The organism is uncultured Ruminococcus sp. (genome assembly GCF_946415235.1).
In the GTDB taxonomy this organism is placed as follows: domain Bacteria; phylum Bacillota; class Clostridia; order Oscillospirales; family Ruminococcaceae; genus Ruminococcus.
This window is the reverse complement of sequence record NZ_CAMKRR010000012.1, coordinates 1-54,060: the sequence shown is the minus strand read 5'-3', so window position 1 is coordinate 54,060 and position 54,060 is coordinate 1. Positions and strand designations below refer to the sequence as shown.

Below are 54,060 nucleotides of genomic sequence, written 5' to 3'. Positions count from 1 at the left end.
AAGTGTAATTTCGGGCGGATAATATCCGCCCCTACAAATATAAATTTTGATTTACGAAAGGAGATCATCATGTTATTCAATTTCAAACTCAGCACTCCCGCAGAAGGACTTGTGGATATCACCAGAGAAGTAAGCGAATCCGTTAAGGAAAGCGGCGTTCTCGAGGGTATATGCATAGTTTTCTGCCCACACACCACAGCCGCAATAACTATCAATGAAAATGCCGATCCTGACGTACAGACCGACGTAATAAAGGGACTTGACAAATTCTTCCCCGAGCTTCAGTCCTTCCGTCACGCTGAGGGAAATTCCGACGCGCATATAAAATCCTCGGCAATAGGCGCAAGCGAGACCATCATAGTCACAGGCGGCAAGCTCCTTCTCGGCACATGGCAGGACATCTACTTCTGCGAGTTCGACGGCCCGAGGACAAGGAAATTCTACGTAAAGGTCATAGGAGAATAATTATGGACAATATTGAAAAGCTCTCGGAAACAGTAAAAAACTCACATAATATCGTTTTTTTCGGCGGCGCGGGAGTTTCCACGGAGAGCGGTATCCCCGACTTCCGCAGTGTTGACGGACTTTACAGTCAGCAATGGGACTATCCCCCCGAGACTATACTCAGCCACACGTTTTTCATGAAAAAGACCGAGGAGTTCTACCGCTTCTACAGAGCAAAGATGCTGTGCCTTGACGCTAAGCCAAATTCGGCTCATATAAAGCTTGCGGAGCTCGAAAAAGAGGGAAAGCTGACCGCTGTAGTCACTCAGAATATAGACGGACTTCATCAGGCGGCAGGCAGTAAGACCGTATACGAGCTTCACGGCAGCGTCCTCAGAAATTACTGCACAAAATGCAGGAAATTCCATGATGTTCATGCCATTACCGACTCGCAGGGCGTCCCGAAGTGCGATTGCGGCGGTATTATAAAGCCCGATGTGGTACTTTATGAGGAGTCCCTCGACGACGACACGGTAAACGGAGCAGTCCGCGCTATTGCTTCGGCGGATACGCTCATAATCGGCGGAACCTCTCTCAACGTATATCCTGCGGCGGGACTTATCCGCTATTTCAAGGGAAATAACCTTGTTATCATCAATATGTCGCCCACTCAGATGGACAAGAACGCCGATCTGCTCATCTGCGACAGGATAGGCGAAGTTTTCTCCCGCATATAGGAGGTCAGCTTCGGCGTGAACGGCGCGGAATATACGGGCATGAGCCCGTCAGATACGATAAAAAGCGAATTGCAGGTGAAGAAAATGACCGAAGAAGAAGCTTTCAGTTACCTTAATATGAAATACGGAACAAGGTTCACATGGAAGCTTTTGCTTCTCTCCGAGGCAACAGGCTATTTCGTAAGGGAATTGAAAAAAGAGCTTGGAGAAGACCACGAGCTTTTCAGGAACAATATCTATGCTGTTGCCAGCAACGGGGTCAACGACGAGGTGCTTTATCTTGTGGGAGACCTGCACGGAGGCGGCGGTATCTACAGGATATATCACCTGACCTACTCTGCGGATAATCCCCCTGGATATCCGAGATATATGGAATTCAAGGGCATCGAAGCAGTACGTGATTTCTTTGAAGCCAAAATACTCATAAAATCATTAAAGCCTTAAAGCAGTTTATCATGACCGCTTTAAGGCTTTTTCTCACATAAGTCCGTTTTCTTTCTTGAAATCTATGAATTCTTCGTAAGTTCCCTGTCTGTCAAGGCAGCCCTGAGGAAGTATCTCGATGATACGGTTGGCAGTGGTCTGCATTATCTCATGGTCGTGAGAAGCAAGGATCACGACTCCCTTGAAATTGATAAGGCTGTTGTTAACAGCGGTAATGCTTTCAAGGTCGAGGTGGTTGGTAGGACGGTCGAGCACAAGCACATTCGAGCCGAAAAGCATCATGCGCGAGAACATACATCTCACTTTTTCTCCTCCCGAGAGTACATTTACGGGCTTGTACACATCGTCCCCCGAGAACAGCATACGTCCGAGGAAGCCGCGGAGATAGGTCTCTGTCTCGTCCTTTACGGAGTACTGGCGTATCCAGTCGAGTATTGAAAGCTCGCAGCCGTTGAAATACTCTGAGTTATCAACGGGCATATATGAAGTGGTGACGGATACTCCCCATTTGAAGCTTCCCGAATCGGGCTGCTCCTCTTCCATAAGTATCTTGAAAAGCATGGTTATAGCCTGTTCGCTCTCGCCCACAAAGGCAACCTTGTCGTTCCTGCCGAGGGTAAAGCTTACGTTGTCGAGGAGCTTTACGCCGTCTACCGTCTTTGTAAGCCCATCGACCTGAAGTATATCCTTGCCCAGGTCTCTGTCCATATCGAAGCCGATGAACGGATATCTTCTGCTTGACGCGGGGAGCTCCTCAACGGTGAGCTTTTCAATGAGCTTTCGGCGTGAGGTCGCCTGATTTGACTTTGATTTATTGGCCGAGAAACGTGCGATAAAGTCCTTGAGCTCTTTTATCTTCTCCTCGTTCTTCTTGTTCTGCTGCTTTATCATGCGCTGAATGAGCTGGCTGGACTCGTACCAGAATTCGTAGTTGCCCACATACATCTTTATCTTGTTGTAGTCGATATCGACAATATGAGTGCAGACGTTATTCAGGAAGTGACGGTCGTGGGATACAACGATGACCGTACCGAAGTACTCCGAAAGGAACTCCTCGAGCCAGCGTACCGCGTCAATGTCAAGGTGGTTCGTAGGCTCATCGAGGAGAATGATGTCGGGATTGCCGAAAAGAGCCTGTGCAAGCAGCACCTTGACCTTTTCGTTACCCGAAAGGGACGACATCTGCGAATAGAGAATATCCTCGGAAAGTCCGAGACCCTGTATGAGCTTTGAAGCGTCGGACTCTGCCTCCCAGCCATTGAGCTCGGCAAATTCGCCTTCAAGCTCAGAAGCCTTTACGCCGTCCTCCTCGGAGAAGTCCTCCTTTGCGTAAAGAGCGTCCTTTTCCTGCATTATCTGATAAAGTCTGGCATTTCCCATAATTACGGTATCGAGTACGGTGTACTCGTCGTAAGCGAAGTGATCCTGCTTAAGAACGCTGAGGCGTTCCTCCTTGGGCATTACAACTTCACCCGAAGCAGGTTCGAGCTCGCCGCAGAGCACACGGAGAAAGGTCGATTTTCCCGCGCCGTTTGCGCCGATAACGCCGTAGCAGTTGCCGTTTGTGAATTTAAGGTTTACGTTTTTAAAAAGAGTGGAGCCGCCGAACTGCACACTCACATCAGTTACTGTTATCATATTTACTCCTTTCGCAAATCATAATTTAAATGTGTAGGGGACGGCGTCTCGACGTCCCTTGTAGTGGGCGATGCCCACATCGCCCAGTTGATTTTACCATTGTATCACGGGCGGATAATATCCGCCCCTATAATATGCTTCATGTTATTTATTGAGTAAGGCACGGGCTGTCGGGGACGCCGGCCCCTACAATGGGCTAATGGTACAATCATTTTTTGTGCTGTAAGCGATGTACGATTAACGGTGTTGTTTAAAGTGAGCGAGTTTACGAGCGCCAACGTGGCTGCGCCGCCGCTCGCTCAGCGGCAAATTCTGATTTATCGCACAACAAAACTCATTATACCACATTCGGGAACGAATGTAAAGGAAAAACCTCCGTATACAGCTTTATGGAGCCGTTTTTCACAAATAATCGCCAAATTACCCGTACAAGTATTCAATTATTTATAAGAAGTTCCGAAAACACAGCCCCCGTACTTTACACCCGCAGATAAATGTGATATTATATGTGTATCATATATAACAAAAACCGAAGGAGAGAAAATCATAATGAAAAAGAATAATTTCAGAAGCCTTTTAGCAGGTATGGCAGCCGTATCCGTGCTCGCAGGCACAACAGCCTGTCTCGATCCGAACAGCGGCTCAGGCAATAAAACAGAAAGTACTACCGCTGCAAATACTGCCGAAGCAGAGACCGAAGCAGCTGCAGTTGCGGCAGCACCTGCAGCGGACGACTCGCTTCAGAAGGTCCTTGACGACAAGAAGCTCGTACTCGGACTTGACGCAAGCTTCCCGCCGATGGGCTTCACAGACGAAAACAACGATATAATCGGCTTTGATATCGACGTTGCACAGGAAGTATGCGACAGACTGGGCGTAGAGCTCGTAAAGCAGCCTATAAACTGGGACACAAAGGAAGAGGACCTCAAGGTCGGCAAGATCGACTGCATATGGAACGGTATGTCCATAAGCCCCGCAAGAGCTGAGGTCATGAACCTCTCCGAGCCTTATATGAAGAACGAGATGATATTCGTAGTCCCCGCAGACAGCGAAATAAAGTCAATGGACGACCTTAAGGGCAAGACCGTTGGAGTTCAGACAGGCTCGACTGCTCAGGAGATACTGGAAGCAGCAGATCTTTTCAGCGAAATCACCGAGTCGCCCCTTGAGGACAACGTAACAGCTCTCAATCAGATGGAGCTCGGCTTCTCTGATGCAGTATTCCTTGATTCCGTAGTTGCAAACTACTTCATCACCTCAAACAGCAAGGATTATGTCATACTCCCCGGCAATCTCGAATCGGAAGAGTACGCTGTCGGATTCAGAAAGGAAGACGAAGAGCTCCGCAACAAGGTACAGGAGCTTCTCAGTGAAATGAAGGCTGACGGAAAGCTTGGCGAGATATCAGCAAAGTGGTTCGGAAGCGATATTACAACAGTAAAATAAACGTCAAAAAGCACATCAGCGCCCTCTGAAAAAACAGAGGGCGCTGATCTAATGTCAGGCGTTTTATATGGAAACATATTCGCTGTCGGTATTCAGCGGCTTCAAATGGCAGTCTATACGTTCGCGCGAGACGTTGTCCCCTATTACTATCAGCACGGGCTGTCCCACGGAAACAGGCGATATCTCGGTCTTTTCGCGGGTAGCATTTATTTTCAGCCAGCCATCGCCCGCAGGAAGAGCTCCCTTTATGCGGAATATACTGCCGCAGCTCTCATCGCTCATGATATCGGCGATAACTTCCTCTATCCGCTCCTTCGGCAGAGCGATATGCATGAAATAGTGTACCGAGCTTTCTATGTCCTCGGGACTGTATTTCTTGATATAGCTCGAACCGCGGTATCCCGCGCTGCAAAGCGTCCTGTAATCATCATCGTCAAAGCTCTCCCAGTCCTTCGCCACAACATCACGGAGCGAAAGTCTGCGGTCACAGCGTATCTTTTCAAGGGCAGCGTTCACACGCTCCAGTATCCTCTGCGTGAGGGCAGCGTCAGCTTCACCGTTTATCTTGCTTATGACCAGCTTTCCGCAGCAGGCAGCCTCAGAACCGAGAAGGTACTCCATCTGCGGCGAGAGCTCCTCGTCAGCCTCTCCGTCGGCAATAGTGATAACACTCCCTATCTCGAACCAGTTGTCGAGGGGAGACTCATGAAGGATATCAAAGAACTCGTCCATGTCGAAAATACCCGACGGCTCGACGATAACGCGGTCAAAGTGCTGCATACCGAGAGAAATGAGCTGCGTCTTGAAGCGCCGCCTGTGGCAGTCCGCGTCACAGCCGCCCGCTATCATTTCAAGGCGGCAGTGCTCCCCTTTCAGCTCATGGAGCATCATCATATCTATATTTACAGCGCCGAAATCGTTTTCGAGTACGGCGATATTTTCTCCGCTGTCAATGAGATGCCGTGCATATCTCAGCAGGAAGGTAGTTTTTCCCGAGCCGAGCACTCCTGTTATAAGGTCTATCTTAGTCATTTTCCGCAACTCCTTTGCAATTAGTATATCACAGCTTCAAAACAATGTCAATTTCCTTATTGCGAAAACTGCTTCACTTGTTTTATTCCTGCAATTATGCTATAATGTAATCCGAAAACTTTATTATGAGGTGACTTATGAGCAAGATATATATAGTTGAAGACGACAAGTCTATCCGTGAGGAGCTTGCCGAGCTTCTCCGCAACTCAGGCTACGAAGCCGAGTGCCTTACGGATTTCTCAAACTCAAAGGCGGATATCCTTTCCGCACATCCCGACCTTATACTCATGGATATAAATATCCCCAACCTCAACGGTGAGCAGCTCCTTAAGGAGATACGCAAAGAAAGCGATATCCCCGTCATAATGGTAACGAGCCGCACCTCCGAGACCGACGAGGTACTCTCCATGAGCTACGGTGCGGACGACTACATAACAAAGCCCTATAACCCGACTATACTTCTCCTGCGTATATCCGCTGTACTCAAACGCGCCGCAGGAAACACATCCGTACAGTCCTACAACGGCCTGCAGGTCAACGACGCAAAGGGAAGCCTTACAGACGGCAGCCGCGATGTCATACTCACCAAGAACGAAATGATAATATTCCGCCTTATGCTGGACAGAAAGGGCTCTATCGTTACCCGTGACGACCTTATGACAGCTCTGTGGGACAACGACGAGTTCGTAAACGACAACGCCCTTACGGTCAATATAAGCCGTCTGCGCTCAAAGCTTGCGGAGCTTGGCTGCAATGACGCTATCGAAACCAGAAAGAAACAGGGGTATGTACTGAAATGAAGCTCGGAAATTACCTAAGAGACAGGCTGTGGTACTACCTTATCGCTGCCGCCGCGCTGGGACTTATGCTCCTTTTCCTTGCGGCTTACAGAGTCAGCGGTCAGCTTATTATATTCATAACATCAATATATCTTATATCCGTATTTTTTGAGGAGCTAACGGGCTATCTGCGGAAAAGGCAGTTCTACGCCGAGCTGCATCAGAAGCTTGACGAACTCGACCAGAAGTATCTTATCCACGAAATGATAAACAAGCCCGATTTCCTTGAGGGAGAGATACTTTACAATGCCCTGTGCGATGCGAATAAGTCCATGTGCGAAAAGGTAGCGGAGCACAAGAGGCGCTCCGATGATTTCCGCGATTTCATCGAGATGTGGGTGCATGAGGTAAAGCTCCCTGTGGCAAGCCTGCAGCTCATGGCGCACAATCACAGGGACGAGCTTGGCGAGAAGTTCACCGAGCAGCTTCGCAGGATAGATGACTATACCGATCAGGTGCTCTACTATGCGCGCTCTAAAAATGCCGAAAAGGACTATATAATAAAGGAAACGTCCCTGAAGCGGGCTGTTGCCAACGTGGCTATCAAAAACCGCGAAGCAGCACAACTTGCGGGAGCTTCCATAGAGACTGAGGGACTTGATATTACGGTAATGACAGACGGGAAATGGCTTGAATTCATACTCGGACAGTTCATGGCAAACAGCCTGAAATATACAGTAGAAGGCCGTGAGCCTGTGATACATATCTCGGCAGAGAAGCTTGAGGACAGAGTGCTCCTGCACTTCCGCGATAACGGCATCGGCATACCCGAAAGCGATATCCCCCGTGTTTTCGACAAGAGCTTCACAGGCGAGAACGGCCACACCTATGCAAAGTCAACGGGTATGGGACTGTATATAGTCAAAAATCTCTGTGACAGGCTCGGACACGGTATTTCCGCAGCCTCCGAGCGCGGAAGCTTCACGGAGCTCACCATAGCATTTGCCAAAAACGATCATTACCTTATATAACTGTTAGCCTTTAGCTTTTAGCCAATCGTAGGGGCTGATGCCCACATCAGCCCGCGAAATAATGATAAAACCGACGGGGCGATGTAGGCATCAGCCCTTACAAACAAACGTGTAAATGCGGACTGCCAAAGGCAGCCCCTACAATGAGCTAACAATACGATCATTTATAAGTGCTGTAAGCGATGTACAATTAACTGTATTGTTTAAAGTGAGCGAGTTTACGAGCGTCAACGTGGCTGCGCCGCCGCTCGCTCAGCGGCTACATTACAGAAATGTAATGTTGCGTAATGTTAAAAACACGACTGTAATGTTAAGGCGTAGTATAATAAGATCATGGAAAGGGAGAACGGCTCCCGAAAATAAAGACACCGAAAGGAAATGATCTTATGAAAAAGCTTACTTCAAACATTATCAGAGCTGTTTACATCTTGAGCAGCATAGTAATAATACCCATAGCCGCTGTTGAACTTTATGAAATAATAAGCGGCAGAGCAGCTGTTGATCCTCACCTCAGAAATATGACAGACGGTATTTTCTGGAGCGTATTTGCGGTATATCACCTTTGCCAATGGTACATCTGCAAGCACAAAAACAGAATTGAAGCATAAAAGGAGATAAGAAAATGTCATTACTCAGAATACAGAACATTGAAAAGTACTACGGAAACAGATCAAACCTCACAAAGGCTGTGGACGATATCTCCTTCTCAGTTGAAAAAGGCGAATTCACCGCTATCATGGGAGCTTCGGGAAGCGGCAAGACCACTCTCCTCAACTGCATATCAACTATCGACAGAGTTACCGCAGGCCATATCTTCCTTGAAGATCAGGATATCACACAGCTGAAGGGCAGGGAGCTGAACAAGTTCCGCCGCGATAAGCTGGGCTTTATCTTTCAGGACTTCAACCTTATGGACACCCTTACTGCCTATGAGAATATCGCCCTTGCCCTTTCGATACAGAAGCGTCCCGCAAAGGATATAGACAAGGCTGTAAAGAACGTAGCCGAGCAGCTGGGCATTACAGATGTCCTTGGAAAGTACCCCTATGAGATGTCTGGCGGTCAGAAGCAGAGAGTTGCTTCCGCAAGAGCTATAGTTACAGAGCCGAAGCTGGTACTCGCAGACGAGCCTACAGGCGCTCTGGACTCAAAATCATCAAAAATGCTGCTTGAGCGCTTCAACTACCTCAACAGAGAGCATAACGCCACTATAATAATGGTAACTCACGATTCATTTACCGCAAGCTATGCTTCAAGAGTACTTTTCATCAAGGACGGCAAGCTCTTCAACGAGATAATCCGCGGAAACGACAGCCGCAGGCAGTTCTTTGACAAGATAATCAATGTAGTTACTCTGCTGGGAGGTGACGTGAGCGATGCTCTTTAAGATATCCCTCAGCAACATCCGCAAAAGCATCAAGGACTATGCCATATACTTCTTCACTCTCGTACTGGGAGTTGCTGTATTCTACATATTCAACGCCATAGAGACGCAGACAGCCTTTCTCAGAGTAAGCGACGACCAGCGCGAGCTGATACATATTCTCACAACGGCTATATCCGGTGTAAGTGTATTCATAGCCGTAGTCCTCGGACTTCTCATAGTTTATGCAAGCCGCTTCCTTATGAAGCGCAGGAACAAGGAATTTGCCCTGTATATGATGCTCGGCATGAGCAAGCGGAAAATATCCGCACTTCTTCTCTGCGAAACTGTCATCATCGGCATCGGCTCCCTCTTTGTGGGGCTTATGATCGGCATAGGTCTTTCACAGGTCATGAGCGCAGTTGTTGCAAATATGTTTGAAGCCGACATGAATGACTATAAATTCACGGTATCGGGCTCGGCAATAACAAAGACCATACTTTACTTCGGCATTATGTACGCTGTCGTAATGCTGAGAAGCGGCTTCGTTATCAGCAAATGCCGCCTTATCACCCTTATGAACTCGGGCAAGCGCTCGGAAAAGATAACCATGAAGAACCCGTGGCTCTGCGTGATAGTATTCCTTATCTCCGCAGCAGTCCTCATCTGGGCATATCATACAGTCGGCTGGGACTTTGAACACATCAATGAAAAAAGGATAGGTCTTGCCATACTTGCAGGCATCGTTTCCACATTCTTTATCTTCTGGTCCGTATCGGGTATGCTCCTGAGAGTGGTGATGTCCGCAAAGGGAGTTTATCACCGCGGACTGAACAGCTTTACATTCCGTCAGATAAGCAGCAAGATAAACACCACTATCGCTTCCATGACAGTTATATGTCTTATGCTCTTTGTGACTATATGCACCCTCTCAACTGCGTTCACTATCAGGAACTCTCTGAACAAGGGTGTTGAGGACAATTTCCCTGTTGATTTTTACGGACGCTTTTCACTTCATACTCATGATGGCACAGACGACTCCTCATACCGCACAGGCAATATCGACGATGTATACGCTCAGCAGAATATGAGCATCTACGACGATTTTGATGAGTATTGCCACTTCCATGATTATAACGAAAGCAACTTTACCTTCGACACCTTTGCAGGTGACAGAAAAGCCGAACTGACAGGCGGTTCAATGAGCATATATGCAATGATGAACTTTGATATCTCATTCCTGAAGCTCAGTGATTACAACGCTATCATGGAGCTCTACGGACAAAAGCAGATAGAGCTCGGCGACGGCGAATACGCTGTGAGCGCAAATGCTGCGGGACTCCCCGCTATGTATGATAAGCTCCTTGAGGATAGTACCGAAATAACTGTTTTCGGCAATACTTTAAAGCCAAGCTCGGAAAAATGTATAATAAGCTCGTTTTATCCCGATATACAGGCTTCAAATACAGGTACGATAATCGTTCCCGACAATGCAGTATCCGAGAAATACCGCGGAGTTGACTATTTCGTCGGCAACTATAAGGCTACTGATAAAAATGGCAGGGAAGCCGCAGAAAAAACAGCAAGAGACAACTGGAACAATGTGATGCACCGGTATCAGAGCGGAGCGGGAAACGGCTTTATGCATGGACTTGAAACAAGGATCGAGGCTGCAAGCAATGCCATAGGCATAGGTGCTTTAGTTACCTTCCTCGGACTTTACATCGGCTTTATCTTCCTCGTATCCTGCGGCGCTATACTTGCGCTGAAGGAGCTCTCAGAGAGCGCTGACAGTATGCCGAGATATACCATGCTCCGCAAGCTTGGCGTAGAGGAAAGGGAGATATCAAGGTCCATATTCAGGCAGTCGGGAATATTCTTCCTGCTGCCGCTGCTTCTGGCTTGTCTCCACTCCTATGCGGGCATGAGATTTGCCAAGATCGGACTTGATCTTCTCGTAACGGATAACTACACAAAGCCCGTTATCTTTACTGCGATCATACTCATAGCCATATACGGCGGCTACTTCCTCCTCACCTTCCTCGGAAGCAAGGCCATAGTAAAAGAACAAAAGTAAGCTTTTCATGATATAGTTCAGGCGGTTCTCCGAATGGAGAGCCGCTTCGTTTTTTGTTGAGAGCTGAGAGTTGAATATTTATTAAAGGCTAAGAACGCTTTCATAAAACCGCTTCCTGTAAGTGGGCTGAAATGGACTGAAATTAAACGGAAAACCGTTTAATAAGAAAAAAAATTTTTCAACTTTGTAGCAATACACAAATCTGCATTTTGATTTTTGTGAATATCTTACTAATTTCTCATTCTGCTCAATCCTTTTCTCCTCAGCTGACAGGAATATATATAAACCGCCAAAATTTTTCTCCCTGTCCGAAATCTCTTGAAAACCGCTATTATTAGTAGTATAATAGAAGCGTTGCGTGTCTTTTTTTGAAAAAAACGGGTATGTGAAGATTTTTATGGTCTATTGAGCATAAGGCGTTCGCAATTGCTTATTATACCACAAACACAAATTCAGTCAAGACTATAATAAGCGCCGTAAACGGCGGTCCTGACAGAATTTGTGTTTGTAGTTCGGGACAATTACGCAAACGCCCAACAGCTTCCGACCGCCAAAAAAGTCATTTACCCCAAAAACAAAGAAAAAGAGGTTAGTAAAATGGCTGAAAAAGTATTGAAACCAACGGAGGAAAAGCTCAAACCAAAGCTTTTCTCGGTTATGAAGACCTATACCAAGGAGCAGTTCATCAAGGACATTATCTCAGGTATCATAGTCGCTATAATTGCGCTGCCCCTGTCGATCGCCCTTGCTCTTGCTTCGGGAGTCGGCCCCGAACAGGGTCTTTATACCGCCATAATCGCAGGCTTTATAGTTTCTTTCCTCGGCGGAAGCCGTGTACAGATAGCAGGTCCTACTGCGGCATTCGCTACAACTGTCGCAGGTATAGTTGCGGTCGAGGGCATGGACGGTCTTGCAATATCGGCGATAATGGCAGGCATCATACTTATCGTAATGGGCTTCTGCCGCTTCGGAGCTCTTATCAAGTACATCCCCGGTACTATAACCACGGGCTTTACCTTCGGTATCGCCGTGACCATACTCCTCGGACAGGTCAAGGACTTCCTGGGACTCACCTTCAAAAACAAGCCCATAGAGACCATTGACAAGGTAAAGGAGATCTTCACCTGCATTGATACCATAAACTGGCAGGCTCTCCTTATCGGCGTTATTTCCCTTGCAATACTTATCCTCTGGCCTAAAAAGCTGGAAAAGATACCCGCTTCGCTTATTGCGGTCATCGTCTGTTCCGCTATAGTCAAGCTCTGCGATGTCAGGGTAAATACTATCGGCGACCTCTATCAGATATCAAATTCTCTCCCGAAGCTGACGGTTCCCGAGGTCACCTTCGCAAGGGTAAGAGCTCTTATCCCCAATGCTTTCACTATAGCTGTACTTGCAGCTGTTGAGTCTCTCCTCTCCTGCGTCGTTGCTGACGGTATGGTAGGTTCAAAGCACCGCTCAAATATGGAGCTCATCGCTCAGGGTACTGCAAATATCGGCTCGGCTTTCTTCGGCGGTATCCCCGCTACAGGTGCTATCGCACGTACTGCCGCTAACGTAAAGAACGGCGGACGTACTCCTATCGCAGGCATGGTACACTCGGTAGTGCTGGTAGTTATCCTCGTTGTGCTCATGCCATATGCTTCGCTTATCCCTATGCCTACTATTGCGGCTATACTCTTTATAGTTGCTTATAATATGTGCGGCTGGAGAAATATCAGAAATACAGTCAAGACTGCTCCCAAGAGCGATATCGCTGTACTTTTCGTAACTCTCATTCTTACTGTAGTATTCGACCTCGTTGTTGCCATCGGCGTAGGCATGGTAATGGCAGCTCTCCTCTTCATGAAGCGAATGGCTGACGTTACTGAGGCTCATGCATGGAAGGATATCGACGACGAGGACACCGACCCCGATAACATACTCCTCAAGAAGATACCGAAGAATACCCGTGTATTCGAGATCAACGGTCCTATGTTCTTTGCTGCTACCGATAAGTATAAGTACGTGCTCAGCGACAAGGATATCGACGTGCTCTGCATAAGAATGAGGAATGTTCCCGCTATGGACGCTACGGGCGTTGAAGCTCTCATGCGTATCGTTAAAAGATGCAAGCGCCATAACGTAATGGTGGTATTCTCTCATGTAAACGAGCAGCCTATGAAGGTCATGACCAAGGCCGGCTTTATCGAGGAAGTCGGCAGGGAAAACTTCTGCGACCATATCGACACCGCTCTCCTCAGAGCAGAAGCTATCGAAAATGAGATCTCTTCCAAAAAAGCATAACAAAAGGCGGACCGGAGTCCGCCTTTTTCACGTAAATGTTACAATATCATCGTTTTATCCACTTAATCTGCAAAAAATGAGTTGATAAAGAGGGCTTGGAAGTGATATTATATTCACAGAGATTGGTAATCAAGTTCCAGTCCTCAAATAGTTGAAAGCTTTAGCTTTCTGCTAAAGCCTGCGAAGGCTTTTAAAAATCATCCTCATTGAACCGATACCGAAGTTTCAGTGTTCTTCGGTGTCGGGATTTTTTTGCAAAAAAAATCCCGACAAGGGAGAGTATTACCTCTCCCTTGTCGGTTTTTTATATTATAAAGACCAAATAAACAGCTTTATATCACTTTCTGAGTCCAAGAAGCTTCTCCTGGATGTAAAGTGCGTCATTTGTTGTAAGACCCTCAGAGCCGTTAACGTCTCCGTTTATCTTACCCTGCTCTGTAAGAGCGTGTGAATCTGTACCGCCTACGCCGTACTTGTCAGGATTTGCAAGAGCCTGCATGATGATTACTGCATCGCCCATGTCAAGTCCGCCGTCGTTGTTAGCGTCGCCCCATAATGTCATTTCAGGCTTCTTAGGAGCTGTAGTTGTAGTTGTTGTTGTAGTTGTTGTGGTAGGCTTTGTTGTTGTGGTTGTTGTAGTTGTAGTTGTTGTGGTGGTTGTAGTTGTAGTAGTAGTTGTTGTTGTTGTTCCTGCAACTGCCGGAGGATCGATCTTATTTGCAAGAGCAAGGATGTTGTTGTAGAACGACTTAGGCTGATAGTTGCTGAACGGAAGCGGTGAACCGCCGTTCTGATTAGCTCTCCAGCTTCTCTCATCTGTTGTACCCCAGAGAGTTACAGTTGAGATATTAGCTGCGTTCTTCATAGCAACCTCGAAGATCTGAGGATAGAGAGTTCCGTTTGAGCCTGTGCTGTTTGTGATATCGAGCTCTGTGATCTGTACGTCAAGACCGAGAGATGCGAACTTCTTAAGAGCTGTCTCAAACTCGCTTGCTGAAGGATATCTTGAGTCAAGGTGAGCCTGCATACCGATACCGTCAATATAGTCGCCTTCCTTCATGACTGTCTTAGCCATATTTACAAGGTCGTTTGTCTTTGCGCTCATATACTCATTATAGTCGTTGAGGTAAAGCTTACAATCCTTTGGAGCATACTGTCTTGCGTATTTGAATGCGTTTACTACGAACTCAGAGTTGCCTTCGCCGTATACTCTTACCCAGTTGGAGTTGCTGCCCGGTCTCATTCCGCCGCCGTCGTTAACGAAGAGCTCGTTACATACGTCGTAGGAGTGTACCTGAAGGTTCGGGAACTGGCTCTGGAGCTGTGAGAATGTATTCTTTATCATGCTCTCGAGACGCTTGTTCATACGATCCTTGGAAACAAATCCGCCGTTGTCCTGGAAGAGGGACTGAGGTGTCTGGCTGTACCATACGAAGGTATGACCACGAACACCGATGCCGTTCTGCTCTGCGAACTTAAGGATATTGCTTGCGGAGCTGAGGCTTATATTTACTTCATCACCGTTTACGCCCTTAACGATAGAATCAGGCTTCATTTCGTTTTCGCAGGTGATAGAGTTGTAGTTTGTCTTGATGAACTGCTGAGCCTGTGAGTTACCGATCTCCATGCCGCTTACGGAAGTACCGAGACGGAAATACGGTCCCATAACATCCTTGAAGCCGCTGCCGCCCTTTTCGTACTTGTAGTTGAGGTTCTGGTGAGCTGCTACGCCCTCGGTGCTGCCTGCACCCTCATAAGTGGTGCCACCGCCGCCGTTGCCGCCGCCAGCGTTTCCGCCGCCTTGCTGGCCGCCCTGCTGACCGCCCCAGTCGAAGCCGCCTTGCTGGCCGCCCCAGTCGAAGCCGCCCTGCTGGCCGCCCCACTGACCGCCTTGCTGGCCGCCCCAGTCGAAGCCGCCCTGCTGGCCGCCCCACTGACCGCCTTGCTGGCCGCCCCAGTCGAAGCCGCCCTGCTGGCCGCCGCCGAAGTCGAAGCCGCCGCCGTTGCCGCCGCCCCACTGCTGGCCGCCGCCGTCATTGCCGCCTGCGTTGCCGCCGCCCTGCTGCTCCTGACCCATCTGGTCATCGGTCGCATTGGTCGTAACAGTTACGCTCTTAACATTAGCCTGACCGTTTGATCTGTAGCCCTCAATGTTAAGGGAAACCTCATAGAGAGTACCTGACATATCGAGGCCCTTCTGGCTCCATGCATCGAAGTGCTTGGATACGTCGATAGTGCCCTTCATGTAGTTGGTCGTGTTATTCTGTGAACCGCTTGTGGTCCTGATGCTCCAGTACTGCGGGAATGTAGCAGTACCGTCGAGAGAAGGCTGGTTATAACGCATTGTCTTGGCAATTTCGTATGTATTGCCGTTGAGAGTTATATTACCCTTTCTCTCACCGTCGTTTCCGGGTGGACGCCAGTCGCCCCAGCCTTCAACTATGTAGTACTCCATAAGAGGATTTCTTGTCCATCCGTAAACGCACATATAAGAATTTCCTCTTGGAGTGTACTCTACATCATAAGTAAGAACGATATTGCCGAAGGACTTGTAGTTTTTCTTCTGGCTGTCGAAGTTCTTGCCCATACGAGCCAGGAAGTTCTCGATATTGCTCCATGAACAAGTGAAAGAGCCTGCGCCCGGGTTCATCTGAGCGTTGCCCTGTCCGTTCTGGTTCCACATCTCGTAGTCGTAACCGCCTACGTTTCCTCTTATCTGCTGATCGGCAGCAAGTGCGGTAACAGGGAGACTTGAAGCAATCATCATTGCAGAAACTGCACTTCCGACGATCTTCTTAAAAGTTCTCATCTTCAAATAAATCACTCCTCATTTTAAATATTATAATGACCTTTTCTCTTTATCTCTTTTTTGCATATACAGTCTATCCCGGTTTTTTCACCCAATTCTTATCTCTTACTCCGTTTTTCTTAGTAGAAAATGGAATAAAATACCTCCACATCACGAAATAAACTGTACATTTTATATGCAAGTATAATATACATCAATTATTCCTACTTGTAAATAGAATTGGTCAAAAACAGCAAGAAAAGACTAATGAGTAGCAATTTTTGGTCAGTTTTAGTTTAAAAACACAGCGTTTTGAAAATATATTAATCTTTAGAGTTCACTGATAAAACCTTACAGGTAAATATATTTCATAAGTTTTAACATATGATATGACCTCTTTTGCGTTGTAAAAAAAACTCCCGAAACACTTCGGGAGCTTTTCAAGTAATATTATTTAAACATTCAGAGAAACTTATCCTCAAATTCCTCAAGGGGCATCGGCTTGGCAAAATAGTAGCCCTGAAACAGCTTACAGCCCATATCGTTAAGCGTATTGAACTGGTCCTCCGTCTCAACGCCCTCCGTCAGCGAGTCTATACCGAGATCTTCGGAGAGGTTTATGATGTTCTGCAGTATGGTCTGCGCTTTGCCGTCGTCCTTTGATTTGCTCAGGAACTTCATATCTATCTTCAGGACGTCAACGGGCATATCCTTCAGCATATTCAGCGATGAATAGCCGCTTCCGAAATCGTCCATCTCAACAATATAACCCATTTTCCTGAACTCGCTGAGAGTTTTCATACGCAGCTCGGCTTCGGTCATCATTACCGTTTCCGTTATCTCTATGCGGAGCTGTGACGGACTTACGCCGTACTCGGCTGTGAGCTTCTTTATCTCCTCCAAAACATTGATAAAATAGAAGTCCTTAGGGGAGATATTAACGGATATGAACAATTCCGAGCCCTTTTTCTTCCAGCTTGCCAGTATCTCGCAGGCGCAGCGCCACATATATTTATCGGCCTCTACAATCATTCCGTTCTTCTCAAATACGGGAATGAACGCTCCGGGCGAAAGGAAGCCGTCCGTGGGGTGTATCCACCTTACAAGAGCCTCCGAGCCGACCACAGTTCCGTTTTTGTCAACTATAGGCTGGAGGTAGGGCTTGAGCTGCCTTTCCGCTATGGCTGCGGGGTCAAACTCCTCAACGGGTATGCATACTCCGAATGAAGCGCCCACAAGGCGGTATGAACGCGCCTGTAAGCAGAGCTACGGAAAATGAGTTCATCTAGCGCGATCTGAATGCAATAACGCTGCAAACAGCCAGTGCAATTATCATCACCGCAAATATGACCGAAAAACGATCTCTCATATAAATCACCACACTTCTGATGCGTCATATCCTATTGACAATTCGCCAAGCATACTGTAGCACATTTCACATATAATCGCAACATTTGGCGATACTTATTTACAATATTTTTACTTGCAAGGCACAGATCGGGTGCTTTTTTCTGCGATATGTGCATTTGTTGCTTTTTACTATTTGTTTATTGACTTTTTGCAAATATTTGTGGTAAAATTATTATAAACCAACTCATTCGATAGGTTAACTGCACATTGACTCTGTGCAGTTTCCAACATCAACAAACTGTAAAGAAGGTGTTTTATATGGATTTTCAGCAGTTAATAGACGGATTTTTCCAGACTGCCTGCGTTATTTCGGTAAGAAAGAAAAGTGACGGCAGCTATGAGGATATACGTATAGTCGCAGGAAATAAAATGTTCATTGATATCGCGGAAAACCCGCCTTTTATTACAGATCCGAATGTTCGTCCTCCAAAATTCATACCGAACAGCCCATATGAAAAATATCTGCCCAAAACCGCAAATTTCGAGGATCTGAGCTATCGCGCCGCTGTGCTGAAAAAAACTGTAAGCACATATATAAACCTGAACGTATGCGATATGTGGTTCAATATGACTTTTATTCCCGTGGACTGCGAGGACGGAGATGTCTGCTACTGCATCTACACAACAGAGCCCTGCGATGTAAATGACATAAATCCTGCTTCCACAAGCTCCATGACTATATCAACTGACGTGCTCAGGACCTGCATTAAGCTGAGAGGCACGAACAACTTCAAAAAGACAATAAATGAAGTAATACAGGATATCCGCGAGATGTGCGGCGCTGAGGTGTGCACCCTCATGCTCATGGACGAGGAAAACGGCAAGTGCAATATCCTTGCAAAAAGCACTATGCTGAACAGCTCTCTGAAAACCGTGACGCAGTTCACGAATTTCTACGATATCGCTCTTTCGTGGCGGGAAACTTTAGGCGAAAGGGACTGTATCATCATAAAAGGCGCCAAGGATATGGAATATATCAGCGAGACCAACAATATGTGGTATCTCACCCTTGAAGAAGCGGGAGTCGAAAGCATTGTACTGTTCCCGCTCAGGCACAACAGAGAAATGATAGGCTATATATGGGTGACTAACTTCAATATTGAAAATACCCAGCGTATCAAGGAAACTCTTGAGCTGACCTCTTTCTTCCTGTCTTCCGAGATCGCAGGCTATAATATGATGACACGCCTTGAGCATATAGGTTATACCGACCTGCTTACGGGTATCAATAACCGCAACGCCATGAATAACAGGATAATGGATATAGTTTCGGGTGATGAAACTATCTCAGTGCCTTACGGTGTTGTTTTTGCCGATCTCAACGGTCTGAAGCGCGTAAACGACGAAGGCGGACACGCAGCAGGCGACCTCCTGCTGAAAAAGGCTGCGCTGATCCTTCAGGAGGTATTCATAGGAGACAGTATCTACCGCGCAGGCGGCGATGAATTCATGATAATCGCTTCCGATATCAGCGAAAGTGCATTCAATGAAAAAATACATGATCTCAGGAAAGCCGCATCCGATCCCGACAGCGTATGCTTCTCGGTGGGAAGCTTCTATAACAGCTCGGGAAGCGATATCCGCGACGCCATGAGGATCGCGGACGAGGCTATGTATAAGGATAAGGAAGAGTATTATCAGAAGTATCCCGAGAGGAAATACAGATAAGTAAAAAGCTCGCCGGCAATACGTCAGCGAGCTTTTCATATCATTATTCCATATTCAGATACTCGCTTGCGAGATACAGCGAGCCGCAGATAACTGCTACACCGCTGTTTTCGAGGGCGAGTTTTTTTGCCTTTTCCGCGCACTCCGCAAGAGTTCCCGTTTCGGCTTCCGTGCGGAAGCTTGCTATATCCGCGATAGTTTCCGCAGGCACTGCGTTTGGCGCGAAGCCGTCTACCGCAAAAAGCCTGTCCGAAAGCTCGGATATGGTCTTGACACAGCCTGCGTAGTCCTTGGAGTCAACCATGCCCATAACAGTGTATATCTTCTTCCTGCGCGTACTGAGATACATCAGCATCAGCGAAAGCATACCGACTCCCGCAGGATTGTGTCCGCCGTCAACTATAACGGGAGGCTCGCCGTCGATGTACTGCACCCTTGCGCGGACCTGAGTAGTCTCCACCGACCTGATAACAGCGCTCTCACTGACGGAAAAGCCCTTGCTCCTGAGGTAGATACAGGCAGTTATGGCGGTCTGAGCGTTGTATTTCTGATGTATACCGGGCATTGCGGGGGTGAGCTTTATGCCCCTGTAAATGAAGGGTGAGAACAGCCCGCCGTCGGGGGACGGCTTGCAGGGCTCGCAGGGTATGAGCTCCGCACCTTTTTCCTCTGCCGTCTTTCGTACAAGCTCCCTGACGCTGTCGGGGTTATCCTCGGAAAGTATGACCGCAGAGCCTCTCTTTATTATGCCTGCCTTGTGTGAAGCTATCTCCTCAACGGTCTCGCCGAGTATGGCTGTGTGGTCAAGGGATATTGACGTTATCACCGATACAAGGGGCGGCGGTATCACGTTTGTGGAGTCAAGAAGTCCGCCTATGCCCGTTTCAAGCACGACGATATCGCACTTCTCACGCTCGTACCACAGCATGGCTATCGCCATTGTTATCTCGAACTGAGAATACGGCTTGTCGTCAACGTGCTCCTTTACGAACTGTGCAAGCTCGCAGAGGGACTTCTCGTCTATCTCGTCGTCGTTTATGCGTATCCTGTCGGTATAGCGCAGAACGAAGGGCGAGGTGAACTTTCCTGTCTTATAGCCCGAGAATTGCAGAGCATTGGCTATATATTCAAGAGTGGAGCCCTTGCCGTTGGTGCCTGCGATATGGACAAATCTCAGCCGCTCCTGCGGGTCGCCCACACGCTTCATGAGCTCCCTTGCGCGGGAGAGGTCGGTTATACGCCCTCCCGATTTGGTGTAGGAGTTTATAAAGCTCATACATTCTTCGATGTTCATGGTTTCTCCTCATATTTAATATAATCAAGTTGTATAAAAAGCAAAGCTATCTTAAAAAACGGGCTGATGTAGGCATCAGCCCCTACAAACAGGCTATTATACATTTTATGTAGGGGGCGATGCCCACATCGCCCCGCTGAATTAAGTATTTTCGACAATCTCTATGGCGGCAAAGCCGCCCTGTATGCTTCTTAATACACTCCTGCCTGCTTTTCAGCCTTTGCAACAGCTTCTTCAAGCGTCATGCCCGTAAACTCCTGTGCCGAGAAGATACGTCCGCATTTCTTATCGCCGATGAAAGCTCCCACAAGTACTCCCGGGAGAGCGCTCTCGGGAGAGTTGGGAGCATTGGGTCCGCCCAGGTCTGTTCTGCACCAGCCCGGGTCTGTAAGGTTGAGAGTAACATCAGTTCCCTCATAGTTCTTGCCGAGATCGCGGGTCACCTTGTTGAGAGCAGCCTTTGCCGCGGAGTATCCCGCCTGCTCGGGTTCGAGGTCGATACCGCTTGTGGTATTGACTATGCGTCCGAAGCCGCGCTCCTTCATCTGAGGGAGAAAATGATAGCATATCATCATCGGTGCGGTAGTGTTTATCTTAAAGCTTATGTCGTAATCCGATGCGGGAGTTGCAAGATAGTCCGTTCTGTATGCTATCTGAAGTCCTGCGTTGTTGAGTATTATGTCAAGCTTTGTGCCTTTTTCATCAATAGTGCGGCACATCCTCTCTACCTGTTCCATGTCCGAAAGCTCTGCTGTCACGATGTAAGCGTCAACGCCCAGCGCCTTTACCTCGCTGAGTACCTTTGCACAGTGCTCCTCCGTTCTGCTGTGGAGAACAAGATTGCAGCCCTGCTGAGCCATGAATATTGCGGAAAGATATCCGATACCGCGGCTCGCGCCCGTTATGAGCGCCCATTTCCCTTTTACGTTTACCATGTTTTCTTCCTCCTGTGGGATATTTCTATATGCAATTCTCCCGCCGTGTGACGGGAGAATAAACATCAGTATTCGTAGTCTATGCAGGCTCTGTCAGTCTTTACGCTGCCGATGAATTTGCCGAACTCAAGATGTGCGGGGTGTACCTGATATGCGTTGAGGTCTGCAATAGTGTCGAAGTCGCAGAGAAGAGATATAGTGTAGTTGCTCTCGGGAGCGTCCTTTGAATTTATCACTACCTCGCCCTTTTTCAGCTCCTTGACGTTTGCGATGACGTTGTCGAAGCGCTTCTTTGCTTCGACAGCATTCTCGTACTCGCTCCTGCCCTCGGCTTCTTTCAGTTTGAACATAACTATATGCTTTATCATAAAATTACCTGCTTTCCTGTAAGTTGTTAGTTATTAGTGCATAGCGCTCAGTTTGGCTTTATAGCTCAAACTTTTTTGATCTGAAGGTCTTTAAGCCGTCGTAGCTTGAATACTCGCCATAGCCGACAAAGTGCAGTCCGCACTTTTCTATTACGTGTGCGGAGGCTGTATTCTCGGCAGCACATTCAGCCTTGAAGCGGACTTCGCCGAATCTGCTCCGCACAAGCTCTATCATTGCCTTTGAGGCTTCCGTAGCGTAGCCCTGTCCCCAGCAGTCATAGCGGAAATTATAGCCGAACTCCCATAAGCCGTCCTCTTTGAGCCTTATACCTCCCGAACCTATGAGCTTATCATCGCTCCTGCGGACAAAGCCGAACTCGAATACGGTATCAGAGGTATTTATACTCCTGAGCCACTCTTTTGTAGTTTCCACGCTTTCATGGGTGGAGTATATCATGTACTTTGCCACACGCTCGTCCCCTGTCCACTCAAAGGCTGCTTCCGCGTCGTCAAGGGTCAGCGGACGGAGTATAAGGCGGTCAGTTGTTATCGTCGTCATCTTCGTCCTCATCGTCATTCACAGGAATGACAACTCTTTCAAGTTTATCTTTACGCTCGAACAGTATAAGCGGCATAAGAAGAATTGCAGCTGCAAAAATCAGACTACTTGGACCTTCGTATTTTGTGGCGGAGTTCAGATAATCAAGGAAACCGCCATCGGGAGTGCTCATAGCTTTGTCGATATAATAATTGAAGAATAAATCGTATATCACAGCGGCAAGAGTTCCTGCCCAGCCTATAATTGCCTTACTGTCGCTCTTTTCCTGCACTTCGTAAATAAGGAAAGTCGTAAGGACAAGTTCAGTGTAATAAATGTTATGGATCCTGAAAAACAATGCTCCAAAAGCCATGATACCTGTCATTATATAAGCATAGGCAATAAGAGAATTCCGCTTTTCCCATTTTATATTTCCGAACATCGTAAGAACAAGTATCACGCCTGCTGCTATACCGAGAAGGAACAGCAATGTTCCGAACAGATACTCTATAAGAAGTGATGGACTATAGCTGTATGCCCTGATACTGTTGCCTACATTTTTCAGATAGCGAAGATTATTATCTGTACAGAAATTTGCTGCAAGCGAGGTCATCACAAGCAGCTTCGCCCATGTTCGGTCGTATTTACGTGTTATTATGACAATTGCAAGAGCAGCTGTGGCTAAAAACACAGGAAATGAATACTCCAGAGCCGCTCTTATATTTTCTGCGTTCTGATAAGAAAACAGTTCTGATAATATCAGCAAAGTAGGTCTTATCATCAGCAAAGCTGTGATTATTTCAAGTATTCTTGTGCGTTTTTTAGTATTCATTATTTACCGCCTATTTTCTCAACTTTCATAAGGTTTGTAGTACCAGACACGCCGAGAGGTACGCCTGCGGTGATAGCCACAAGGTCGCCGTCCTCAACGAGTCTGTGAGACTCGGCAGCTTCAACTGCTGCGGCAAAGAGGTCGTCGGTGTTGGTCTTTTCGTCGATGATGAACGGGATAACTCCCCAGCTCATATTCATCTGGCGGCATACCACCTCGCTCATGGTACAGCTGATTATAGGACAGCTGGGACGGTACTTGGAAATAAGTCTCGCAGTCTGTCCGCCGAGAGATACGGTTATGATAGCTCTTGCGTTCAGGTCGTGAGCGGTTGTAACAGTCGCGTGGGCGATAGCCTCGGCAACGCTGCCGTTCTGCTCAGCGCGGCGTGAAGAAAAGCGTGTCTTGTAGTTGATATTGTTTTCAGTGGTCTCGGCAATAAGAGCCATAGTCTTTACCGCCTCCACAGGGAATGAGCCTGCGGCGGTCTCGCCAGAGAGCATGATAGCGCTGGTGCCGTCATATATAGCATTTGCAACGTCGGTTATCTCCGCGCGGGTAGGACGGGGATTGGTTATCATGGACTCAAGCATCTGAGTAGCTGTTATTACCTGCTTGCCTGCGTTATAGCCCTTCTTGATAAGGGATTTCTGTATTGCAGGTATCTGCTCGAAGGGTATCTCTACGCCCATATCGCCTCTTGCTACCATTATGCCGTCGGCGGCTTCAAGTATCTCGTCGATGTTCTCAACACCGTCGGTATTCTCTATCTTTGCGATTATCCTCACATCGAACCAGCCGAGGCTCTGTGTGAACTTCCTGAGATAGTTGATATCGGCAGCTGTGCGGACAAAGCTTGCGGCGATGAAGTCGAAGCCCATTTTCGAGCCGAATTCAAGGTCGTCCATGTCCCTTTCGCTGAGATAAGGCATGGAGAGCTTTACTCCCGGAACATTTATGCCCTTGTTGTTGGAAAGAGTTCCGCCGTGAATGACACGACAGACTATCTCCGTCGTTGTTACCTTCTCGGCAAGGAGCTCGATGACTCCGTCATTTATGAGTATCCTCGTCCCCATGCTCACATCACGGGGAAGCTTCTTGAAGCTTATGCTTCCTATCTTGTCGGTGCAGGGCACGTCCTCGGTGGTGAGGGTATATGTATCGCCGTCGTGTATCTCAACGGGCTTGTCGTCAACAAATCTGCCCAGTCTTATCTCGGGACCCTTTGTGTCGAGGAGAGTTGCGATAGGCATATCCAGCTCTTTCCTGAGCCTTTCGATAACACGGAACCGCTTTTCATGAGTTTCATAGTCTCCGTGTGAAAAGTTGAAACGTGCTACATTCATGCCTGCGAGCATGAGCTCGCGCATAATGTTTTCATCGTCTGTCGCAGGACCTATAGTACATACTATCTTTGTCTTTCTCACGTAAATACGCCTCTTTCCGTTCAGAGCTCATCAAAGTTTTTTAAGCTTTGCGTAATTTGCCATTATCTTCTTTGTACCTACCTTGTCAAAGGCTATTTCCAGCATGAAATCGTTTGCCATGGGCTTTACGGAAACTATTACTCCCTCGCCGAATATGCTGTGGGATACCTTTTCTCCTGCGGTATACTCAACAGCCTCCTTGGGAGCACCTGTGCTCTTCTTGCTTCTTGCAAGCTGCTGCTGGAGAGTTGCCGAATGTACCTCTGTCACGGACTTGTCGCTGCTCTCCATCTGCTGCTTCATAGCGGCTGCGTTGTCGTGCTTTTCCACGAGCTCGCTGCCTATTTCACGCATGAAGCGTGAGGTCACGTTATGCTGGGTCTGACCAAAGAGCATACGCTGTCTTGCATTGGTGAGGTAAAGGCGCTTCTTTGCACGGGTTATGGCAACATATGCAAGACGTCTTTCCTCCTCCATATCGTCCTCACTGTCAAAGGAGCGTGAGCTCGGGAATATGCCGTCGTCCATGCCTGTTACGAATATATTTTCATATTCCAGTCCCTTTGCGGAGTGGACTGTCATGAGAGTTACCTTGTCGTCGCTGCCGTCGTCGCGGTCTGCCTCGGTATAGAGTGCGACTTCTTCAAGAAATCCGCCGAGAGTAGGCTCTTCCGCCTGCTCCATATACTGCACGATAGAGGTGCGGAGCTCCTGCACGTTCTCTATCTTGACGTCTGCATTCTCAAGAGCCTTAAGGCTGTCAAGATAGCCTGTCTTGTCAAGAAGAAGATCAAGGAACTCATCGAGAGGGAGCTCCTCCGACTTTTCGGTGAGCATCTCGAACATCTGATATGCACTTTTCAGTGCCGATGTCTTTTTTGACAGCGGAGCGTACTCGTCGCAGTTCTTGAGCACCTCAAAGGGCGATATCTTAAGGTCGCGGCTGATATCCTCTATTACTGCAAGGGTGGAATCACCTATGCCGCGCTTTGGTTCGTTGATTATACGCCTGAAGCGGAGCATATCGTTATGGTTGTTGATAAAGCTGAGATATGAGGTAACGTCCTTTATCTCCTTGCGGTCGTAGAAGCGCATACCGCCGTACACCCTGTAGGGTATGCCGCACTTTACGAGCATACGCTCGATAGAGTTTGACTGTGCGTTCATTCGGTAGAGAACGGCACTGTCGGAATACCTGCCTGTCTCCTTGTATCTTTCAAGTATGGTATCTGCTACGAACTGAGCCTCGTCGGTCTCGTCCACTGCCTTGTACCAGTAGACCTTATCGCCCTTTTCTCCCGATGTCCAGAGAGTCTTGGGCTTTCTGCCGTTATTGTGGCTGATAACAGAGTTGGCAGCGTCGAGGATAGTCTGTGTGGAGCGGTAATTCTGTTCGAGACGCACTACCTTCGCACCCTCGAACTGCTCCTCAAAGCCGAGTATATTCTCAATATTCGCGCCGCGGAAACGGTATATGCTCTGGTCGTCGTCGCCCACTACGCAGAGGTTCTTATGTCCGCCCGAAAGGAGCGATACCAGCCTGAACTGTACATGGTTGGTGTCCTGATACTCGTCCACCATTATGTATCTGAAGCGTGATCTGTACTTTTCAAGCACCTCGGGGAACTGCTCGAAGAGCTCCACCGCAAGCACGAGTATATCGTCAAAATCAAGGGCATTTGCAGCCTTCATGCGCTCCTGATAGAGAGCATAGAGCTTTGCAACCATTTTCTTTCTGTAGTCCTGTCCTGCGTCCACGCGGAGCTCCGCAGGAGTTATCATCCTGTCCTTTGCAATGCTTATCTCGCTGAGCACAGCCTTTGGTGCAAGCTGCTTCTCGGACACGTCCAGCTCTGCCATTACGTTCTTTATCATACGCTGGCTGTCATCGGAGTCGTATATCGTAAAGTCCCTGCCGTAGCCAAGAGCTTCTATCTCGCTCCTGAGTATCCTTACACAGGCGGAGTGGAAGGTTGAGGCATTGATATGCATGGCTTCCTCGCCCAGCATAGCGGCAAGTCTCTCCTTGAGCTCGCCCGCTGCCTTGTTGGTGAAGGTTATGGCAAGGATATTCCACGGGCGGACAGGATCGACGGCAACGGTATCCCTGAGGGTATCGAAGTCGTCCGTCTTTCCGTCTGCATAGTCCTTAAGGAAGGCGATATCTTCCTTGCTGCCCTCGCGTTCCGTATCGAAATATGCGTTTCCGAAATTTATCATATTCGCAATGCGGTTAACTATAACGGTGGTTTTGCCGCTTCCCGCACCCGCAAGCACAAGAACAGGTCCGTTTACGGTAAATACAGCCTCCTGCTGCATATCGTTCATACGGCTGAAATATCTTTTCAGCGCTGCCTGTTTTGCTGAAACATAAGAATTAGTTTTCATAAAAAGATCTCCATATACGCGATAATATAGGAAGTGCAATTATGTGCACTTTTATCAGAATTCCCCTGTTAAGATCAGCTTTTGATAAACTGATAAATATATTATATCACATTTGTCAATGCTTGAAAACCCCTGTAAGGAAAAATTTTTCAATTTTCTCTTTATAAATTAGGAAGTATACAGCTAAAGCCGCAGAGGGCGATGCCCCCGCAGATATGTGATATGCGAAAATACAGCAAAGCTTATCACAAAGCTGTAACCTTGTCAATGAATTGTAAGGAATTGAAACCCGATATTAAGGAAATATACCTCAAATCGTCTTTAAAATGGCATTTTTCTGTTGTTGTAATCAATATGTCGGAAGAGGTATAATAAGAGTACAGTAAAGGATACGTCATAACCTAACGTATCACGTTATCAAGGTCCTCAGGGACTATAAAGGAGGCTGTTTTATGAGCAGCAGTTTTAAAAGAAAAGCAGCACTGGCTTCTGCCTGTGTAATGATTATGAGTGCGATGTGCAGCTGCGGCGAAAAGCCGGGCGACTCAGCACCCGAAAGCAATAGAAAAAACGAACACACCAACAACAATACCATTGTTACTTCAGCCCATGCGGACGAAAGTCCCGCTGAGTACGACAGCTATTCACGGGATGATTCATGGAAAAAGCCTTATGATGTGTCTCCAAATGAGGAGTACAAGGAATACATTGAAGCAGGCTTTCAGGATCCCAAGTCCGAGCCCCTTTCCACTTTCTCTGTGGATGTAGATACAGCTTCATATACCAACGTCCGCAGACTTATCGAGGACGGTATGTTCGTACCCGAGGACTCTGTACGCGCAGAGGAGTTCATAAACTACTTCGACTATGACTACCCCGATCCCGAGGAGGGACGTACCTTCGGAGATTATGTCGAAATAGCGGACTGTCCGTGGAGCAGCTCAAGCAAGCTCATTATGATCGGCATACAGGGCAAAAGGCTTCCCGAGGAGGATACTCCTCCCTCAAATCTGGTATTCCTCATAGATTCATCGGGCTCTATGGCTTCCTACAATAAGCTCCCTCTCGTCCAGTCGGCTTTCTCCATGCTCGCTGAACAGCTTACCGAAAACGACCGCATATCCATAGTTACATATGCAGGAAGCACTGATACACGCATCGAAGGTGCAAACGGCAGAGAAAAGGACGATATTCTCGAGGCGCTCTACTCTATTACGGCAGCAGGCGGCACTAACGGCGAGGGCGGTATCGAAAAGGCATACAAGCTTGCGGAAAAATACTTCATCGAAGACGGTAACAACCGCGTTATCCTCGCTACAGACGGCGACCTCAACATCGGAAAGTGCTCCGAAAGCGAGCTCAAAAAGCTTATAGAGTCCAAGCGCGATAAGGGGATATACCTCTCTGTCCTCGGCTTCGGAACAGGCAACTACAAGGATAACAAGCTTGAAACACTTGCAGATAACGGTAACGGAAATTACAGCTATATAGACTCCATCGACGAGGCGCGCAGAGTTCTCGTACAGGAAATGAAGGGAACTCTCTATACCATCGCCAAGGACGTGAAGATACAGGTGGAGTTCAATCCCTCGCAGATAAGCAGCTATCGACTTATAGGCTACGATAACAGGCTGATGAACGCTGAGGACTTCTTCGACGACAAGAAGGACGCAGGCGAGGTCGGCGCAGGTCACAGCGTTACCGCTCTTTATGAAGTGAAGCTCGCAGACAGCGGCGATACATACCGCGGTGTTCAGCTCGAATTCGCTTCCGAGCACGAAGATGTTCCCGCCGATAACAGCGGCAGGAGCGAGCTCTGCAAGCTTTCTGTGGCATACAAGCCCGTTGAGAGCAATAAAGAGGTCTATGAGTCACAGCTTTTCGGTATGGAAAAGTACAACAGCGTTCCATCAAATTCCTTCGTACTCGCTTCCGCAGCCGCAGAATTTGCCATGCTCCTGAGAGATACGGAGTATAAGGGCAATTCCAGCTATGACTACATCATAAACAGCGTCGGTAGCATGACAGACAACGAAAAGAACTCTGAGCTCCTTGAACTTGCCCGCGAAGCACAGAGGCTTTACCGCTGAGCTTACAGCGTTTACATAGATGTAGTTCAAAAGGAAGAAAATGTGTGATATAGTACAAGCCGCTCCTGTCCAGAGGGAGCGGCTTGTGCATCGGGTATATAATTAAAAGATAAAAATATATATCTTGGTATTGACTTTCGACGGCAAAGGTGATATAATAATAAAGCTGAATAATTCAGTTCATATTGGGGTGTCGCCAAGTGGTAAGGCAGCGGACTCTGACTCCGTTATTTCGAGGGTTCAAATCCTTCCACCCCAACCAATCAGCTAAAAAGGCGATGACATGAGTTTTCGCCTTTTTTTATTTCCAATTATATACTGATTTGACAGCTGCTGTTTGTTTTCGAATAGAAGTCTACGAACAGCCTATGTAATGTCCATCTATTCGCTTGCTACACCTTTCATGGCTCGTGATACCTTATACGTTGCTACTTGTAGCAACGATCAAGGGTTACTGCCTTGTCTTGACAAACACAATAGTTAATTTAGTTCTACTAAACAGGCTCACATCTTGGCACATTATATAAAGTGCGCTGAGTATATCATGGCTCTTGCTAATAATGATATACTCCTTCGCTTCAAATCTGTCTATTAAATTTTCAAGTTACTTTAATTCATGTACATATAAAAACAAACCTTTCAGTGGATGCGACGAAACAATCACTGAAAGGCTTGACAACACTATAATAAGCGTGTTATAATATAACACGCAAAATAGCCATCTTGCTAAGTCAGTCTGATGTTCGTTCCATCGGTCTGATTATCGGGAGTGTCAGAGTTACCAGCTCTGATGCTCCTTGCGAGGTGCTTTTTTATATTACATAAATTATTATATCACATCACAATGGGAATGTCAATAGGTTCATATAAAAAATTTATCTCCCGATTTTCTGCGGAAAGTCGGGAGATTTTCATTTTTATTCCAGAAGGCTTGATAATTTTATACCAAGAACTTTACATATTTTTTCATAAGTTTCAAGGTTAGTTGACACTCTATTAGTCTCTAAGTTATATACTGTATTATGGCTTAATCCTGCTTTATCAGCTAATTGTTTCTGTGATAAGCCTAATTCCATTCGTTTCTCTTTTATAATTTCATGTACATTCTCTTTCATAAAACTCCTCCTTTTCTTATGTTACTCAACTCCTAAAGCCTTGAAAACGGCATCTTCTGCACTTTGATAAAAGATAATGCTAAAGTTTCCCATTAGTTCAGGAGGTACTGTTCCAAGCTCTGATGCAGATGTTATGGGAAGAAGCACTTTCTTAGCTCCGCTGTCAAGACAAACTTGAAGAGAATTAGCTAAGTCTTCAGCCTTTATAAGAGAACCACTGATACTGATCTCACCAAGAACAGCCAATGATGGAAGTGCTGGCTTTCCTAAAGCTATAGAGCATAATGCAATAAGCGTAGAAACTGCAAGTGTAGAGGTCATACCTATACCTTGCAAGTCCTGATAGTTGATGATATAGTCCTTTGTCGAAATATCTATTGCACCGCTGATACGCTTACCATTTGCTTTCAGAAAGTTATAAGCAGTTGCAACAGCTTCTTTAGCTTCACGGTCACTTCCAAGACCTGTTTTTTCAAACTTGCCGTTGCCCGGTAAAACCTGAGATTCAAGTCTGAATACTCCAAGCATTCCTGTTTTTCCTCTTGAAACCGTATAAATCTGTCCGGGATTACAGATGCCTTCAGGTATCAGTTTGCCACCGCCCTGTTCAGGCACGGAAACATAATGCTCTTCAAATGTTTCATTGTCGATATAGGAGAAATTAACGTCATAGAACTCCATACCGCCAAGTTTTTTGAGCTGTTCCTTTACTCTGCGGCGCATTTCAAGAGCAAAACGTATTATTTCCTCTATTTCTTCTTTTGTGTAATCGCCATCAGGATAGACCAACTTTACAAGACCACCTACTGTTTTTCTTACAGCTATAGTGTCTCTCTGATTTAAATTCTTTCCGAGCTTGAAATATTTGTCAAGTGCATCACCACACTGCTCCTTACGCAGCTCCCTGATGAATTCTGCAAGATAATCAGTTATGAAACCATAATCATCTGTGAAATGCTCAGGTCTGAACTTCGGAACCTCCCACCCGGGGATATAGCAATGCATACGGTCAAGAAACGCCGTATCTGTACCCATTTCAGGTGGAAAAGGATCAAACAAACTTGATGTTTTCAGTAATACATCGACACTTTGATTGACGTTACCGACAAAAACCATTGAAGCCGAAGCTCCAATTTCCTCTTTTCCTCTTGCAAAAGAACCTGACGCCATATAGTCCTTCATGATCTGTACGCCATCTTTGTCCTTGAACTTTATTCCAGCAACTTCATCGAAAGCTACACAATCCCAAAGACCGACAAGCCCTACCGAGTGTCTGCTCATGTTATAGAACAAATTTGCTACTGTGGTTTGACCGCCTGAAACAAGAATACTATTTGGAGATATTTCCTTGTATATGTGGGATTTACCTGTTGAACGAGGTCCGAGTTCACATAAATTAAAGTTATTCTCTACAAGTGGTATCATTCTTGCAAGGAGCAGCCATTTTTCCCTTTCAGTAAGCGTTTCAGGTTCCATACCTATAGAACGAAGTAAAACATCTATCCATTCGTCCTTTGTAAAGGCTTTTCTTCCTACTTTCAGTTCCTCCATATCCACATAGGGCATTTGAATTGGAGTAAGTTTATTGATGACGATAGGTGGAACATTTCTATTTGTTTCATTATCCATAAGAGCGTCACCGCTTACATATTCAAGGTTAATGATACACCAAATACCACCGCAGAGCAGCCTGTCATATTCCTGTGGATAGCTTTCAGATATAGGTACTTTACAAAGTCCGAGGTTTGAGAATATAGCTTCATAGCTATCTGTTTTCAGATTCAGAGTAACAGTTACTCTGTCAATGATACTCATTGAACCTCGTTGTCTCAGCTTTGAAAGAACCTTTTCAGACTCATCTGGACGGACATAGTTTTCAGAAAGTATTCTCTTAACTGTTTCTACACCGTCTTTGACTACTTCCTCATCATCACTGCTGCAATACTGTCCTAATAAGAATTCAAGGACATATACAGGTACGTTCGCACCCTCTTTGATACGCTTAGTGAGGTCTTTACGCACAATCTTACCATCAAAGTTTGATCTCAACTTGCGGTAAAGTTCCTCTCTTGTGTATCCGTCATTTATAATATTATCTTCCATTTATCTCTCTCCGTTAGAAGCCAAAATCATTTGCCATAGCAATATCGATGGTAAATGGGATTTTTGCAAGCTGAATTTTTTGGTCATCATCACTATTTCTATCTCGACTGATAATAAGATAATACTTATCCTTATTACTGTAAATCCTGTTCTTGAAAGCAAATCTGAATTTTGCCTTAGTATTGATAGGATTGGTGTCCGTACTATCAGCATGGAATTGATTTTCATTTGATACTCTTTCGCCGTTTTCAGCTTCAAAGTAAATATGATAAGTTGCTGGCTTAACAACATCAGAAACAGGCTGTTTCTGGAAGAATTCAAGATTTACACTGAGGTTTGTTATCTTACTCATCGTTGTAGTCATGGCAATCTCAGCAAATGTAGTATCAACTCTTGATTTCTCGGTCTTTACATCAATAAGCGGAATTATCATTTCCTGTGGCGAGCATCCACCATGAACATAATTCAGTCCACCTCCCTGAGCTTTGAATATATCTGCACTTATTGGAAAAGAAACAGCACGTTTATCTGAATTCTTATGTGAAGCACCAAGCGAAATGCCACTAATTCCGTCCATAATTATACCGCTGTCTGATATAGCATATCTCTTGCCCATAAAGGCAGATTTAGAAGCAATATCACCAATTTTATTGCCTAATTGCAATTCATCACGCTTATACACAAAGCCGTGATCAGAGGTTATAAGGAAATGCGTAACATTAGCGGTTGTAAGCTTGCGTATCATAGAAGCAATTTCATCAACAGCTTCATTACAAGCATTAAATACTTCATCTTCGGTAGCTTTTTCATCCCCTCGACCATCAATTTGATTATGATATATGTAAACTAAATCAAGCCCCATAACCAACTCTTTTAGTTCAACCCACTTTTTAGTTTTTATGTCATCAAATTGTATACAAATGCTCTTATTGTTATAGTCACTAATAATCTTAGCTCTCTCATTTGTAGAAGCACAAGGTTTACCGTCCACAAGCATCTTATAGTCAGATGTCAGCTCATACTGCTTATGTGGGAGAAGCGCAGCCATACCACACATCGTAATAGACGGAAGAACTGACTGCATTGCAGACAGTATAGCCTTACACTTCTCATCGGCATTGAGCTTTTCATAAAGTGATACGCCGACCTCATAGCGCATAGCATCAGAGATAAAGACAACTACACGCTCTTTGATGGGTTCGACCTTTTCACGCCAGAAGTTTATCTGCAACGGCAGACCACTCTCACCCGATTCTTCGACGAATGTCTTAGTCCAGTTTGTACAGATATTCTGCAAGTAATCATTCGTGTAGATATTCTCTATAAGTTCACGAACCTTTTCAAATGCCGAGTTATCCTCTAATTTGTCATAGTTGAAGTAAAAAAGTCTATAATTACGGTCATTCTCAAAGTATTTATCACGATAATTCTTAACTATATCACTGAGAACGCTCACAGGCTCATACTTACCTGCATAGATTATCTTATATGCGTATTCGATAACGGAATACTGCACTTCGTAGCATTTTCCAAAATGCATTCTCTTTCTGTCAGCACAAAGTTGAAGAATAGTGCTACCTGAGAGTTTGGCTCCCGTATCCTCAGCTTCCAGACGTTCTAATAACCATTTGATTATAAACTCGTCAACTGACTTAAATACATCGCATTCGATAATCGACTCTACAGGGAAAGTACTTAGGAACTGGTCAGCTCCTACACCGTTGTACACATACTCAGATAGCCAGTCAAAACGTTCCTGATATTCGCTGTTGTTCATCAGGTTATCAAGGAATGCAACGACTGAACCGTTTTTATACATCAGGTTATTTTTCAAGTTTTTAGGCAATTCTGCTTCTATCTCTTTGGATGCATAAGTAAGGAATAGCGAAGCTGTAAACTTCTTGAGATTTGGAGTTTGGTTCGAAAAGCCAAAATAAGTTTCTGCCTTATTCCAAAAGTCTTCAGTTAGATTGTACTTATCAAACTCTGCTATATATGGATTTTCTTCAAGGTTCTCACTCATAAGCACTTTAACAACTTCTTCAAATGAGACGTTCTTTGTTCCACAAATAGCAGACATTACACCTATTATAATTCTGTCTTTTGACCACTCATCATAATCATTTTCAAACAATTTTCTGAATTTGTCCCATCTCTTGCCATTTCCAAAATAAACATTATATTTCTGAATATCTGACTTCAATTCCTCGCTGATACCAAGCTCCGTACATATAAGTGAAGCACGGTCTGCAAAGAACTGCTTTGAATAAAGAAGCATATCCTCTAAATGATTATCGTAAACATCCGGTTTCTGGAAAGGTGCATAAATAAGATAATTCGTTGTAGTATCCTCATAGGTAAGAAAATACTTTGTATAGATCTGATTATTCGGATCGAGTTTATACACCTTTGCATTATCAAGAACGAGCGTATCAATATCATCTTCAAATTCGCTGTTCTCGTCATACCAAAAGATCAGCTGCCTTGCTTCACCTGAAAATGCTTCATTCAGCTTGTCAGCGATCTGTTTTAAATTAAGTTCTGCCATAATAATTCCTTATATAGTTGCTAAAATCTGATATTTCTTATCGTCAGAGCCAAGCTGTACCTTCTCATAGTTGACCTTAACACCGTCATCAAGGTCAATCTCAGTACGTGCAGCGACAACCATACCTATCTTAGCATCATAGTCTTCTGTTTCTTTCAACTGATTTGTGATTTTTTCAAGTCGCTTCTGACTCTTTGCGATTTCCTCACCGTTTTCAATTTTTTCCTGTAAGCGTATTATTTCGTTACGGTAAAGCCTTTGGAGCTTATGCATATAGTCGATACGCACATCACCAACAGTGTTTACATTCCAACGATGAACATAGCACAAAGCCTTGAAACCATTCTTCTTTCCAGTATCAAACATCCAGTAAATAGGACGTTTCTGATAAATCTTACAATGGTCTTTGAAGAATTCCTTGAGGAAATACTGTCTTATCTTCTCTCTTGCTGTACCATTGCCACTGATACCAAGGTTTTCAGCAACATAACGGAGATTGTCTTCAAGACTATCCTCACCAAATACTGCTTTTACGAAGCTTTCAAATTGAGTAACAATATCGTCCTCAAAGAACGGTTCTTCGGTAATAGGCAGACAATTATCATCGTCAGGGATAATCCGCTTATACTTGCTCTCGTCCCATTCGCCGCCTGCATACGCTATCACAGTTAGAGGAGTACATCGACCTTGAATGAATTCACCTTATTGAAAAGAAAAACATTCTGAGAAGCTGTCCTACCGGCATGACGGGGAGAACGGAGAGTATTATGAAAGAAACATATAAGGCATTAGTCAAGAGCTACAACTACAAAGGCAACGAGTATGTAATCGTTAAAGGAATGCATGACGGTATCATCAGAGCAATCAATTCCAACTATCTCGATAAGGACGGAAAGCTTACGCAGCCATTGAACGGTATCGAAATGTTCTGCTCTAAGGAAGCCAACACCGTTGAGGATATTATCCAGCGAGTTAATGACAAGATAGACTTCGATGAATATATTAAGCAGCACGACATTGATACTTCTGATGTAAGAAAACTTGCGAGAGCTTATAAGAAATTCTATGAAAGCAAAGAGAATGAGAAAGCCGCTTCCGTGCAGGAAGGAGGGAGAACCTTATAAAAAATTAAAGGGGCAGTTCACAATGAACTGTCCCTATTTTTATATATGCGCTATCATGAAAATAATCATCATGTGCAGCGGATAGTAGATGTAGAAGAACCAACGATTGATTTTCTTTTTCAATGGAGTGCTGCTGCGGTCACGTTCTCCGCTGTAAAGCTGTATCGGTATCAGAGCGAGGAGCGCACCGTAGTTGTATGAGAAAGCTGTAAAGCTATCATAGGAGATAAAAAATTTATGTATATCAAAGACGAAAACTTTACATATAACCCCGACGACTATAAATTTGAAACTCTTGGAGAATTCAAAATATACCTTGATTCAGGTTGGAACATCGGTTTTGAATACAATGGTATAGAGTACGGTATAGAAGGTCACAATAACAGCTTTGATATATGGATATATGATAAATGTGACATTGCTAACGGTCTTACTCTTGAGGAAGTTTTGGATTACAAGCTTGACGGTGTGAAGATAAGAGACCTTATATTAGATGCCGAAATAACAGAACGTCTCGCGTGATTTTTAGGAGCTGAACACAATGAAAAATTACGAATATAAACCTGACGATCACAAATTTGAAACCTTAGGTGAATTCAAGATCTATCTTTCATGCGGAGCAAATGTTGGTTTTGAATATAATGGAATAGAGTATGGTATTGAAGGACATAATAATAACTTTGATATTTGGATATACGACAAAGGCGATATTGCTAATAATCTTACCCTTGAAGAAGTATTGGATTATAAACTCGACGGTGTGCAGATAAGAGATCTTATTCTTTCGGCTGAAATAACCGAAAGAATTATGTGAAAGAAATTGTCATCAATTTTGTTATACCCATACAAAAAAGCCCGTCACGTAAGTGACGGGCTTAAATTATAAACAGTCAATTATAAAAAGCTCTCCTCACGGAGAGCTTTTCTTGCTTTAATACATATCATTCGATCACGAAAAAATCATCCACGCCTTCGCCGTTCATGTCAAACAAGTCGTCATAATAGCCTAAATAGTGATGTTCCTTATCATATATCTTTATCGTTGCTTCTATTATTTCGCTGTCATCATGAAATATTTTATAAGCCAGTGAATAGAACTCGGGAATTACAGAATCCTTGTCTGTCATACCGTATTCTTCGGCTTCTTCCCTGTCCTGGGTGATATAGCTGTTGTAAGCATACCAGAAATTCTCCCATGTCCTTTCGATGATCCTATGCTCATCGGCAATGGACTTCAGTCCGTGCATTAAATCTTCCATGATCTGCTCCTTGACACTTGTCCGTTAACTATAGTTCCTGGCAATGCGATAGTCCACAGCACCTGTGAATGCATCGTAAATGATATCCTCGTTGTCATCGTCCGCAACAAGGTACGAGCTCTTATAAAACAGCGGTATAAAGCCGTATTGGTCAAGCATCATCTTTTCCTGCTGACTGTACCTGCTGACAAGCTCATCTGCCGACGGACACTTCAGTATGCTTTCCGCACATTTCATGCCGTTTACCGCATTTTTCAGGCAGTCCACAGTATCAAACTCACTCATTACCGCAACGCTGCTGTTGAAGTCCGCCTTCAGAGGATAAAGTGCTATACTGTACTCCCCTTCAGACAATCTCCTGCTGAACTCAGCAGAGGTAAGATCCTCAATGCCTATATATATCCCGAGGCTGTCCTGCCAGCTCTGGGAAAGCTGATGCAGATATCTCGAATCTACGGTATTCGTGTCTACGATGATCTTCACGCTTTCCACCGAGTTTATATTCAGCTCCGCCTTTGCCTTTGAAAGCAGGTCTGCCGCCGCTCTTGTATCGAACACGTCAAACTGCTTATCGGAAGAAAGTTCACGGTAGCTCCTGCCGAAAATATCTATTGCAGGCGGTATTATGCCGTATGCAGGTGATATATCGTCACTGTTCTCGTCGCGGACAGCATTTCTGTCCGCCGCAAGAGCTATTGCCTTTCTGATATTCTGATTTGAGTATATCTTATCCCCGGGATTAAAAACAAGTCCTAAAGTTATGGCTTTCTGTCCCGTAATGCTGTACTTTTTCGGGTTATAGCCTCCCACCTTCACAGTGGTGAAGCACTCCGCTTCCTTCGCCTTGAAGCGCTGCTTTACCTCAGCCTCGCCGTCCTCTATGGAAAAGCTCAGCAGGCTCGGCAGTATGCTGTAATCATCGTTCTCGTTGACCGCGTTCTTACGCATATAAAGTATATTATTGCTTCCGTAGGGGTCATAGAACCACTGACGCACAAAGAACGGTCCGTTTGACATTACGGACCTGTCGTCAAGTCCGTACCTGCCCTTTGTGGACACGAAGAACTCCTCATTGCAGGGAAAAGCGGCGGGAGTTGTCATAAGCGAAAGAAATTCGGCACACGGGTGATCCAGTGATATCACAAGAGTATAGTCGTCCACAGCCCATGCTCCGAGGCCGTTGACAGTACCGCTTCCGTCCACGATATATCCGCTGTTTTTCAGGCACATGAAGTCCTTGGCATAGGGAGAATGCATATCGGGGTCAAGTATTCTCCTGAGTGCGAAAACGTAGTCCGCAGCCACAACTGGGAAATACTCGTCCTCGTCTATCTTGTCGTCCTCGTTCTTGTCAAAGAACCAGTAATTGTCATCGCGGAGATGAAAGGTATACTCGCAACCGTCGTCCGAAACGCTGTAGTCGGTGGCGTTGCAGCATACGATACTGCCGCTTCCGTCCTTCATGACAAGGCCGCTGTACAAATTCTTTATGACAGTTGCCGACGACGGATCGTTGGCAAACTGCGGATCAAGGCTTTTGGGATTGTACTCCAGAGCGGCACTGTACATATGTCCTGCGCCGCTGCCCCTTTTATCGTTATCATCACCGCCGCAGCCCGCAAAGCTGCTCATTATGAGCGCTGTGCAGACAAGGGCGGCAAATCCTCTTTTCTTCTTCACATTTATCTCCATTCTTCTCTCATAAGTGTAATTTACATACAAAAGTTTATGCGTACCTATCGGGGAAAACCTTTCTGAGGAAAGGTTTTCCCCGAACCCCTTTCCAAAGACTTTTAACCCAAATTTTTCGCAGATAGGGCGCTCCCTGCATTAGTTACAGGGCTTTTTTTATTGCTTTGAGCGCCCTATCCGTGAAAAATTTAAGCTGGAAGTTTTAGGGAGGGAGTTTGAGGGTGACTCCCCGCAGTGCGGGGAGATGTCACGCAGTGACAGAGGGGACGCGCCTCCGTCAGAGGGACCCTTTTTCAAAAGAGTCTCCCTCAATAAATACATATAGCTTATGTATGAATATCACACTTCATTGGCTATAATCAAAATATGTCCCCCATATCGGGGGACATACAATGCTTTAATTCATTGTGACGGTAACTATAAAGCCGTCAACATTATTGCCCGAAACAGAATAGGTCTTGTTTGACGGGAGCGGAACCTCCGTATCGCCTGTTTTGTTTGCGGGAACATAGTATACCTGATAAAGCTTCTTGCCTGCTGCCACCTCAAGAGGATCTTCATTATTATGTCCCTTGAGAGTATCTATATACTCTTCCAGACAGAGGTTGTTCTGCTTCATGTAGACAGCGTGGGGAACTCCCACGTATCTGTAGGTATAGGTTCTTGCCTGTTCGCCCGTAAAGGTCTCCTTGCCCTCGGGGAATCTCACGATAAAGCCGTAATCGGCAGCGTGCTCGTCCACATAGCCGTAAACGCCTCTTGGCGAATAATAGCCTGCCATTGAATTATCCGCAGGATATATGCCGATATCGAAGCTCCTGCCCGTATGGTAATCGGAGTATCCGCCCTGGAACTGTGAATTGCCGTTCCAGTACTTATCGTCCTGTTCCTCCTTGGTGCGGTATGTACCTATAACGTATATATCCGAGTTGCTTTCCTCATCGTAGAAGCTGTTCATAAGAGCTGTGAGCTGATCGAGAACAGTTCTGTCGAGCTTCTGAACGAGGTCGGAAACGTGGAAATACTCGCCTGTGATATTGTCATATACGCTGACGAGCTCTATATCGTCTTCGGGGAATTTATACTCATGCTCAGAGTTTACAAGTACAAGGTCGCCCCTGTATATATCCTCTGCCTTGAATTTTTCGTTAACATACTGTGACTCCGATGGCTTCTGTCCGTCGGGAGTGCCTGTAATGAGAGAGCTTGTCTCATTGCTTGTAGTGAGCTGGTCAACAATGGAAGTTTTCTGACCTGTTGTATCACTTGTAGTCTGATTTTTGTTAGCGGAGTTCTTATCCTTGTCCTTATCCGAGCAGGCGTGCACGCATGAAGCAAGCACCACTACAAGAACTACGAGGACGAGGACTGCCGCAACAAGACGATCGTATCTTATCTTATAGCGCCTTGACGATCTGTCTCTCTTGCGGTTTCTGCGCTTATCTCCGTTATTCATAAAAAGAAATCGCTCCTTAAAGAATATTCGATCAAATCGGAAGCTGTAAAGATCACAGCTCCTTCTCGCATCTGTATTCCGCACATAAGGCGGTCTATCTCTAAGTTAAGTTGTCCTTTGACTTTAAAGTCAAAATTTGTTCACACTTAGTATTATATCACAACTTTTTGTACTTGTAAAGTGTTTTTTTTATTTTTTGCACTAATTTTTTATTGAAATTTGCACATTGTATACTAACAGAACACAAATGTCCACAAATTAAGGGCTATTCTTCTGCTGCCTTTGCCCGTCTCCTGTACTCTGTCGGGGTGCAGCCCTTGTGCTTTTTGAACTGACGCATAAAGTATGACTCGCTGTCGTAGCCGCAGAGCTCTGCGACCTCCGTAACGGTATTGTCTGTATTTTTCAGCATATCCGCCGCAAATATCAGGCGGCTCTCTATGACGTCCTGACGGCAGGTAACGCCGAAGGCTTCAAAATAAAGGCGGTGGAAGTAGGTACGGCTTATATTGAGCTCGCTGCACATCTCATCCACAGACCATGTATTCACAGGGTCTTCGTATATAGAGTCGCGGAGCTTTTTCAGCTTCGTGTAATACGGTATCCTTTCCTCGGGAGTCTTTTCAGCGGACTCAGAAGCGTCGACGAGGGCTATGAATATCAGCCGCATGGAAAGCTCCATGAACTCGCTGAAATGCTTTCCCCTGTGCATGGACTGGGACTGCATGGAGCGCAGAGCCCCTGCTATGACAAAATCGTCATCCAGCTCGATGGGAACGTCCTGTCTGAGGTTCATGGAAGCTATATACTGCCTGTCTGCGGCAGAGGTCTTGAAGCTTACGATATCGTACCGCATGGGTGTGCCCTTCACAGGGCGGAAGCTCTGCTTGTAGCCGCTCGTCAGAAGCGCCGCGGAAGCCCGCGAAGTACGCTTGACGATGCCGTTTTCGATATACTCAACGGGAGTCCTGAAAAGCAGCAGCACGGGGTCGGCGCCCATTTCACCGCCGAGGGTGCTTGTGTGCCTGCAATTGAGCTGTATGCGGTTTATCTTCATAGTATCCCCCCAGACTTCCGAAACAAACCATAGAGGCGGCAGATGCCGCCCGTTATCTTATTATTCTGCTGTATCCGCCATTTTAACAGCCTTCATCATTATAGCGCACTCAAGGCGCTTCTTTTCAAGCTGACATGATATCTTGTGAGCTGTTCTGATATCGCCCATATACTGGTAATTATTGGCGTTGCAGCCGCCGCTGCAGTAGAACTTCGCCCAGCACTCGCGGCAGTCAGGCTTTGAGTAAACATGAGCCCTTGCGAAGTCGGCTTTCATTTCCTGATCGAAGGTACCCTCGTCTATATTGCCCATTTTGTACTCGTCGATACCCACGAACTGATGACAAGGGAAGATATCTCCGTCGGGAGTTATAGCCACATAGTCATTTCCGCAGCCGCAGCCCCTGAGCCTTTTTATAGCGCAGGGACCCTGATCGAGGTCCAGCATAAAGTGGAAGAAATTGAACTTTTTGCCTTTCTTTTCGTTTTCGAGGAGCTTCAGCGCAAGCTTTTCGTACTCCGCAAAAACAGCAGGAAGCTCCTTTTCCGTAAGCGCGTATATATCATCATCGCCCACAACAGGCTCTACGGATATCTGGTCGAAGCCTGCCTCGTTGAGAGCAAACACATCGTTTGAGAAATCGAGGTTCTTGTTGGTAAAGGTTCCTCTTACATAGTATTCCTTATCGCCTCTGCCCGCAACGAGCTTCTTGTACTTGGGCATAATAATGTCATAGCAGCCCTGACCGTTGGGCAATACGCGGAAATAATCGTTTACTTCCTTTCTGCCGTCAATGGAGAGGACTACGTTGGACATCTCGCGGTTGATGAAGTCTATCTTTTCATCGTCGAGAAGAAGTCCATTGGTGGTGATAGTAAAACGGAACTTTTTATTATATTCCTTTTCGCGGCTCCTTGCGTACTCCACTACCTGCTTTACAACGCCGAAGTTCATAAGGGGCTCGCCGCCGAAGAAATCAAGCTCAAGGTTTGGACGGTCCCCCGAATTCTCAAGGAGGAAGTCGATAGCGTGCTTGCCCGTCTCAAAGGACATGAGCTTTCTGCCCTTGCCGAAATCGCCTGTGGAAGCAAAGCAGTACTTGCAGCGCAGCTGACAGTCGTGAGCGATATTGAGGCACATTGCCTTTACGGGAGAAGCTACGGAGTACTGAGCGTACTTCTCATAATCGTCCTCGGAGAAGAGTATCTTGTCGTTGTAAAGCTCCACTATCTCGTTATAGCAGTCCCTGATATCCTCGGGAGAATAGGACTTTGAGAGCTTGTCCACCACTTTCTGAGGACATTCCGCTTCAAAGGGCGGCTCCACATTATCGAGGAGATCGTAGGTGAGCTCGTCCACAAGATGGACTCCGCCGCTGTTGACGTCAAGTACGATATTAAGCCCGTTAAGCTTATATTTATGTATCATTTCAAATACCTCTATTCAAAAAATATGAGGCAGCATTTTCATACTGCCTCGACTAAACTTAGTGTTCAGCTTATCTCTCGCACTTCTGATTTGCAACTGTGCATGAAGTCTTGCAAGCTGACTGGCATGAAGCCTGACACTTGCCGCAGCCGCCCTTCTGAGCGGATTCCTTGAGATTAGCCTTATTGATAGTCTTGATGTGTTTCATTTTTTAACCCTCCATAGGAATGATACGGCTCGTGCCGTAAATTACTGATTAATATTATACCATACATTGAAGTACAATGCAATAGCTATCAAAAATAATTTACTTTTTTACCTATATCTTATTCTTCGTTAATGCTGTCATTGACGAAATTGTATATGTCGATATAGGTGCCCGATGTATAGTGCAGACCGTCAACTGTTGCGAAACTGTTCCAATTGAGGAAACTGTATGAATCGAGGAAAGTGATCCTGCTGTCCAGACCGTCTCTTACAATATTGTTGAACTCTTCAATGCCCGAATTGAGTCTCGCGTAGGAACCGCTGCACGGATTAACTGACAGGACGATCACCTTGTTGTTATCAAGGAATTCGTCAGGCAGACTATTGTACCAATTGAGATATGCACGGCTGTTGTGCAGATCATTTACACCGAGGTTGAATATTATGGTTTTATTGCGGATCTGAGTGATGCTTTCATAGTTGCGGCTGAGCAGTGCAATGCCTATGCCGACCTCTCCGAGATAGTCGATAGCCACATTATAGGACAGTCCCACTGTACGTGAGTCGCCTATCCAGAACATATCCGCATACTCGCTGTCGATACGCGGAAGAATGTACTCTTCTCCGCCATTCACAAGAGGCTGCTGAATGTCTGATATGTCGGCTGCCGGAGAAGCTGTATCATTATCTCCGCTTGTTTCCTCGTCATTTTTCTGTTTGATGCCGTGCTGTTCGAGGAAGTCTGTGAATATAGCTCCCTCATCGCTTACCGAAACGTAAGCATAGTAGGAAAGTATCATTGAAGCATCCACTGCGTCGACCATTCCGTCGCCGTTTATATCAGCGGCTGATTCCTGATACGAATAGAGGGGACTTTCCTGTCCCGATGACAATGACGCATATGCAGCAAGGACAGAAGAAGCGTCCGTTGCGTCCACCGTGCCGTCGCCGTTCACATCACCGAACACATAAAGTCCGGCTGCGCCGCTGGCAGAGATACCTGTCGGCGTAACGGCGAGCGCCGCAGCTGCGGCAAGGCTCATAAGCGTTTTGATCTTCATAGATTTACTCCTTTTCATTGGTCAAGCTCAATCAGAAGCTCGAAATCTTCATCGATCCTCTGTTTAAGCTCTTCGATCTCGGCACATTTTTTATTCATCAGCTCATAATCACTGTAGACCTCTTCTCTTCCGATCTCCTCGGTAAGAGCGTCGATCTGTGCCTGAAGATCGTCGATTTCCTTTTCAAGGCGTTTCATTTCATTTTTTCTCGCAGCGTCAGCACTTCTCTGCTGCTTGCTGCGATAGCCCTTTGCGGACTTTTCTTTTGCTGCTTCCGCAGCACGCTGTTGCTTTTCGGCGTCGAGAGCTTTCCGCTCCGCAGCCTGTTCCTCCCGCAGCACATCGAGATATTTATTGAAGCCATAGTTATGCAAACGATAGCTCCCGCCCGATAGTTCGATGAGACGGTCGGAAATTTTACTTAGCAGGTAGCGGTCATGGCTCACAAATATGACCGTTCCCGTATACTCGGCAAGTGCCTCCTCTATCGCCTCTTTTGAACTGAGATCGAGGTGGTTGGTAGGCTCGTCGAGGATGAGCACGTTTCCGTGCTCCTGCATCATTATGGCGAAGCAGAGCTTTGCCCGCTCGCCGCCGCTTATCACTCCTGTTTCCTTGAATACATTCTCCCCTACAAGACGTACCTGTGCGAGCAGACTGCGTACCTCAAGGTCTGACATGAGCGGATACCGGCTGTGGAGCTCTTCCATTACAGTGAGCTCCTTGTTAAGGTTTGTGCTTTCCTGTTCAAAATAGGAAATCTTGATATTGCTGTTCCAGCGAACTGTTCCCTTGTGCGGCAGCTGTTCCTGGATTATGCGAAGCAGCGTTGATTTACCAATGCCGTTATCGCCTATGATACCGACTTTTTCGCCTCTGCGGACTTCAAAGTCGAGGGTATCCACAAGTGTTTTGCGTGAAGCGCCTTCTCCTACGGAGATATCCACGCCCTTTACCTTGAGCACGTCTATGGGCGGCTCAACTGCATAAGTGAAGCGTATCTTCGCGTGTTTTGTGTCGTGGACGGGACGTTCTACGCGCTCGATCTTTTCGAGCTGTTTTCTGCGGCTCTGAGCCATTTTAGTAGTTGACGCGCGGACGAGGTTTCTTGCCACGTAGTCCTCCAGCTGAGCTATCTGCTTCTGCTGGAGCTCGTATTCCTTCTCGCGTCTTGCGTCGTTTTCCTCACGCTGTCTCACAAAGGCGGTATAATTGCCTCTGTAGCGTGTAAGGGTACCTCTTTCTATCTCGCAGACAGAGGTGCAGAGCCTGTCAAGGAAGTACCGGTCATGTGAAACTATGAGTATTGCGCCCTTATATGAGCGGAGATAATCCTCAAGCCACATGATCGTCTTGAAATCAAGGTGGTTCGTGGGCTCATCGAGTATGAGCAGATTGGGCTCCTCAAGCAGGAGCCTGGCGATACAAAGTCTGGTTTTTTCTCCGCCGCTGAAGCCTGAAACGGTACGTTCCAGCTCTTCTCCCGAAAAGCCCATACCGTTGAGCACCATGCGTATCTTAACATCGGTGTTGTAGCCGTCGTTGGCTTCCACCCATGAGGAGAGCTGCTGATACTCGTCAGCTGCGGAATCATCGCCCATTTCTATTTCGAGCTCAATTTCACGGAGGCGGTCTATCGCCTTATGTATAGGTGCGAATACGCTTCTCATCTCATTGATGACGGTATTCTCCGTGTTCAGTCCGCCCATCTGTTCGAGATAACCCACGGTGGTTTTGGACGCTATGGAAACTATACCGTCCTTTTCCGTGAAGCGGTCGGGGTCTACAGAGCCTGTGAGTATTTTCAGCAGCGTTGATTTTCCGCAGCCGTTGTTTCCCACAAGTCCTATCCTGTCGTTCTCATCAATGGTGAGCGAAACGTTATTGAGGACCTGATTGCCGTTATAGAATTTATTGATGTTCGTTAAACTTGCAAGCATTGCAAAATTCCTTTTTTCAGCCCTGTGTACAATCAGCGTAAGGCTTTTTTGTACAGGCTGCATTCAAATATCATGCTGTACCCATTGTGTTCCACAAAGAGGGCAGCGTATATATACAATCATAATAACACTTTCGGCAGAAAATGTCAATGGTCACGGTTAATATAATTATCATATAGCAGGTCAGCTAATTTATACAATATTCATCAAAAGCCGCGATTATTCACGTTTTTTGAATAAAATGGGAAAGGTCCCCCTGAGTCGGGAGACCTTTTCCGAGGAACATACTTATAAAAGATCATGAGAGGGATCTGATATGTCCTATAACAGGCTCATCGAACCGAAAACAGCGGTATATCCTGCGAAAGTACCTGTTGCTCACACAGGATATATCCTCCCCTGAAAGGCACGGCAGACCGACGCAAACTCCGAAACGTCAGTACAGTACAGTTTCTGCCTTCGATAAACATTATATCACTTTTTATTGCAAATACAATGAAAAATACTATTTTTTCAAGGAGATTTTTTGAAATTCCCACAACAAATATATATAATTGTCTTGCATTCGGCATATATTTATGATACAATAGTACATATAAATCAAAAATTATATATGTAGGGAACGCTGCCCCTACAACATATTTCATGTTATTTGTTGCATAAGGTACGGGACGTCGAGGATAACGTCCCATACAAAGCGAATGTTTAATTTCGGACGGATAATATCCGCCCCTACAGCTAAAGGCTCAAATCATAATTTTGCGAAAGGAGTGAGAGAATGAGCAGAAGACTGCTGATAGGTGTGATAATCGCTGACTGTCATATTGATTTCCAGTGCGAGATACTGCGCGGAATAATCACTCAGGCCTTCAAGAGCAGCTGCGATATCGCGGTAATAGCTCCGCTCCATGATTTTTCGGTACATTCCGTCCACAAGGACGCGGAAAAGTCCGTTTTCGACCTCATCCTCTCCGACAGCATCGACGGTCTCATCTATGACAGAAATACCTTCCACGATGAGGATATCTGCCGCTATATCGACAATATCTGCAAACGCTCCGAAAAGCCCGTAATGCTCCTTGACCACAACGGTCATAACAGCTTCGAGACTACCTCCGTCGATGACCGCGAAGCCTTTGAGATAATCACAGATCACCTTATAAATGTACACGGGTACAAGAAAATATACTGCCTGACAGGTCCGAAGAATACCTTCAGCGGTGAGGAAAGACTTGCAGGCTATAAGAGCTCCATGAAGAAGCACGGCATAGATATCGGCAGAAACTGGTGCGAATACGGTGACTTCTGGACAGAAGCTCCGAAAAAATACGCAAAGCGCATACTCAGCGGCGAGCTTGAACGCCCCGAGGCTGTGGTATGCGGAAACGACGTAATGGCAATAACCCTCACAAAGCTCTTTACCGACGCGGGCATCCGCGTCCCCGAAGATATAGCCGTAACAGGCTATGACGCTTCCATAGAGGGATATCAGTCCACTCCGTCCATAACCAGCTACAGCCGCCCAAATTTTCAGCTGGGAGCAGAGTCCGTAAGACGGCTGTACCGAATAATCACGGGAAAGATATGCAGCAGAGTCCCTAACGAAAACGGCGAGCTCCGCCTCGGCGAGAGCTGCGGCTGTGCCGAAAATCCCGGGCTTCGCCATAATATACAGCGGAATATCAGCATAAACAGCCGCTTTGAGTCACAGCTCCTTTACGGCGATATGCTTTTCGATATAACCAATGCGGACAACATCGCAACTTTTGCCGACAGGCTGGATAATTACACCTACTTCCTGCATAAAATGAGAAGGGTGCGTATCTGCCTTACCAGAAGCTATATCGACTCTACGGTAGACAAGAACGCCGAGGAGCTGAGCTTCCGTGCAGGCGACGACATGAAGGTAGTCCTTGCAAAATCCGCTATATGGCGCGAGTCCGAGAACCGCGGATTTTTCAGCTCGTCAGACCTCCTCCCCGATTACAGCGAGGAGCGCAGCTACCCCTCCGCTTTCTTCATATCACCTCTGCACTATAACAACAACTTCTTCGGCTACTGTGCCGTTTCTTTCGGAAAGGAGCCCCGCTCGTTCAGCTCCCTCTACATAAAATGGATAAACTACGTCAATGTAGCCCTTGAACAGGTGCGTATAAAGGCTGTCACCAAGCGCACAGTGCTAAATACCAGCAGAGCCCTGCTGTACGACCATATAACAGGTCTGCTCAACAGGAGCGGCATCGAACAGGAATTCGCTACAAAGCTCTCCGCAGGCGCAGGCAACAGCTTTATCGAGTGCGCTGCCTTTGAGCTCCACGGACTGAAAAAAGCCTACTATCAGAGCGGCGAGGAAAAGTCCAACAGTATCATGGCAGCCTTTGCAAAGAATCTCCGCTCATGTATCAGGGGCAAGGAGATATGCGGCGCATGGGCTTCACAGACCCTGTGTGTCATAAGTCCGGAAAGCGGCAGGGCAGAAGCCATATACAACGAGCTCTGCGGCAAAATAAAAGAAACACAGTTCAGCGGCGACGAGAACTGCAATATCGACTTCTCCGTGGGAGTATGCGGATTAGAAATAACTCCCTCCGCCGACCTCTCGGATGCAATGTACAAGGCGACAGTGAACCGCGTATTCACCTATACCATATCAGAGCCCACTTCAAACCCACAGTTTGAAAAGCTCTGCCTGCTGCGCAACAGGATAAAGAAAAACCCCGAGCTCCCGTGGAGCATAAGCGAAATAGCGGAAAGCCTCTACCTCAGCAAGAGCTATCTGCAAAAGATATACAAATCCTACTTCGGCAGGAGCATTATCGAGGAAATGATACAGTTCCGCATAGAAAACGCAAAGACCCTGCTCTCACAGACGGATATGACCGTTACGGAGATATCCCGTGAGTGCGGCTATTCATCATACAACTACTTCGTCCGCCAGTTCAGGTCGAGCGAGGGCTGCTCTCCGTCCGACTACCGCGACGAACAGAAAAGAAAGGCTGAAGAAAATGAAGGCTGAAGTTATACTTATGAAATGCCCCGAAGCAGGCCGTATCTACGGCGTAAGAGTCGAGGAGCGGAAGGGTGACTGGTTCAGGACATGGGCTTTCCCCGTTGACCCGAAACGTGCTTCACACGAAGGCTTCGACAGGAACGAGATAAAAGGCAACCTCTACCCTGCCGACGAATACAACGGCTGCCCCTACTGCAAATCGGTGCGCTTTGTTCAGTGCAGCCGCTGCGGCAGGCTGAGCTGCTGGAACAACGAAGAACGTATAACCTGCGGTTGGTGCGGTCTCACGGGAGATGTTGCCTCCACAGAGGACGAGATCGAAGTCAAAAGCGGAGATTATTGATAAGCAGATAATGTATCATGGCTTCTGTTATTGTCGGAGGTACTGGAAATGTCTCCGTAAAGCACGCCCTGAGCTTGAAATACGGAGTGGATATGAACTGTCTGCGCTCAGCAGCATAAGCCGTCAGCATAGCTCCCGATGATATAAAGCTGACGGACTTCCCAGAATTTGAACGGGAGATAATCCGAAGGAGAAATAAACAGTATGAACAGAGATAAAGTTATCGTCAGAACAAGTATCATAGGTATAATCGCAAATATAGCCCTTGCTTCATTCAAGGCAGTGGTAGGCGTACTCAGCTCGTCTATCGCTATCGTACTCGACGCGGTGAACAACCTCAGCGATGTTATGTCGTCAGTCATAACAATCATAGGCACAAAGCTGGCAAAAAAACGTCCCGACAAAAACCACCCCTACGGCTACGGCCGCGTGGAAAATCTCAGCACTTCGCTCATTGCGGTAATAGTCCTCTATGCGGGCGTGACTTCGCTGGTGGAGTCAATAAAAAAGATAATCTCCCCTCCTGTGCCCGACTATTCCCCTGCTGCTATTATAATAGTAGCCTCAGCGGTAGTCGTAAAGATACTTCTCGGACTCTATGTCAGGAAAAAGGGAGAGAGCGTACAATCCGACTCGCTTATAGCTTCGGGAAAGGACGCTCTGCTCGATTCCGTCATTTCCGCGGCAACCCTTATCGCCGCGCTGATATACCTCCTGTTCGATATCCGCACTGAAGCATGGCTCGGAGCTGTTATCTCCCTCGTTATCATAAAATCAGGTCTTGAGATACTCGGCGAGAGCCTCTCCAATATAATCGGCAAGCGCATAAGCAGCGAGCTTTCAAAGGAGATAAAGGAGACCGTAACCTCCTTTCCCGAGGTACAGGGAGCTTACGACCTCATACTCCACAGCTACGGTCCCGACCTGTTCATAGGCTCGGTGCATATAGAAGTCCCCGACACTCTCACCGTTGCGGAGCTCGACAAGCTGGAGCACCACATTACGGAAAAGGTACTCGGCGAGCACAGGGTTATACTTGCAGGCATAAGCGTTTACGCAGTGAATACGCAGAACGACATGGCTGCACAGATATACAGCGATATACGCAGGAACGTCATGTCCCATGAATATGTGCTGCAAATACACGGCTTCTACCTTGACGAGAAGAAAATGACCATACATTTCGATATCATCATCGACTTTGCCGCTCCCGATGCAAAGGAGCTGTACGATCATATCCTTACGGAGACTCAGGAGGCTTATCCCGATTACAATGTCAGCATCACCCTCGATTCGGATGTAAGCGACTGAACGGATTTTATTATGAGTTTTTAACGGGCGGCGGAACGCTGCCCCTATAAATATACTACTTACTACACACTCAAATGAATGAACAAGCCCCGAGGCAGAGCCTCGGGGCTTGTTGTGTATACGGCTACTTTATAGTACCTGCCTTGTAGGCTTCAAGGAGCTGACGAAGATCATTTATCTTGTCCATTATCTCTTCGCCCTTATCGGTGTCGGAAATATTCGCACGGTGCTCCAGCTTCTCTACAAGATGTATCGTGGGAGTATTGCCGCTCTCCCCTGCCACAAAGGGTTTATGCTCGGCAAGATTGAGACTGTGGGAGTCGTATATGAGAGTATATCCCGCGATACCCGTTGTGGACTGGTAAGCCTTAGAGATGCCGCCGTCTATGACGAACAGCTTTCCCTCAGCTTTTACGGGGCTCTCTCCGTTCTTTATCTTAACGGGAACGTGACCGTTTATGATATGTCCCTTTTCGGGGTCAAGTCCGAAATGCTCCAGCAGAGCCCTGCATACCTCAGCGTTCTCGGAGAATGTGTAGTATGCGTTGTAGTTTTCGGTATGGAGCTCCTTGTCCGCAAGAAGTCCGCGCTCAAAGAATGCCATTTTGTCCTTGCCGTAAAGCGGTGATATAGCTCCGCACCAGAGATACCACATGAAGTCGCCGGCGTACTCTTTCTCCGCGCCGCTGCTGAAATATGCCTGATTTGCAAGCTCGCCCAGCTTGTCGAGAAGCGCCTTGCCCGAATACTTAACGCCATGTATGCTGACGCTCTGGAACTCACCGTTTTCATCCATGGGGATACAGCCGTGGAACAGCAGATTGTTGTTGCAGGTCTTGTACATAGCTCCCTTTGCGTAAATGAAGCGGATATGCCTTTGCAGCTTTTCACTGTGGCGGAAGGAAGCTGTCAGCACCTTCATGAGCTCTTCCTCACCCTCTGATAGAGTGAGAGGAGACTTCGGGTCAACAGTGGGGAAGCTCCTGTCAAGAAGCTCATGGGGCTTTCCGTTTGCGGTGACAGTCCCGTTTACGAAGTCGGTCCTGCCGAAGAGGTCGCGGTCGGACATTTCCCATTCGGGGTGCTTTGCTATCATCTGACCTTCCAGCTTCATCTGTATGACCGTTATCGCCTTGTGCATCTTTGCCGCAAGCTTAAGGTCAACGGGGTCGTATATATTGTCGTCGAGCGCATTGGGCATATAGAGCCTGCACTCATCATTCTCGTAGGTCTCGGCGGCAAATACCGCAAGAGCTCTCAGGTTAAGGCCGTAGCCGTCCTCAAGGACGTCGAAGTTATTGTACCTCATGGCTATTCTGATAACATTTGCGATAAGGGCGCGATTTCCCGCAGCAGCTCCCATCCACGAGATGTCGTGGTTGCCCCACTGTATATCCACATCGTGCATTTTCATGAGCTCGTCGAGTATTATATCCGCTCGGGGGCCTCTGTCGAAAATATCGCCTATGATATGCAGTTTGTCTATGCATACGGACTGTATCAGCTTGCACAGGGAGATTATGAAAGTCTCGGCAATGCCTGTGCTGATGATAGCGCTGATTATCTCATCATAGTAATAGTCCTTGTTTACGTCCTCGGTGACGTTGAGAAGCTCATCAAGTATGTACACCATATCCTCGGGGATACGCTTCCTGATACGGGAACGTGTATACTTTGCGGAAACAGTCTCGCAGACCAGTATGAGCCTGTATATGCTGAGCCGCTTCCATTCGTCGGACATCTCGCCGCTGTTGGTAAGACGGGTTATCTCCTTTTCGGGGTAGTATATGAGCTCCGCAAGCTGCTGACGGTCACGGGCGGAAACTGTCTTTCCGAGAACGAGGTCGGTCTTTATTTTTATCATGCCCGAAGCGCTCCTGAGCATATGCAGAAAGGCTTCGTATTCGCCGTGGATATCGCTGAAAAAGTATTCCGTGCCCTTTGGCAGGCTGCGTATTGCCGAAAGGTTGATTATCTCGCTTGCGGCGCTTTCTATAGTGGGGTACTCCTTTGCAAGGAGACTGAGGTATTTATTGTCCATAGTCTGCTCCTTTCAGAGTTGTTTCATAAGCTGTTCTATCAGTTCTTTTTTTGCAAGTCCGTCGGAAAAGGCGGTAGCTCCGCCGCAGGCAGTGCCGAGCCTCAGTGCGCGGTCATAGTCACCGTCAGCGATGCCCGCCATAAATCCCGCAAGCATGGAGTCTCCTGCACCTACGGAGTTTTTCAGCTCGCCCTTGCAGATGCCGCACCTGTGTATCTTTCCGTTTTCGTCAAGGAGGAGAGCTCCTTTTTCCGCCATTGACACCAGTACATTACGAGCTCCCATAGTGTGGAGCTTCTCTGCATAGTGTACGGTATCTTCATCGGAAGCTATCTCAGCTCCGAAAAGCTCACCGAGCTCGAAATTATTGGGCTTTATGAGGAAGGGACGGTACTTTAACACATTCAGCAGGAGCTTTCCCGAAGCGTCAACTGCACAGCGCACATCTCTGCCCGAAAGGCTCAAAAGTATCTTTTCATATATGTCAGACGGGACGCTGTTCGGTATGCTTCCCGCAAGTATCAGCGTGTCGCCGTTCCGGATATTGCCGAGCTTGGAGAAGAGCTCCTCAAGAGCTTCACTTCCGATATGGGGACCTTGTCCGTTTATCTCGGTCTCCTCTGCGTCCTTCAGCTTTACATTGATACGGGAATTGCCCTCTCTCAGGCGGACGAAATCGGTCTCGATACCCATATCCTTCACGCCGCGCTCGATAGCTTCTCCCGTAAAGCCCGCAATGAAGCCGAGAGCTCTCGACTTTACACCAAGCTCCGCAAGAACTGCGGATACGTTTATACCCTTGCCGCCGAAGTACATCTCCTCGGAGACCGCGCGGTTCACACTGCCCAGCTTTACACCGTCCGTGCGTACAACATAGTCGATGGCAGGATTGAATGTTACTGTATATATCATAGATAAACTTCCTTGTTTTTCCGTAATATCATGTTTATTATACCATGTTCCGCGTAAAAAATCAATTGCACAAAAAAGCGTTTACCATAAGGCAAACGCTTTGCATACAAAAAAACGCGGTTTAGATTCCTAAACCGCGCTTGGTGCGAGTAATGGGACTTGAACCCATACGTCTGTCGACACACGCCCCTCAAACGTGCCTGTCTGCCAATTCCAGCACACTCGCATTGCAGTGTTTCGTGACTGCTTTAATATTATATCAGAAATCAAATCGCTTGTCAAGCCTTTTTTGAAAATTTTTTTGAAAATATTTGGTTAACATAAAAAATAATATAAGTCACTATTGACTTTTGCTTGCCGCTGATGTATAATATTAAATGTTGATGCTGATGTGGCACAGTCGGTAGCGCAACGCCTTGGTAAGGCGTAGGTCGTCGG

The 54,060-nt window shown here is 46.5% G+C and carries 44 protein-coding genes and 2 tRNA genes; 19 read left to right on the top strand and 27 right to left on the bottom strand.

The window, feature by feature from the left end:
* Positions 1 to 69: 69 nt before the first annotated feature.
* From Q0R37_RS04835 to Q0R37_RS04825, 3 genes are read left to right on the top strand one after another with little or no spacing between them, the layout of a single operon-like run.
* Positions 70 to 465, top strand: coding sequence for a secondary thiamine-phosphate synthase enzyme YjbQ (locus tag Q0R37_RS04835; protein WP_294751985.1), 396 nt, complete (start codon positions 70 to 72; stop codon positions 463 to 465).
* A 2-nt stretch (positions 466 to 467) separates the two neighbouring features.
* Complete coding sequence (locus tag Q0R37_RS04830) at positions 468 to 1,181, top strand: NAD-dependent protein deacylase (RefSeq protein ID WP_294751982.1); 714 nt, start codon at positions 468 to 470, stop codon at positions 1,179 to 1,181.
* A gap of 15 nt (positions 1,182 to 1,196) precedes the next feature.
* Positions 1,197 to 1,625 (top strand): hypothetical protein, encoded by a 429-nt coding sequence (locus tag Q0R37_RS04825; protein WP_294751979.1) that lies wholly within the window; start codon positions 1,197 to 1,199, stop codon positions 1,623 to 1,625.
* Positions 1,626 to 1,658: 33 nt separating this feature from the next.
* Here the strand turns inward: Q0R37_RS04825 and Q0R37_RS04820 are convergent, their stop codons facing one another.
* On the bottom strand, positions 1,659 to 3,263 hold the full coding sequence (locus Q0R37_RS04820; RefSeq protein ID WP_294751976.1) for an ATP-binding cassette domain-containing protein: 1,605 nt from the start codon (positions 3,261 to 3,263) through the stop codon (positions 1,659 to 1,661).
* A 549-nt stretch (positions 3,264 to 3,812) separates the two neighbouring features.
* Between Q0R37_RS04820 and Q0R37_RS04815 the strand changes: the two genes are divergently transcribed.
* Complete coding sequence (locus Q0R37_RS04815) at positions 3,813 to 4,709, top strand: amino acid ABC transporter substrate-binding protein (RefSeq protein ID WP_294751974.1); 897 nt, start codon at positions 3,813 to 3,815, stop codon at positions 4,707 to 4,709.
* 63 nt (positions 4,710 to 4,772) lie between these two features.
* On the opposite strand, the gene Q0R37_RS04810 is transcribed toward Q0R37_RS04815, so the two are convergent.
* A complete protein-coding gene (locus Q0R37_RS04810; RefSeq protein ID WP_294751971.1) occupies positions 4,773 to 5,741 on the bottom strand; it encodes a GTP-binding protein in 969 nt (322 codons plus the stop codon).
* Between the two features lie 137 nt (positions 5,742 to 5,878).
* Between Q0R37_RS04810 and Q0R37_RS04805 the strand changes: the two genes are divergently transcribed.
* The 6 genes from Q0R37_RS04805 (at position 5,879) to Q0R37_RS04780 (ending at position 13,277) form a co-directional block, all read left to right on the top strand.
* Complete coding sequence (locus Q0R37_RS04805) at positions 5,879 to 6,541, top strand: response regulator transcription factor (RefSeq protein ID WP_294751968.1); 663 nt, start codon at positions 5,879 to 5,881, stop codon at positions 6,539 to 6,541.
* Positions 6,538 to 7,551, top strand: coding sequence for a sensor histidine kinase (locus tag Q0R37_RS04800; RefSeq protein WP_294751965.1), 1,014 nt, complete (start codon positions 6,538 to 6,540; stop codon positions 7,549 to 7,551). Before Q0R37_RS04805 ends, Q0R37_RS04800 begins: the two co-directional genes overlap by 4 nt.
* A 386-nt stretch (positions 7,552 to 7,937) precedes the next feature.
* Complete coding sequence (locus Q0R37_RS04795; protein ID WP_294751963.1) at positions 7,938 to 8,159, top strand: hypothetical protein; 222 nt, start codon at positions 7,938 to 7,940, stop codon at positions 8,157 to 8,159.
* Positions 8,160 to 8,173: 14 nt separating this feature from the next.
* On the top strand, positions 8,174 to 8,938 hold the full coding sequence (locus Q0R37_RS04790; protein WP_294751961.1) for an ABC transporter ATP-binding protein: 765 nt from the start codon (positions 8,174 to 8,176) through the stop codon (positions 8,936 to 8,938).
* The gene (locus tag Q0R37_RS04785) at positions 8,928 to 10,991 is read left to right on the top strand and encodes an ABC transporter permease (RefSeq protein ID WP_294751959.1); all 2,064 of its coding nucleotides are present in this window, start codon (positions 8,928 to 8,930) and stop codon (positions 10,989 to 10,991) included. The genes Q0R37_RS04790 and Q0R37_RS04785 overlap by 11 nt, the downstream gene beginning before the upstream one ends.
* Before the next feature lie 597 nt (positions 10,992 to 11,588).
* A complete protein-coding gene (locus Q0R37_RS04780) occupies positions 11,589 to 13,277 on the top strand; it encodes a SulP family inorganic anion transporter (RefSeq protein ID WP_294751956.1) in 1,689 nt (562 codons plus the stop codon).
* Between the two features lie 337 nt (positions 13,278 to 13,614).
* Here Q0R37_RS04780 and Q0R37_RS04775 read toward each other — a convergent pair whose 3' ends face one another.
* Together Q0R37_RS04775 and Q0R37_RS04770 are read right to left on the bottom strand one after the other, a co-directional pair.
* Positions 13,615 to 16,086 carry an endo-1,4-beta-xylanase gene (locus Q0R37_RS04775; RefSeq protein WP_294751991.1) on the bottom strand — a complete coding sequence of 824 codons (2,472 nt, stop codon included), beginning with the start codon at positions 16,084 to 16,086 and terminating at the stop codon, positions 13,615 to 13,617.
* A gap of 441 nt (positions 16,087 to 16,527) precedes the next feature.
* Positions 16,528 to 17,301: an EAL domain-containing protein gene (locus Q0R37_RS04770; RefSeq protein ID WP_294751954.1), complete on the bottom strand. Its 774-nt coding sequence runs from the start codon at positions 17,299 to 17,301 to the stop codon at positions 16,528 to 16,530.
* 432 nt (positions 17,302 to 17,733) lie between these two features.
* On the opposite strand from Q0R37_RS04770, the gene Q0R37_RS04765 reads away from it, so the two are divergent.
* Positions 17,734 to 19,143 carry a GGDEF domain-containing protein gene (locus Q0R37_RS04765; protein WP_294751951.1) on the top strand — a complete coding sequence of 470 codons (1,410 nt, stop codon included), beginning with the start codon at positions 17,734 to 17,736 and terminating at the stop codon, positions 19,141 to 19,143.
* A 43-nt stretch (positions 19,144 to 19,186) separates the two neighbouring features.
* On the opposite strand, the gene Q0R37_RS04760 is transcribed toward Q0R37_RS04765, so the two are convergent.
* The 7 genes from Q0R37_RS04760 to Q0R37_RS04730 form a co-directional block, all read right to left on the bottom strand.
* Complete coding sequence (locus tag Q0R37_RS04760) at positions 19,187 to 20,437, bottom strand: folylpolyglutamate synthase/dihydrofolate synthase family protein (RefSeq protein WP_294751949.1); 1,251 nt, start codon at positions 20,435 to 20,437, stop codon at positions 19,187 to 19,189.
* Between the two features lie 191 nt (positions 20,438 to 20,628).
* Positions 20,629 to 21,372 carry an SDR family oxidoreductase gene (locus Q0R37_RS04755; protein WP_294751946.1) on the bottom strand — a complete coding sequence of 248 codons (744 nt, stop codon included), beginning with the start codon at positions 21,370 to 21,372 and terminating at the stop codon, positions 20,629 to 20,631.
* A gap of 65 nt (positions 21,373 to 21,437) precedes the next feature.
* Positions 21,438 to 21,740, bottom strand: a complete 303-nt coding sequence (locus tag Q0R37_RS04750) for a Dabb family protein (RefSeq protein ID WP_294751944.1) — start codon at positions 21,738 to 21,740, stop codon at positions 21,438 to 21,440.
* 58 nt (positions 21,741 to 21,798) lie between these two features.
* A complete protein-coding gene (locus Q0R37_RS04745) occupies positions 21,799 to 22,299 on the bottom strand; it encodes a GNAT family N-acetyltransferase (RefSeq protein WP_294751941.1) in 501 nt (166 codons plus the stop codon).
* Positions 22,280 to 23,110, bottom strand: coding sequence for a hypothetical protein (locus Q0R37_RS04740; RefSeq protein ID WP_294751939.1), 831 nt, complete (start codon positions 23,108 to 23,110; stop codon positions 22,280 to 22,282). Before Q0R37_RS04740 ends, Q0R37_RS04745 begins: the two co-directional genes overlap by 20 nt.
* A complete protein-coding gene (gene pyk, locus Q0R37_RS04735) occupies positions 23,110 to 24,537 on the bottom strand; it encodes a pyruvate kinase (protein WP_294751936.1) in 1,428 nt (475 codons plus the stop codon). The genes Q0R37_RS04740 and pyk overlap by 1 nt, the downstream gene beginning before the upstream one ends.
* 30 nt (positions 24,538 to 24,567) lie before the next feature.
* Positions 24,568 to 26,925 (bottom strand): UvrD-helicase domain-containing protein, encoded by a 2,358-nt coding sequence (locus tag Q0R37_RS04730; RefSeq protein WP_294751933.1) that lies wholly within the window; start codon positions 26,923 to 26,925, stop codon positions 24,568 to 24,570.
* A gap of 452 nt (positions 26,926 to 27,377) precedes the next feature.
* On the opposite strand from Q0R37_RS04730, the gene Q0R37_RS04725 reads away from it, so the two are divergent.
* Entirely contained in the window at positions 27,378 to 29,015 is a 1,638-nt protein-coding gene (locus Q0R37_RS04725) for a VWA domain-containing protein (protein ID WP_294751930.1), read from the top strand.
* Positions 29,016 to 29,201: 186 nt separating this feature from the next.
* Positions 29,202 to 29,277 (top strand) — tRNA-Gln (locus Q0R37_RS04720).
* Between the two features lie 655 nt (positions 29,278 to 29,932).
* Here Q0R37_RS04720 and Q0R37_RS04715 read toward each other — a convergent pair.
* Genes Q0R37_RS04715 through Q0R37_RS04700 form a run of 4 tightly spaced genes read right to left on the bottom strand, consistent with a single transcriptional unit; the run spans position 29,933 to position 35,447 of the window.
* Positions 29,933 to 30,130, bottom strand: a complete 198-nt coding sequence (locus tag Q0R37_RS04715) for a helix-turn-helix transcriptional regulator (protein WP_294751927.1) — start codon at positions 30,128 to 30,130, stop codon at positions 29,933 to 29,935.
* 21 nt (positions 30,131 to 30,151) lie between these two features.
* A complete protein-coding gene (gene brxL / locus Q0R37_RS04710; RefSeq protein WP_294751923.1) occupies positions 30,152 to 32,233 on the bottom strand; it encodes a protease Lon-related BREX system protein BrxL in 2,082 nt (693 codons plus the stop codon).
* A 13-nt stretch (positions 32,234 to 32,246) separates the two neighbouring features.
* Positions 32,247 to 34,781, bottom strand: coding sequence for a BREX-1 system phosphatase PglZ type A (gene pglZ / locus Q0R37_RS04705; protein WP_294751920.1), 2,535 nt, complete (start codon positions 34,779 to 34,781; stop codon positions 32,247 to 32,249).
* A 9-nt stretch (positions 34,782 to 34,790) separates the two neighbouring features.
* Entirely contained in the window at positions 34,791 to 35,447 is a 657-nt protein-coding gene (locus Q0R37_RS04700; protein WP_294751917.1) for a hypothetical protein, read from the bottom strand.
* A 101-nt stretch (positions 35,448 to 35,548) separates the two neighbouring features.
* On the opposite strand from Q0R37_RS04700, the gene Q0R37_RS04695 reads away from it, so the two are divergent.
* Complete coding sequence (locus Q0R37_RS04695) at positions 35,549 to 35,905, top strand: hypothetical protein (protein WP_294751914.1); 357 nt, start codon at positions 35,549 to 35,551, stop codon at positions 35,903 to 35,905.
* A 39-nt stretch (positions 35,906 to 35,944) separates the two neighbouring features.
* On the opposite strand, the gene Q0R37_RS04690 is transcribed toward Q0R37_RS04695, so the two are convergent.
* Entirely contained in the window at positions 35,945 to 36,133 is a 189-nt protein-coding gene (locus Q0R37_RS04690; RefSeq protein ID WP_294751988.1) for a TraX family protein, read from the bottom strand.
* Positions 36,134 to 36,142: 9 nt separating this feature from the next.
* Here Q0R37_RS04690 and Q0R37_RS04685 point away from each other — a divergent pair, with 9 nt between their 5' ends.
* Together Q0R37_RS04685 and Q0R37_RS04680 are read left to right on the top strand one after the other, a co-directional pair.
* Positions 36,143 to 36,427 carry a hypothetical protein gene (locus Q0R37_RS04685; protein WP_294751911.1) on the top strand — a complete coding sequence of 95 codons (285 nt, stop codon included), beginning with the start codon at positions 36,143 to 36,145 and terminating at the stop codon, positions 36,425 to 36,427.
* Between the two features lie 19 nt (positions 36,428 to 36,446).
* Positions 36,447 to 36,719 (top strand): hypothetical protein, encoded by a 273-nt coding sequence (locus Q0R37_RS04680; protein ID WP_294751909.1) that lies wholly within the window; start codon positions 36,447 to 36,449, stop codon positions 36,717 to 36,719.
* Between the two features lie 127 nt (positions 36,720 to 36,846).
* Here the strand turns inward: Q0R37_RS04680 and Q0R37_RS04675 are convergent, their stop codons facing one another.
* The 8 genes from Q0R37_RS04675 to Q0R37_RS04640 all read right to left on the bottom strand — a co-directional run bounded on the left by Q0R37_RS04675 (position 36,847) and on the right by Q0R37_RS04640 (position 46,005).
* On the bottom strand, positions 36,847 to 37,164 hold the full coding sequence (locus Q0R37_RS04675; protein ID WP_294751907.1) for a hypothetical protein: 318 nt from the start codon (positions 37,162 to 37,164) through the stop codon (positions 36,847 to 36,849).
* A gap of 24 nt (positions 37,165 to 37,188) precedes the next feature.
* Positions 37,189 to 38,844, bottom strand: coding sequence for a peptide ABC transporter substrate-binding protein (locus Q0R37_RS04670; protein WP_294751905.1), 1,656 nt, complete (start codon positions 38,842 to 38,844; stop codon positions 37,189 to 37,191).
* Between the two features lie 409 nt (positions 38,845 to 39,253).
* Positions 39,254 to 40,312, bottom strand: a complete 1,059-nt coding sequence (locus Q0R37_RS04665; protein WP_294751902.1) for a M15 family metallopeptidase — start codon at positions 40,310 to 40,312, stop codon at positions 39,254 to 39,256.
* 265 nt (positions 40,313 to 40,577) lie between these two features.
* Entirely contained in the window at positions 40,578 to 41,369 is a 792-nt protein-coding gene (locus tag Q0R37_RS04660) for an AraC family transcriptional regulator (protein ID WP_294751899.1), read from the bottom strand.
* Positions 41,370 to 41,429: 60 nt separating this feature from the next.
* A complete protein-coding gene (scfB, locus tag Q0R37_RS04655) occupies positions 41,430 to 42,797 on the bottom strand; it encodes a thioether cross-link-forming SCIFF peptide maturase (protein WP_294751896.1) in 1,368 nt (455 codons plus the stop codon).
* Positions 42,798 to 42,867: 70 nt separating this feature from the next.
* The gene (gene scfA / locus Q0R37_RS04650) at positions 42,868 to 43,005 is read right to left on the bottom strand and encodes a six-cysteine ranthipeptide SCIFF (RefSeq protein ID WP_019679123.1); all 138 of its coding nucleotides are present in this window, start codon (positions 43,003 to 43,005) and stop codon (positions 42,868 to 42,870) included.
* 118 nt (positions 43,006 to 43,123) lie between these two features.
* The gene (locus Q0R37_RS04645) at positions 43,124 to 44,065 is read right to left on the bottom strand and encodes a dockerin type I domain-containing protein (protein ID WP_294751892.1); all 942 of its coding nucleotides are present in this window, start codon (positions 44,063 to 44,065) and stop codon (positions 43,124 to 43,126) included.
* 14 nt (positions 44,066 to 44,079) lie between these two features.
* On the bottom strand, positions 44,080 to 46,005 hold the full coding sequence (locus Q0R37_RS04640; protein ID WP_294751889.1) for an ABC-F family ATP-binding cassette domain-containing protein: 1,926 nt from the start codon (positions 46,003 to 46,005) through the stop codon (positions 44,080 to 44,082).
* Between the two features lie 778 nt (positions 46,006 to 46,783).
* Between Q0R37_RS04640 and Q0R37_RS04635 the strand changes: the two genes are divergently transcribed.
* The 3 genes from Q0R37_RS04635 (at position 46,784) to Q0R37_RS04625 (ending at position 50,669) form a co-directional block, all read left to right on the top strand.
* Positions 46,784 to 49,021: a substrate-binding domain-containing protein gene (locus tag Q0R37_RS04635; protein WP_294751886.1), complete on the top strand. Its 2,238-nt coding sequence runs from the start codon at positions 46,784 to 46,786 to the stop codon at positions 49,019 to 49,021.
* Positions 49,011 to 49,358, top strand: coding sequence for a TerY-C metal binding domain-containing protein (locus Q0R37_RS04630; RefSeq protein WP_294751883.1), 348 nt, complete (start codon positions 49,011 to 49,013; stop codon positions 49,356 to 49,358). The genes Q0R37_RS04635 and Q0R37_RS04630 overlap by 11 nt, the downstream gene beginning before the upstream one ends.
* A gap of 204 nt (positions 49,359 to 49,562) precedes the next feature.
* Complete coding sequence (locus Q0R37_RS04625; protein WP_294751880.1) at positions 49,563 to 50,669, top strand: cation diffusion facilitator family transporter; 1,107 nt, start codon at positions 49,563 to 49,565, stop codon at positions 50,667 to 50,669.
* A 124-nt stretch (positions 50,670 to 50,793) separates the two neighbouring features.
* Here the strand turns inward: Q0R37_RS04625 and Q0R37_RS04620 are convergent, their stop codons facing one another.
* From Q0R37_RS04620 to Q0R37_RS04610, 3 genes are all read right to left on the bottom strand, one after another.
* The gene (locus Q0R37_RS04620; RefSeq protein ID WP_294751878.1) at positions 50,794 to 52,710 is read right to left on the bottom strand and encodes a fructose-1,6-bisphosphatase; all 1,917 of its coding nucleotides are present in this window, start codon (positions 52,708 to 52,710) and stop codon (positions 50,794 to 50,796) included.
* A gap of 12 nt (positions 52,711 to 52,722) precedes the next feature.
* Positions 52,723 to 53,622 carry a 1-phosphofructokinase gene (gene pfkB, locus Q0R37_RS04615; protein ID WP_294751875.1) on the bottom strand — a complete coding sequence of 300 codons (900 nt, stop codon included), beginning with the start codon at positions 53,620 to 53,622 and terminating at the stop codon, positions 52,723 to 52,725.
* A 141-nt stretch (positions 53,623 to 53,763) separates the two neighbouring features.
* A tRNA-Leu gene (locus Q0R37_RS04610) sits at positions 53,764 to 53,848 on the bottom strand.
* Positions 53,849 to 54,060 lie beyond the last annotated feature (212 nt).

Bases quoted from the DNA above. Each gene is read 5' to 3' on its own strand.
- Q0R37_RS04835 (WP_294751985.1), top strand. From the start codon at position 70: ATGTTATTCAATTTCAAACTCAGCACTCCCGCAGAAGGACTTGTGGAT.
- Q0R37_RS04830 (WP_294751982.1), top strand. From the start codon at position 468: ATGGACAATATTGAAAAGCTCTCGGAAACAGTAAAAAACTCACATAAT.
- Q0R37_RS04820 (WP_294751976.1), bottom strand. From the start codon at position 3,263: ATGATAACAGTAACTGATGTGAGTGTGCAGTTCGGCGGCTCCACTCTT.
- Q0R37_RS04815 (WP_294751974.1), top strand. From the start codon at position 3,813: ATGAAAAAGAATAATTTCAGAAGCCTTTTAGCAGGTATGGCAGCCGTA.
- Q0R37_RS04810 (WP_294751971.1), bottom strand. From the start codon at position 5,741: ATGACTAAGATAGACCTTATAACAGGAGTGCTCGGCTCGGGAAAAACT.
- Q0R37_RS04805 (WP_294751968.1), top strand. From the start codon at position 5,879: ATGAGCAAGATATATATAGTTGAAGACGACAAGTCTATCCGTGAGGAG.
- Q0R37_RS04800 (WP_294751965.1), top strand. From the start codon at position 6,538: ATGAAGCTCGGAAATTACCTAAGAGACAGGCTGTGGTACTACCTTATC.
- Q0R37_RS04795 (WP_294751963.1), top strand. From the start codon at position 7,938: ATGAAAAAGCTTACTTCAAACATTATCAGAGCTGTTTACATCTTGAGC.
- Q0R37_RS04790 (WP_294751961.1), top strand. From the start codon at position 8,174: ATGTCATTACTCAGAATACAGAACATTGAAAAGTACTACGGAAACAGA.
- Q0R37_RS04785 (WP_294751959.1), top strand. From the start codon at position 8,928: ATGCTCTTTAAGATATCCCTCAGCAACATCCGCAAAAGCATCAAGGAC.
- Q0R37_RS04780 (WP_294751956.1), top strand. From the start codon at position 11,589: ATGGCTGAAAAAGTATTGAAACCAACGGAGGAAAAGCTCAAACCAAAG.
- Q0R37_RS04775 (WP_294751991.1), bottom strand. From the start codon at position 16,086: ATGAGAACTTTTAAGAAGATCGTCGGAAGTGCAGTTTCTGCAATGATG.
- Q0R37_RS04765 (WP_294751951.1), top strand. From the start codon at position 17,734: ATGGATTTTCAGCAGTTAATAGACGGATTTTTCCAGACTGCCTGCGTT.
- Q0R37_RS04760 (WP_294751949.1), bottom strand. From the start codon at position 20,437: ATGAACATCGAAGAATGTATGAGCTTTATAAACTCCTACACCAAATCG.
- Q0R37_RS04755 (WP_294751946.1), bottom strand. From the start codon at position 21,372: ATGGTAAACGTAAAAGGGAAATGGGCGCTCATAACGGGCGCGAGCCGC.
- Q0R37_RS04750 (WP_294751944.1), bottom strand. From the start codon at position 21,740: ATGATAAAGCATATAGTTATGTTCAAACTGAAAGAAGCCGAGGGCAGG.
- Q0R37_RS04745 (WP_294751941.1), bottom strand. From the start codon at position 22,299: ATGACGACGATAACAACTGACCGCCTTATACTCCGTCCGCTGACCCTT.
- Q0R37_RS04740 (WP_294751939.1), bottom strand. From the start codon at position 23,110: ATGAATACTAAAAAACGCACAAGAATACTTGAAATAATCACAGCTTTG.
- Q0R37_RS04730 (WP_294751933.1), bottom strand. From the start codon at position 26,925: ATGAAAACTAATTCTTATGTTTCAGCAAAACAGGCAGCGCTGAAAAGA.
- Q0R37_RS04725 (WP_294751930.1), top strand. From the start codon at position 27,378: ATGAGCAGCAGTTTTAAAAGAAAAGCAGCACTGGCTTCTGCCTGTGTA.
- Q0R37_RS04715 (WP_294751927.1), bottom strand. From the start codon at position 30,130: ATGAAAGAGAATGTACATGAAATTATAAAAGAGAAACGAATGGAATTA.
- brxL (WP_294751923.1), bottom strand. From the start codon at position 32,233: ATGGAAGATAATATTATAAATGACGGATACACAAGAGAGGAACTTTAC.
- pglZ (WP_294751920.1), bottom strand. From the start codon at position 34,781: ATGGCAGAACTTAATTTAAAACAGATCGCTGACAAGCTGAATGAAGCA.
- Q0R37_RS04695 (WP_294751914.1), top strand. From the start codon at position 35,549: ATGAAAGAAACATATAAGGCATTAGTCAAGAGCTACAACTACAAAGGC.
- Q0R37_RS04685 (WP_294751911.1), top strand. From the start codon at position 36,143: ATGTATATCAAAGACGAAAACTTTACATATAACCCCGACGACTATAAA.
- Q0R37_RS04680 (WP_294751909.1), top strand. From the start codon at position 36,447: ATGAAAAATTACGAATATAAACCTGACGATCACAAATTTGAAACCTTA.
- Q0R37_RS04675 (WP_294751907.1), bottom strand. From the start codon at position 37,164: ATGGAAGATTTAATGCACGGACTGAAGTCCATTGCCGATGAGCATAGG.
- Q0R37_RS04665 (WP_294751902.1), bottom strand. From the start codon at position 40,312: ATGAATAACGGAGATAAGCGCAGAAACCGCAAGAGAGACAGATCGTCA.
- Q0R37_RS04660 (WP_294751899.1), bottom strand. From the start codon at position 41,369: ATGAAGATAAACCGCATACAGCTCAATTGCAGGCACACAAGCACCCTC.
- scfB (WP_294751896.1), bottom strand. From the start codon at position 42,797: ATGATACATAAATATAAGCTTAACGGGCTTAATATCGTACTTGACGTC.
- scfA (WP_019679123.1), bottom strand. From the start codon at position 43,005: ATGAAACACATCAAGACTATCAATAAGGCTAATCTCAAGGAATCCGCT.
- Q0R37_RS04645 (WP_294751892.1), bottom strand. From the start codon at position 44,065: ATGAAGATCAAAACGCTTATGAGCCTTGCCGCAGCTGCGGCGCTCGCC.
- Q0R37_RS04640 (WP_294751889.1), bottom strand. From the start codon at position 46,005: ATGCTTGCAAGTTTAACGAACATCAATAAATTCTATAACGGCAATCAG.
- Q0R37_RS04635 (WP_294751886.1), top strand. From the start codon at position 46,784: ATGAGCAGAAGACTGCTGATAGGTGTGATAATCGCTGACTGTCATATT.
- Q0R37_RS04630 (WP_294751883.1), top strand. From the start codon at position 49,011: ATGAAGGCTGAAGTTATACTTATGAAATGCCCCGAAGCAGGCCGTATC.
- Q0R37_RS04625 (WP_294751880.1), top strand. From the start codon at position 49,563: ATGAACAGAGATAAAGTTATCGTCAGAACAAGTATCATAGGTATAATC.
- Q0R37_RS04620 (WP_294751878.1), bottom strand. From the start codon at position 52,710: ATGGACAATAAATACCTCAGTCTCCTTGCAAAGGAGTACCCCACTATA.
- pfkB (WP_294751875.1), bottom strand. From the start codon at position 53,622: ATGATATATACAGTAACATTCAATCCTGCCATCGACTATGTTGTACGC.